Raw genomic sequence first — 55,390 nt, 5'->3', positions numbered from 1 at the left:
GGACGAGCAGAAGATATCATAGATCACCGAGATCACGCGACGGACGTCATCATTGGCCAGGCTGTAGTAAATGGTCTTACCATCCCGCCGGGTGTCGACCATGCCGTCGTAGCGCAGCCGTGCAAGCTGCTGCGAGACCGCCGACTGCCGCAGCGACAGGATGTTCTCCAGCTCGCTGACCGAGCGTTCGCGCTCGGCGAGCAGGCACAGCAGCAACAGCCGGTTCTCGTGCGACACCGCCTTGAGGAAGTTGCTCGCCTTGCGCGCCCGGCGCATCAGCATGTCGAGCTCGGGCGAGTACTCCGCGCCGTCGCGCAGTTCGGTCTCGATATCGGGTTCGAGGATCGGGGGCATGGCGATCAGCTAACGTCTCCGTTGGCGTTGCGATACGATCAGATGTGACTGCGCGGCGGCGCGATCTTGGTGGCAAGCGCGCCGAGCAGACCCCAGAACGCGTCGTCGTTGATATAGCCGGTGATACGCCCGACTTCGCGGCCCTGGTCGATGACCACGAAAGTTGGCGTAAACCGCACCGGACTTGCAAGTCCGAGGCCAGGATCTTTGTCGTGGTCGATGTTGATGCGGCGCAGCGGCAGCAGCTTGGCCTCATCGGTCTTGGGATAGATCGGGCCGACATCGCGATCCCAGCGCGCGCACCAGACGCAGCCGTCGCGCTCGAACATCACCAACTCGGCCGCGTGCGCCGCCACAGCTGATAGCTGCGCCGCACCCAACAGAATCGCGCCGATGAGAGTCGATTTCAGCATCTTCCGGGTCATTCTATGATACATATAGACGAATTCGCATGTATAAACTAGGGGCGGAAGCGCGGTGGTTTCGAATATCTCGCTGGTCGGCGCCTTCGGGGCCGGGGTGTTGTCGTTCCTGTCGCCCTGCGTGTTGCCGCTGGTGCCGCCTTATCTTTGCTTTCTGGCCGGCGTCAGCCTCGATCAGCTGACCCGCGGTGCCGATCAGCCGTCCAAGGCGATCGACGGGCGCGTAGTCGGCGCTTCGCTGGCGTTCGTGCTTGGCTTTTCCACCGTGTTCGTCGCGCTCGGGGCATCCGCCTCGGCGATCGGCAAGGCGGTGACCGACCATTTCGAAGCGCTCGGCATCGTGGCCGGGATCATCATCATTGTGCTCGGGCTGCATTTCCTTGGGCTGTTCCGGATCGGCCTGTTGTATCGCGAGGCCCGGTTTCACAACGTCAGCCGCGGCGTCGGCTTCCTCGGTGCCTATGTGGTCGGCCTTGCCTTTGCGTTCGGCTGGACGCCGTGCGTCGGGCCGGTGCTGGCGACGATCCTGCTGGTGGCCGGCGTCGAGGGCTCGGCGGCGCACGGTGCGGTGCTGCTCGGCGCGTATTCGCTCGGGATCGGGCTGCCGTTCCTGCTGGCGTCGCTGTTCTCCGGCGCGTTCATCCGGCTGATGGCGCGGCTGCGCGCGCAGATGGCGACGGTCGAGAAAGTGATGGGCGGCGCATTGGTGCTGACCGGCGTTCTGTTTCTCACCGGCGCGATGCCGAAGATTTCCGGGTGGCTGCTGCAGACGTTTCCCGCCTTTGGCGAGATCGGCTGACGGCGCTCGGCAACAGGGAGGACGGTGATGACGAAGACTGGAGTCTCGCGCCGCGGCGCCATTGCCACGCTGGGATTTGGCGCGCTCGGTGCGCTGTCGCTGCGTCCTGCGCCGGCAATGGCGGCGGAGCCGGTGCTGGGCGACGACGGGCTGTATCAGCTCGACTGGTACCTGCAGAGCTTCCTCGATCTGAAGGAAGATCTCGAAGGCGCCACCGCCAAGGGCAAGCGCTTCGCGATTCTATGGGGGCTCAAGGGCTGCCCTTACTGCAAGAAGCTGCACGACGTGCATATGCGCGATCCGGCGATCGAGAGCTACATCCGCGATAATTTCGAGATCGTGCATCTCAATCATATCGGCGCCCGCGAAGTCACCGATTTTGGCGGCAGCAAACTGAGCGAGAAGGCGTTCGCCCAGGCCTACGGCATTCGCTTCACCCCGTCGCTGCAGTTCTTCCCCGACAGCGCCGATGGCCTCGCCGCCAAGAAGCCGCAGGACCGCGAAGTCGCCCGCATGCCCGGCCTGTTCGAGCCGCCGGAATTCCTGGCGATGTTCAAATACGTCCGCGAGAACGGCTATCAGTCGATGCCGTTCACCGACTGGCTGAAACGGCCAGTGTAAGAAACACTTAGTATCAATGTCATTCCGGGGCGCTCGCGCTCAGCGAGCGAACCCGGAATCTGGAGCTGTGGGACACCCGGCCGTCGCTACCAACTCGGGATTCCGGGTTCGCAGGCTTCGCCTGCGCCCCGGAATGACTCGGGCGTCAGAAATCCAGCTTATCTTTGATCGCTTCGATGCCGGCTTTGGCGCAGGCTTCGTCCGCTTCGCCGCCGGGAGCGCCGGAGACGCCGATGCCGGCGACCAGTGAACCGGCGGCTTCGACGATCAGTCCGCCGCCGAGCACGACGACGCCGGGCAGGTCGCGCAAACCTGATTGCGGCATGCCCGGCTTGGTCATGTTGGCGAGTTCGCCAGTGCCGGTTTTGAATGACACCGCAGTCCAGGCTTTACCGGTCGCAGTGCTTGGGGTGTGAGCGCCAGCGAAGCGGTCGCGCAGCATCACCTGCGGCAGGCCGCTGCGATCGACGACCGCCACCGCGACCTGAAAGCCCTGCTTGCGGCATTCGCCGAGCGCGGCTTTTGCCGCGTCCAGCGCCAATTCCGGGCTGAGCGACTTGCTGGTCACCAGCGCGTCGTCGGCGCGGGCTGGTGTGGCCAACAGCGTGAGGCCGACCACGACTAATCCGATCCTACTGAGCATCAGAATGCTCCATCTTCGATGAGGAATGTGTCTGGTTCGTCGTCATTGCGAAAAGCATCCCGGATCGACGCTTCGCGTCGTCCGGGCACAAGCTCCGCGACGAAGCAATCCGTGTCGATAAAGAGCTCGATTGCTTCGCTTCGCTCGCAATGACGCAATTATTGGTGGTCCTATTCCTTGTTCACCGGCGATTCCGGATCGAACAGGAATGCCATCACGTCCTTGATCTGCTGTTCGGTGAGGAAGCCGTTGGTGCCGAACCGCGGCATGTTCGAGCACGGCACCACTGCCTGCGAATTGTAGATCTTGGTGTAGGCCTGCTTGATCTCGGCTTCGGTGTAGTTGCGGTCCTTGCCGTAGTGGGTCAGGCTCGGGCCGAGCGTGCCGAACGACACTTCCGACTTCGCCATCTGATGGCAGGCGTAGCAATTGCCGCCATGCACTGTTTCCGGCTTGTCGGAGAACTGGCCGCCTTGGCCGTTATTGGCGATCTTGGCGCCTTCCTTCCAATTGCCGAGGAATTTGCCATCGGCCGGATACACCACCTTGGTGATCTCGCGCTTCATGATCGCATCGCCGACCTCGTGCGGCACGTCGTTGCGATACTTGTTGCAAGCCTGCATCGTCTCGTCGGGGACGATGCGCTGCTGCCAGTCTTCCGGCGCCTTGCCGAACGTCGCCTTGATGTAACCGTCGACGGTTTCGGGCGAGACCTTCGCGGCGACGGTCGCGGTCTTGGCGGGCGCCGGCGAGGGGCCGGGCTTCGTCGCCTCGACTGTCTTGTCGGCGGCCTTGCTCATCGCGCCGGACGGCTTGGCGACTGGCTGATCGGCGGCGTGGCTCGCGATCGGGGCGGCGCAGCTCAGCGCGCCGCCGAGGGCGAGCGCCAGCATCGAAACGTGCAACTTCGTCATGGCGTCGCCTCCCTCAGCGCTTGATCGACGGCACGGCGAGTTCGCCGCCCGCCGCGATCTTGTTGAGATACAGCGTCAGCGCGGTGATGCCGTCGGAGCCGTATTCCGGCGCCGGCCAGCGCTGCTGGCGATAACAGTCCCACAGCCGGTGCTGGAATGTGCGCAGCGCGCTCTGCGACACGCGGTAGGTCGGCCAGCTCGCCATCGTTACTTGCGCGTCCTTGCCGGGTCCGGCGAGGTAGGGCAGGGCCTGCAGGCGGATGCGCTTGCCTTCGGCGCCGTGGCAGGTCGAGCAGGAGAAATCCATCACGCCGCCGCGGCGGTGGAACAGCTCTTCGCCGACAGCGGCCATTTCCTGCTCTTTAGGATGGCTGAGCTGCGGCTCGATCTTCATGCCGCTGGATTTGTTGGCGATGAACGCCACTAAGTCTTCCATGTCGGAAGGTTTGCCCGGACCTGAGAAGCGGCGCGCGACCACGTCCTTGGTGTCGAGTCCCTGGAGGTTCTGCATGCACCACAGCAGGCGCTGCTCCAGATCCATCACCCGGTCGGCATCCTTGAAGTAGCGCGGCAGCTGCGCGAACGCGCCTTCGAGCTTGCCGGCGCCGAGACCGAGATCGCAGCTTTCGAGCGAGACATTCTTGGTGCCGCGCTTCTCCGCCCACAATTGTTCGCCACGATCGACCGCAAGGAATCCGGGATTGGACATCGGGTCGGAAATCATCTCGCGATAGCGCTCGATTTCCTTCTCGCTGGCGTCCTGCGCCTTTGCGACGATCGGCATTGTGCAAAGCACAACAGCGATCACCGCCGATAGAGCGGTGATGGGTCTCATGTGTCCTCCCTCCTCGGCGACCGTCTTGTGAGTTGCGGCCGACGATACCTCGGCGCGCTGCCTGGCATCTTTACATTCAAGAAAAACAATATAATGATGTTTGCGGATCATGACCGATCGCGCTTGCAATCGTCAAGCGTTAGTATGGCAAGGGACGCGAAAGACTCCCTGATGGAGGATGCCCAATGGTGTTCATGAAGACCGAGACGAGCCGTCGCGAGGCGTTGGCGCTGGCGGGCATCGCCGGCCTTGCCGCGCTCCTGGCGCCGCGGATGTCCTTCGCCGATGCGGCGATGGTCGATGCCGAGATCAAGAAGCTGTACGGCGATAAGAAGTTCGACAGCGGCAAGATCAAGCTCGACGTGCCGGAGATCGCCGAGAACGGCCTGGTCGTGCCGATCGCCGTCGACGTCGAAAGCCCGATGACCGATGCGGACTACGTCAAGGCCGTCCACGTGTTCGCCGATGGCAATCCGCTGCCCGGCATTGTCAGCTACAAGTTCACTCCGGCGTGCGGCAAGGCTTCGGCCTCGACCCGGATGCGGCTGGCGCAGACCCAGAACATCATCTGCATCGCGGAGATGTCGGACGGCAAGCTGTACTCGACCAAGTCGAGTGTGAAGGTCACCATCGGCGGCTGCGGCGGCTAATCCGGCAACGGCAACAATCCAGGCGAGGAAATTTCAATGTCCGTCAAACCGACTCCGCGCGTCCGCGTTCCGACCCAGGCCAAGCCGGGCGAACTGATCGAAATCAAGACGCTGATCTCGCACGAAATGGAATCCGGTCAGCGCAAGGACGCGTCCGGCAAGATCGTGCCGCGCAAGATCATCAACACCTTCACGGCCCAGTTCAACGGCAAGATGGTGTTCGAGGCCGAGTGGAATCCGGCGATCTCCGCCAACCCGTATCAATCGTTCTTCTACAAGGCGTCGGAGAGCGGCGAGTTTGCCTTCCTGTGGAAGGACGATGACGGCTCGGTGTACGAGTCCAAGCACAAGCTGACCGTCGCCTGATCGCGACCAACGTCACGACCTAACTATCCGTCGCAGACCACCGGGAGCCGGATCGGCTCTCGGAACGAGGATCTGCGGCTGAATCAGCGGCCGCCTGTCACGGTGGCGGTGCCGAACACGGCGCGAAGCAAGGGATGAAACGATGATCTCGAGGCGGGAATTCCTGCAGGCGACGGCCGCCGTATCGGCACTGACAATCGCCGGCGGCCTTGGGCCGATCGGACGGGTGGCGGCTCAGCAGCGGCTGACCCAGGGCGACATCTTCAAATTCGATCCGCTCGGCACGGTGACGCTGCTGCACATCACCGACACGCACGCTCAGCTCGTGCCGCTGCATTTCCGTGAGCCCTCGGTCAATCTCGGCGTCGGCGAGGTCAAGGGCAAGCCGCCGCATCTCACCGACGAGGAATTCCGCAAGTACTTCCATATCGCCACCGGGTCGCCGGATGCGTTCGCGCTGACCGCGGACGACTTCACCGCGCTTGCCCGCAACTACGGCAAGATGGGCGGCTTCGACCGCATCGCCACGCTGGTCAAGGCGATCCGCGCCGAGCGCGGCGCCGACAAGGTGTTGCTGCTCGACGGCGGCGATGCGCTGCAGGGCAGCTGGAGCTCGCTGAAGAGCAACGGCCAGGACATGATCGACGCGCTCGCCGGCCTCAAGGTCGATGCGATGACCGGCCATTGGGAATTCACCTACGGCGCCGACCGCGTCAAGGAAATCGCCGAGAAGGCGCCGTTCGCTTTCCTGGCGCAGAACGTCCGCGACATCGAATGGCAGGAGCCGGTGTTCGAGGCGCGCAAGATGTTCGAGCGCGGCGGCGTCAAGATCGCGGTGATCGGCCAGGCGTTGCCGCGCACCGCCGTCGCCAATCCGCGCTGGATGTTTCCGAACTGGGAGTTCGGCATCCGCGAGGAGGACATGCAGAAGCAGGTCGACGATGCGCGCGCCGAAGGCGCCGCGGTCGTGGTGCTGCTGTCGCACAACGGCTTCGATGTCGACCGCAAGCTTGCCGGCCGGGTGAAGGGCCTCGACGTCATCCTCACCGGCCACACCCACGACGCGATGCCCGGCGTGATCAAGGTCGGCGACACCGTGCTGGTGGCGTCGGGCTCGCACGGCAAGTTCGTGTCGCGGCTGGACATCAAGGTCGACGGCGGCAAGGTCGCGGACATCCGCTTCAAGCTGATGCCGGTGTTTGCCGACGCGATCGCGCCGGACCCGGAGATGGCCAAGCTGGTCGAGAAGTTGCGCGAGCCTTACGCCAAGGATCTCGCCCGCGTCGTCGGCAAGACCGACTCGCTGTTGTATCGCCGCGGCAATTTCAACGGCACCTTCGACGATCTGATCTGCGACGCGATGCTGAAGCAGCGCGACACCGAGATCGCGCTGTCGCCCGGCTTCCGCTGGGGCGGCACGCTGCTTCCGGAACAGAGCATCACCTGGGAGGCGATCACCAACGCCACCGCGATTACCTATCCGAACTGCTACCGCACCGAGATGACCGGCGAGCAACTCAAGAACGTGCTCGAAGACATCGCCGACAACATCTTCCATCCTGACCCGTACTATCAGGGCGGTGGCGACATGGTGCGCACCGGCGGCATGGGCTACGCGATCGACGTCTCCAAGGAGATGGGCTCGCGCATCTCCAACATGACGCATCTGGCGACCGGCAAGCCGATCGAGGCGTCGAAGAAGTACACGGTGTCCGGCTGGGCCAGCGTCAACCAGGGCACCGAAGGTCCGCCGATCTGGGAGGTGCTGGAGAAGCACGTCGCCAGCGCCGGCCCGGTAAAGATCGAACCCAACAGCGCGGTCAAAGTCTCCGGCGCCTGATCCGCGCCGGAAGTGCGGACCGGTGCGTTCCATACATTCACGTATCGCAATGAGAAAGAGGCTAGCGGCATGAGTGAAAAGCCCACATCCGACGTCCTCAACCGCCGCCGATTTCTCGGCGCGGCGGGGCTTGGTGCGGCCGGTCTCGCCGGTGCTGGGTCGATGCTGCCGTCGCTTGCGGCCAAAGCCGGTGAGGTAGCCAAGCCCGATCCCGCGATCACCGAAATCCAGGATTGGAATCGCTATCTCGGCGACGGCGTCGACAAGCGTCCCTACGGCGTACCGTCGAAATTCGAGAAGGACGTGATCCGCCGCGACGTGTCGTGGCTCACCGCGTCGCCGGAGTCCTCGGTCAACTTCACACCGCTGCATGCGCTCGACGGCATCATCACGCCGTCAGGCCTGTGCTTCGAACGGCATCACGGCGGCGTCGCCGAGATCGATCCGGCGCAGCACCGTCTGATGATTCACGGCCTGGTCGACACCCCGCTGGTGTTCACCATGGACGACATCAAGCGGATGCCGCGCGTCAACAAGATCTACTTCCTGGAGTGTGCGGCGAACTCCGGCATGGAGTGGCGCGGCGCGCAGCTCAACGGCTGCCAGTTCACCCACGGCATGATCCACAACGTGATGTACACCGGCGTCACGCTGAAGACGCTGCTCGATCAGGCCGGCGTGAAGTCGAACGCCAAATGGCTGCTGCTCGAAGGCGCCGACTCCGCCGGAATGGATCGGTCGCTGCCGCTGGAGAAGGCGCTCGACGACGTGATGATCGCCTATGCGATGAACGGCGAAGCGCTGCGTCCGGAAAACGGCTATCCGCTGCGCGCGGTGATCCCCGGCTGGCAGGGCAATCTGTGGGTGAAGTGGCTGCGCCGGATCGAAGTCGGCGACATGCCGTGGCAGACCCGCGAAGAGACATCGAAGTACACCGACCTGATGCCGGACGGCCGTGCGCGCAAGCATACCTTCGTGATGGACGCCAAGAGCGTGATCACCAGCCCGTCGCCGCAGATGCCGCTCAAATTCAAGGGGCGCAACGTGCTGACCGGCATCGCCTGGTCGGGCCGCGGCACCGTCAAGCGCGTCGACGTCTCGATGGATGGCGGACGCAACTGGTACGAAGCGCGGATCGACGGCCCGGTGCTGAACAAATCGATCGTGCGGTTCTATGTCGACTTCGACTGGAACGGCGAAGAGCTGATGCTGCAATCGCGCGCGATCGACGAGACCGGCTATGTGCAGCCGACCAAGGCGGAGCTGCGCAAGGTCCGTGGCGTCAACTCCGTGTACCACAACAACGGCATCCAGACCTGGCTCGTGCATCCCGACGGAGTGACCGAAAATGTCGAAATCGCTTAAGGCTCTCGCTGGGTTCGCCGTCGTTGCCGCGATGGCGCTGCCGCTGGCGCAGGCCGGCGCCGAACCCAAGCCGGGTCACAAGGCCAAGGACGCGGTGAAGGAAGCCAAAGCATCGGCGCAGGCCGCCGTGCCGGCTGCGCCGCCCGCACCGGTGAAGCTCGGTCTGGGCCGTCCGGCGCTGCCGGAAGAGATCGCGGCCTGGGACATCGATGTCCGTCCTGATGGTCAGGGGCTGCCGCCGGGCCGCGGCACCGCCAAGGAAGGCGATGCGCTGTTTCAGGAGAAGTGCTCGACCTGCCACGGCGAATTCGGCGAAGGCGTCGGCCGCTATCCGGTGCTGTCCGGCGGCCACGGCACACTGAAGGCGGATCGTCCCGATAAGACCATCGGCTCGTACTGGCCGGACGCCACCACGGTGTACGACTACGTCCGCCACGCGATGCCGTTTGGAAACGCGCGCTCGCTGAGCAACGACGAGATCTACGCGCTGACGGCGTACATCCTCAACATGAACGACGTCATCAAGGATCAGGACTTCGAGCTGAACCAGACCAATCTCGCCAAGGTGAAGATGCCCAACGCGGATGGTTTCTACGAAGACGATCGCGATACGGCCGAGAAGGCGTTCTGGAACAAGAATCCGTGCATGAAGGATTGTGGGCCTGCCCCGAAGGTGATCGGCCGCGCGATCGCAGTCGACGTCACGCCCGACGAAAAAGCCGGGCCGAAAGTGGACTGATACGTGATGGCGTACGCCGCGGTTCCAGCGCGGCGCGCGCCAAGTAATTGCACCAGCGTTCGGCTGGTTGATTAGTTCGGTTGCGCCAGATCAATGTCGATCGGCGCGTGCGGAGGACAATCTGTTGTTCCGCGGCCGCTGTTTGGAAGACCGAAGACGACCGACGACGGGTTGCAGTCGAGCGTGCCGCAAAGACGAGGAACGCTTCTTTTGGATCTCGACCTTCTCATCGAACGCTTCGGCGAAACCACGCTGCTGACCGCGGGCGGTCTGCTGGTGGGGCTGGTGTTCGGCGCGACCGCCGAACGCAGCAAATTCTGCCTGCGCTCGGCGGTGATCGAGTTTTCCGAAAGCTCGTTCGGTCCCAAGCTCGCGGTGTGGCTGCTGACGTTCTCGGCCGCGGTTGCCGCGACGCAAGTCGCAATCACCTCCGGCGTGCTCGATGTATCCGAAGCGCGGCAGCTCGCTGCCACCGGCAGCCTGTCGGGCGCGATCATCGGCGGGCTGATGTTCGGCGCCGGCATGATCCTGTCGCGCGGCTGCGCCAGCCGGCTGTTGGTGCTGTCCGGCACCGGGAACTTGCGCGCGCTGGTCACTGGTCTGATTCTCACCATCGTGGCGCAGGCGTCGCTGCGCGGCGTGCTGTCGCCGGTGCGCGAGTTCCTCACGTCGTTGTGGACGCTGCCGGGCGGCGCGTCGCGCAACCTGCTCACTGTGGTCCATGCCGGTCCGGTGATCGGCGCCGCCTTCGGCTTTGCCGTCTTGGTTTGGGCGCTGTGGCTCGGCTGGCGCAACCGGATCGGCATCATCACCGGCATCGCCGCGATCGGCGTCGGCCTCGCGGTCACCGGCGGCTGGCTGGTCACCTACATTCTGGCGCAGCATTCGTTCGCGCCGACCCAGATCAAAAGCGTCAGCTTCACGGGGCCCTCGGCCGATACGCTGATGGGGCTGATCAACTCGCCCTCGGTGCCGCTCGGCTTCGACATCGGGCTGGTGCCGGGCGTGTTCGCAGGCTCGCTGCTCGCCGCCTTGATTGGGCGCGACTGGAAGCTGCAGGGCTTCCACGACGGGCTCAGCATGGGTCGCTACGCGGCTGGGGCCTTCCTGATGGGATTCGGCGGCATGCTGGCCGGCGGCTGCGCGGTCGGCGCCGGTGTCACCGGCGGTTCGATTTTTGCGGTGACCGCGTGGCTGGCGCTGGCTTCGATGTGGCTCGGCGCGCTGGCGACGCATACGCTGCTCGATGCGAAAGCGGCGGCCAAAGCGGACGCGGCCCCGGCGATCGAGCCGGCTCTTTCGGCGAAACAGACCGGCAACTAAGCCGGCACGCCACTACGACTTTGTCTCGGGAGGATGACGATGGCCGTGCTCGGCCGATATTTCGATTGTTCGGATTGCGCCCGCTCGCCGGCGCTGCAGATGCGCGTCGCGTTGCGGGCGCGGCTCAGCGCCGCGGCGATGCTGCTCGTCTGCGTGCTTGCGGGGCCGGCGCTGGCCGGCGGCGACCGCGAGCTCGGCGAATATCTGTCGAGCGAATGCGTCACCTGCCATCAGATCAGCGGCCGGTTCGACGGCATCCCGTCGATCGTCGGCCGCGACGAGCCCGAGCTGATCGCCGCGCTCACCGAATATCGCGACAAGGTCCGCGACAATCCGGTGATGCGGGCGATCGCCGCCAAGTTCAACGACGAAGAGATCGCGGCGCTCGCGAGCTACTTCGGCAGCATCGAAAAACAACAAATCGAGCGCACCGCGGACCGGAGTGGAGACATCCGGTAGTCGATCAACATAATTGGAGGGGACGAGATGAGGATCAATCGGCGCCAGTTTTCGGCTGGCTTATTGGCGACAGCGGGTGCGGTCGGAATGCCCGGCGTGCTGCGTGCACAGGCCAAGCCGCGCGTGGTGGTGATCGGCGGCGGGCCGGGCGGCGCCACCGTGGCGAAATATGTGGCGCGGGACTCGCAGGGCGCGGTCGAGGTCACGATGATCGAGCCGCTGGAGACTTTCGTCACCTGCTTCCACTCAAACCTCTATCTCGGCGACATGCGTTCGTTCGAGTCGATCAGCCACGGCTATAAGCTCGGCAGCTACGGCGTGAAGCATGTCCGGCAGTTCGCCGCAGCGATCGACCGCGACAAGAAGGAGGTTAGGCTCGCCGACGGCTCTGCCGTGCCGTACGACCGGCTGGTGATGGCGCCCGGCATCGATATCAAATTCGACTCGGTGCCCGGCTATTCGGAAGCCGCCGCCGAGATCATGCCGCACGGCTGGAAGCCCGGCGCGCAGACCAAGCTGGTCAAGAAGCAGCTCGACGCGCTGCAGGATGGCGCGACCATCGTGATGGTGGCGCCGCCGAATCCGTATCGCTGCCCGCCGGGTCCATATGAGCGCGTCTCGGTGATGGCCAAAGTGCTGAAGGCCAAGGGCCACACCAAGTCCAAGATCATCGTGCTCGATCCGAAGGACAAATTCTCCAAGATGGCGCTGTTCCAGGAAGGCTGGCAGAAGCACTATCCGGGCATGGTCGAGTGGATGGACCCGAAGATGCACGGCGGCATCAAGGGCGTCGATCCGGCCGCGATGACGGTGACGACCGATTTCGAAACCATCAAAGCCGACATGGTCAACGTCATTCCGGCGCAGATGGCCGGCAAGATTGCGCGCGAGGCCAATCTCGTCAACGAAACCGGCTACTGCCCGATCGACGCCACCAACATGAAGTCGGCGATCGATCCCAACATCTATGTGCTGGGCGACGCGTCGATCGCCGGTGCGATGCCGAAATCGGCGTTCTCGGCCAACAGCCAGGCCAAGGTGGTCGCCAATGCGGTGCGCGGCGAGTTGACAGGATCGCGCACCTTCCCGGCGCGTTATGCCAACACCTGCTGGTCGGTGCTGGCGCAGGACGATACGGTGAAGATCGGCGGTCGCTACGAGCCGAAGGAAGGCAAGATCGCCGAGATCGAAGGGTTCGTGTCGAAGACCGGGGAGGATGCCGGCATTCGGCTGCAGACCTCGGAAGAGAACATGGGATGGTATGCCGGCATCACCGCCGACATCTTCTCCTGACGTCACTGCGGGCCGGCGCTTTGGCGCGTCGGCCCGCGCCTGAATTTGCGGAGCTACGACGTGTCCAAGCCGAACCTGATCAGCCGCCGTGGCGTGATCCGCGCCGCCGCGGCGGCAACGGCGATGTTCGCCTGTCCGGTGATTGCCAAAGCCAAGCCGCGCGTGGTCGTGGTCGGCGGCGGTGCGGGCGGCGCGACGGCGGCGAAATATCTGCGTCACGGCAATGATGCGATCGACGTCACGCTGATCGAAGCCAATCGCCGCTACGTGACGCCGTTCACATCGAACCTCTATCTCGGCGGGTTGAAGTCGTTCGACACCCTTTCGTTCGGCTACGAAGGCGTCGCCGCGCATGGCGTCGGCTTGGTGTTCGACCAGGTCTCGGCGATCGATCGCGACAACAAGGAAGTACGCACCGCCAGTGGCGCGCGGCTCGGCTACGACCGGCTGGTGCTGTCGCCGGGCATCAACTTCCGCTGGGATGCGGTCCCCGGCTATTCCGAAGCCGCTGCCGAGCGGATGCCGCATGGCTATCGCGGCGGCGCGCAGTTTCAATTGCTGAAGAGCCAGCTCGATGCGCTCGGCGATGGCGCGCTGATCGTGATCATCGCGCCGCCCAATCCGTATCGCTGTCCGCCGGCGCCGTACGAACGTGCCTCGATGATGGCGCACGCGCTGAAGAGCCGCGGTGTCAAGAACGCCCGCATCGTGATCCTCGACGCCAAGGATCACTTCGCGATGCAGACCTTGTTCATCGATGGCTGGGAGCGGCACTACTCCGGCATGATCGAGTGGCAGGACCCGACCATCCACGGCGGCATCAAGGCGGTCGATCCGAAGGCGATGACCGTGACCACCGATTTCGAGACCCACAAGGCGGCGCTGGTCAATGTCATCCCGCCGCAGATCGCCGGCAAGCTCGGCCGCGACGCCGGGCTCGCCGACGCCAGCGGATTCTGCCCGGTGGATGCCGGCACGATGGCGTCGCTGATCGATCCGTCGATCCATGTGATCGGCGATTCCGCGACCGGCGGCGAGTTTCCTAAGTCCGGCTTCGCCGCCAACAACGAGGGCAAGACCGCCGCGATGATCATCCGCGCCGATCTGATCGGCGACCGCCGGATGCCGGTGCGCTTCACCAACCATTGCTGGAGCGACATCGCGCCCGACGATGCGATCAAGAACGGCGCGCGCTACACGCCGCAGGACGGCAAGATCGTGATGTCCGACCCTTATACCTCGCAGCTCGACGAGAGCCCGCAGCTCCGCGCCAAGCAGGCGCGTGAAGCGGCCGGCTGGTATATCGGCATGACCACCGATATATTCGGTTGATCGAATGTACGCCGACGAGTTGCAATGACTGGTTCCGAGGGCTCCCGCCCGAACAAACTGCCGTGGCCGCCGATGCTGCTGGCGATCGCGGCCGTGATCGCCATCGGGCTCGGCATGGTGCTGCCGCTGCCCTTGCCGCGCAGCGACATCGTGGTGTGGGCCGGCTATCTTGTCGCCGGGCTCGGCTTTGCCATCGACGGCTGGGCGATCCTGACGATGCGGGCTGCCCGCACCAACATCCTGCCGCACCGGGCCGCCGACCGGTTGGTGACCTGGGGCCCGTTCCGCTTCAGCCGCAACCCGATCTATCTCGCCAACACGCTGCTGTTGATCGGCATCGGGCTCGCCGCCGGCAACGGCTGGTTCGTGCCGCTCGCTTTGTTGATGGCGGTGCTGGTCGACCGGCTGGCAATTCGCCGCGAGGAGCGCCATCTCGCGATTCGTTTCGGCAATGCCTGGATCGACTACGCGGCGGCGACGCCGCGCTGGCTGATCCGCTGAGCCATGTCCCACAGGAGACTGCCATGACCACGTTGAAGCAGATGATGGAAGCCGCCAACGCCGCGGTGCCGCGGGTGAGCGTCGACGACGCACGCCATCTGATCGAGCAGGGCGCGCTGGTGATCGACGTCCGCGATGCGCCGGAAGTCGGCAACACAGGCAAGGTCGCCGGTGCCGTCAACATCTCGCGCGGCATGCTGGAATTCCGCGCCGATCCGGATTCGCCGTTCCACGATAAGCACCTCGCCAAGGATCGCCCGGTGATCGTGTACTGTGCCTCCGGCGGCCGCTCGGCGCTGGCTGGCAAGGTGCTGAAGGATCTCGGCTACGAAAAGGTGTTCAACCTCGGCGCCTTCAAAGACTGGGCCGAAGCCGGTGGTGCCGTCGAACAGCCGATCGAACGCGGCATGTAATCTCCGCGACCAAGCAATCCAGCGGCGCGAGACGCTGGATTGCTTCGCTTCGCTCACTACGACGTCGAACTGACGTTCTCGCCTCTCACCGCTTTTTCGTCTTTGCCGTCTTCGCGGACTTCGTCTTTGCTTTGGAAGCCGCAGACTTCGTCGTCTTGGACTTCGCGCTCGACGCCTTCGCAGTCTTTGATGACGCGGTCTTTGATGGGGAAGTCTTTGACGTCGGGGCTTTTGACGTCGTCGTTTTGGCCTTCGACGTGCGGGCTTTGGGCGTCTTGGCCTTGGAAGCTCCAGACTTGCTGGCGGCCGACTTCGTCGCGGTCTTGGTTGCCTTCTTCGCGCCCGATCTTGCTCCCGCCTTCGCGGCGGTCTTGTTCTTGTTCGGCGAGGGCTTGGCCAAGGGCTTGGTGAATTCGGCGAGGCCGGCGCGCGCCGCGGCCTTCGTCACCGTGGCCTTGACCGGACCGCTGACCAGCCGCCGCACCGCACGCTTGGCGGCGACCTTGGTGATCTCCACCGCGCCGTCCACCACCATGTCGATCAGATTGTCGACCAGCGGCAGCCGCTTCTCGGCGGATTTGCGCGGCCTCGCCGCGGCCTTGTCCTGGTTCGGCGCCTGATCGCGCCCGTCGTCGTTCACGCTCTCGTTCACGCTGCTGTCTCCCGCGCTTGGCTCGGCTGAGGAACGTTTCAGTCCACCTGTCCTTGACCTTCTTTGCGAAGGTGTCGGCAGATGACGGGTGAGGACCTGAATTGGTTCCAGATCGCGGTGCGCGTGCTGTTCCTCGCGGCGGTGTTTTCCTACGCGGCAGTGATCAGCGTTCGGCTGCTCGGCCGGCTCGGCGGCATCTTCCGCCGCGGTCCGCGCGTGGTGCGGTTGGGCAAGTATCGAGAGCTGGGACGTCGGCGATGAGCTGCCGGCTGCGCTACTTGGTCAGAAACTTCCACGCCACCACAATCGCGCACAGGGCGGCGAAGATCAGCAGCGCGGGGATCGGGCGACGGGCGCCGCCGGATGGTGCGGGACGAGCGCCGCGATCGGCCATCCGCGTCACCTTCGGCTTCTGCGGCTTCTTGAAGCGGACGACGTTGTCGACCACCGCCTCGCCGCGGTCGGCCGGCGGAGGCGAGCGCGGCTCGGGCTCCGGGGCTTCGCCGGTGCCGCCCATGTCGCTGTAATAAGCCTGATAGGTCTCGCGCACAGCGATCGTCTTGGACTCGATCTCGCTCATCCGGTCGAGCCGCTCGCGATAGCCGTTCAGCACCTTCTGGGCATTGTCGGGCAGGGTGTCGAAGCTGCCGAGCTTGGCCATCATCAGCCAGGTCGCAAAATCGGCTTCGGCCCGGGTGCGGGCTCTGCGGGCGATGGTGGTGCTGGACTTCGAGGCCATGGCGATCCGGGTTGAGCGTCCTCGCTTTGAGTCGCCGAGCTTCGTGGCGATCGTGGGACAGCTCTTGATAGCCGAAACGGTTGTCCACGTCAGGTGGTTCATCGTTGCCGCGAATTCCCCGGAGCGGGCTGGCGAACCGCCGGTATGATCGCTACATTGGCAGGGCGAAGCTGTGGGACGCGTCAGGAGCCATATATCCCCGGGGCCTTATCGATCCTTTCGGGAACTGTCCCTGGCCGGGTCCGTGGACCCGGTCATATGGTGCCCACCTACTTTCGTAGGGAACTCCGGGATCGAGTGCTTCAACGGTCACCGCGGCCTCGCACTTTAACCATCTTGTCCGGCGGCAAGCCGGACTGACGGTCGCCCGAGCTTCATCCCTGCGCCGCGGCCGCCTATAACCCGCCGATGTCCGATCTTTCCGCCGCTCCCAGCGATGCCAAGACCGCGCTGCGCGCCGCCGCTTTGGCGCGCCGGTCGGCATTGAGCGAGGACGAGCGCAGCGCCGCAGCCGCGGCGATCGCCGCGCGCGGGCTGCCGATGCCGCTGCCGGACGGAGCGATTGTCGCCGGCTATGCGCCGATCCGCGGCGAACTCAATCCGTTTCCGTTGATGCATGCGCTCGCCGCCCGCGGGGCCCGGCTGGCGCTGCCGGTGGTGACACGGCAGGGCACGCCCCTGGTGTTCAGGGCTTGGCGCGACGGCGATGCGTTGCCGCGCAGCGCGCTCGGCATTCGTGAGCCGTCGCCGGATGCGCCGGAGGTGACGCCCGACATCGTGCTGGTCCCGCTCGCGGCGTTCGACGCCAGCGGCCATCGCATCGGCTATGGCGCCGGTCACTATGACTGCACGCTGGAATATTTGCGCGCGCGTGGGCCGGTCGTGGCGATCGGCTTGGCGTTCGCAATGCAGCAAATCCCCACCGTTCCGGCCGCCGCCCACGACGTGGTGCTGGATTATGTGCTAACGGAGCAAGGCCTGCTCACTTTCCGGAGTCGATAGTTTGCGCATTCTGTTCATCGGCGACGTGGTCGGAAAATCCGGCCGCACCGCAATCGCCGAGCATCTGCCGGGCCTGATCCGCGACTGGCAGCTCGATTGCACCATCGTCAATGGCGAGAATGCAGCCGGCGGTTTTGGTATCACCGAGGCGATCTACAACGACTTCATCGATGCCGGCGCCGACGCCGTGACGCTCGGCAACCACGCCTGGAATCAGAAGGAGGCGCTGGTGTTCATCGAGCGCGCGCCGCGTCTGGTCCGCCCGATCAACTTCCCGCGCCACACGCCGGGCCGCGGCGCCGCGCTGGTCGACACCCGCAGCGGCGCGCGGGTACTGGTGATCAACGCGATGGGCCGCGTGTTCATGGAGCCGCTGAACGATCCGTTCGCTGCAATCGCGCGCGAACTCGAAGCCTGCCCGCTGCGCGACGCCGCCGATGCCATCGTGGTCGATTTCCACGGCGAGGCGTCGAGCGAAAAGCAGGGCATGGGCCACTTCTGCGACGGCCGGGTCAGTCTCGTGGTCGGCACCCATACGCATGTCCCGACCGCCGATCATCAGATCCTGCCGAACGGCACCGGCTACATGACCGACGCCGGCATGACCGGCGACTATGATTCAGTGATCGGCATGCACAAGGACGAGCCGGTGCATCGCTTCCTCACCGGCATTCCGCAGGGCCGGTTCGAACCGGCCAATGGCGACGCCACGTTGAGCGGCGTCGCGGTCGAAACCGACAACGCCACCGGCCTCGCCATCAAGATCGCCCCGGTCCGCATCGGCGGAAGGCTGGAGCCCGCCAAGCCGGCGTTCTGGACGGCGAACTAACAACCTCTCTTCCGTCATTCCGGGGCGCTCACGAAGTGAGCGAACCCGGAATCTCTCCTCTACCTCTCCATCGTGATTCCGGATTGCGCGCGACGCGCGCAAGTCCGGAATCCGCGGGACACGCCGTAAAGCACCGCGCGTCAGGCGCCGTTCTTCACCGCAAGCGCGGTGATTATGGATTCCGGGTTCGCCGCTGCGCGGCGCCCCGGAATGACGAACGAGAGGGGGTGCTCAGTGCCGCTGCACCCGCGGAAAGCTGACTACCCAGCCCGCTTCTTGCCGAATTGCAGCACCGCATCCACCATCCGGTCGACATCCGCAAACGTCGTGCGGTGGTTGACGATTGCGGCGCGGATCGCCAAAGCGCCGTCGATCGTGGTCGAGGATGGCGCGGCGATGCCGGATTCGTGCAGGTCGGCGACGATCTCGGCGTTGAGCGAGTCCATCACGTTCGGTGCGGCGCGATAGCGGAAGCAGACGATGTTCAGCGTCACCGGCGCCAGCATCTCGAGTTGCGGCTCGCGTTCGACGCGGGCTTCGAGATAGCGCGCCACCTTGCAGGTTTGGGCGATCATCGCGCCCATCCGGTCGGCGCCGAAGGTCTTCAGCGTGAACCATGTCTTCAACGCGCGGAAGCCACGCGACAGGTCGGGGCCGTAGTCGCACGGCCACGGCGAGCCTCCGGCGAGGCCGCGGGTCTCGCGCCGCAAGTAAGCGGCCGGCGCCGCGAACGTATCCCGGTGCTGCTCGCCGTCGCGCACGATCAGGAAGCCGGCGTCATAGTTGACCTGGCCCCATTTGTGGAAATCGAGCGCGATCGAATCCGCGTCCGACAGGCCGTTCAGCTTGGGCGCGATTTCGTCCGACAGCATGCCGAGTGAACCGTAGGCGCCGTCGACGTGAAACCACAGCCCTTCGTCGCGGCATAGGTCTGCAAGCGCCGCGAGATCGTCGATCGCGCCGACGTCAACGGTGCCGGCCGAGCCAGTCACCAGGAACGGCTGACAGCCGGCTGCGCGATCCTGCGCGATCCGCCGCTTCAGCGCGTCGATATCGATGCGATGATCCTTGCCGAATGGAATCCGCCGCAGCGCGCCGCGGCCGATTCCGGCCAGATCGGCGGCCTGCACGACGCAGCCGTGCGCGGCCGCGGAGGCGTAGGCGGTGAGCCGTTCGCCCGGCAGCCCGCCCTCGCGCACCTGCGGTCCGACCGCGGCGGTGCGCGCAACCAGCAGCGCCATGAAGTTCGCCATCGACGAGCCGGTGACGAACACGCCGCTGGCGGTTTGCGGAAAGCCGAACAATTCACGCAGCCAGCGCACGATCTGGCGTTCGACCTCGATGCCGATGTGGTCGCGGCCGCCGCAATTGGCGTTGAGCCCCGCCGCCAGCATTTCGGCCAGCATCCCGACCGCAGTGCCGCCGCCATGCACCCAGCCCATGAAGCCGGGGTGGACGTTGCCGGTGGCGTAAGGCGCGATCTCGTCGGTGAAGCGGCGATAGACTTCGGGCAGCGGCGTGCCCTGGCGCGGCAGCGGCTCGGCGAAGCCGGCGCGCACCGCGGGCGGGATCGGTTGCCACACCGGACGGTCACGCACGCCCGCGATGTAGTCGAGCATGTCGTCGAGCATGCGATGCGCATCGGCGCGCAGCGCGTCCCAATTGTCAGGATCGAGGCTCGTTGCGCCGGCATTCGCGCCGGCGCGGTCCGCGTCGCTCACGCCACGCTCGTCAGACGCGATGCCACGCGTCGCTCCAGCATCGACGCGAAGGCGTCGAAGATCTTGTGCATCTGCGGCGGCTTGTAGGGATAGAGCTCGGGGCTGTCCATGTCATGGACCACCGCGGTGTTGTCGATTTCGAAGACCAGCAGATCGCCGCGTGGGGTCTGGGCGCAGTCGATGGTGAAGTAATCGAGCCCGATCCGCTCGATCATGCCGTCGAGCGCGGTCTTGTGGCGCAGCGCGAAACCGAAATCGAAGGTGTGGAAGAACGCAGCTTCCTCGAGACGCTTGACCTCGTCCTCGGCCATCCCGGCGTTGAGGTACCAGATGTCCCAGCGATTGGCGATCGCCATGTGGCAGGCATACGGTTTGCCGTCCACCACCACGACGCGATATTTGCGGAACTGGCCGTCGTCGCTGGCGTAATCGACGTAGCGTGCGATGAAATAATCGCTCTCCTGGCGGTCGCGCAGATAGTCGAGCAGCGCGACGCTGTCGGTGATGCGGGCGAGGCCGAAGCCGGCATGCGAGCCGCGCGGCCGGACGATGATCGGGAAATCGACCCCGCCGGTCATCTCCGGCAGCATCGCCGAGCCGTTGGCGGCGGCGACCAGCGTATCGCGTCCGACCGAGATGGTGTCGGGGATCTCCAGCCCTTCGATGTCGCCGATCAGCCGGTACAGCTTGTCGCGGTCGAGATGGCGGATCAGGTGCGGCGGGTTGAGCAGCGGCGCTGGCCAGTCGGCGACGCGCGCTTCGATCGCCGCGAGCGCGCTCATGCATTCGTCGGAGTCGGAGGCGATCACGATCGCGACGTCGTGCGCCGGCAGCGGATCGGGCAGCGGCACGCCGTCGACCACATACAGTGTCTGCAGTTCGATGCCGGAATCCTGCAGCAGGAATTCGATCGGGGTGTTGCCGCCCATGTCGATGTCGGCGGCCAGCGCCAGCACCCGCAGCCGCGGATTGTTGCTGGCGCAGGGCGAGCGGAACAGCTGCTGCTGCTTCAGCGTCTCGGTCTGCACCGACAGGCCGGCCTGCTTGTGGCCGAACAATTGCGTGATCAGCGCCAGATCGAGCTGCTCGCCGGGCGTCGCGGTGCCGGCGTCGGTCTTGCTCATCAGCTCCTGCCACAGCGGATACAGATTCTCGCCGTCGAAGGCGCGCTTGGTCAGGCGGGCGAAGCCGATCCGGTCGGCGGCGACAAGCTGGGAGGGGTTAGTGGACATGATGTTCCTTGGCGGCGTTGTCGGTGGAAACAGAGGGCTGGCGCAGCAGCGCTTCGAGCGTGGCCATCGCGGCTGCGGCATCCGCGACGATGCGGCCCTGCGCGCCGGGATCGGCGTGAATGTCGATGATGTGGCGGGCGCTGATACACAGCCGCAGCGCCGCCACCGCGTCGTCATGGCGGTCGCCCCAGCCGACCGGCTGGCCGAGCAGGCACGCGGCGTGGCCCGCGGTGCCCTCGGCGAGGGCGCGGTGCAGCGCGCGGCAATCGGCCAGCGAGAGCGGATGCCCGTCGCTATGCAGCGTGAAAGCGAAGATCGTCGGCCGAGCGAATTCATCGCCGCGCCCGGCGGGGGATTGCGGCGGCAGCAGCCGCGCCGACGGTGAGGCGGCAATCAGTTTGGCGAAGTCCTCGCCGAGTTGGCGCACGACATCGCGGCGCAGCTTTGCGGGCGCCGCCACGTAAGCGCGGATCTCTTCGAGCGCAGCTTCCCAGCGCAGCCATTGGCCGAAATTCGGCTCGGCCGGAAACTGCGCGCGGAGCGCCTGCCAGCGCTGCGGCCAATCGCTACGGCCGAGATAGTCGGCAAGTCCCGGCGCCAGCCGCGGCAGCGCGCCGACGACTTGGGCGAGCTGCGGCGGTAGCAGCACCGCGCTGCTGAATGCGGGACCGGCGAAGTACTTCGATCCGGTCAGCAGCACAATGAAACCGCGGTCGAGCAGCGCCGCGATGCGGCGGTTGCCGAGCCGGGCCTGACAGGCGTCGATCACGATCTGCACCCGGCCGGGCCAGCGTGTGGCGATCTCGGCGAGGCAGCGGTCGCTCGGGCCGGTGTGGCCGAGCTTGGAGCAGTCCATCGCTTCGAGCATCACCCGCGCGCCTTGCGCCACCGCGGATTCGACGATGTCGAGCGTCTCGGCGTCCAGCGTCGAGGGCGAGCGGATGCGACCATCGGTGTCGCGCAATCGTAGTCCGATGCTGCGCACCGGTCCGAGTCCGGCGATCGGTGCGCCGCGCGTTGCAACAACGCCATTGGCGCTGCGTGCGCCGAAGTGAAGGCCGCGGGCCGTGAACACGGTGCCGGTACCGGTCTGATCGGAGGCCGCGATCACGCTGACGAGGTCGTCGCCAAGCAGGGCGCGGGTGATCGCCAGCGCCACCAATTGCGCGTCGGTGCCGGAGGAGGTGAACACGATCTCGGTGGCGGTGTGATCGAGCCCGAGCAGCGCTTTCAGTTCGCCGCGCATCGCTTCGACGCGGTCGTCGAAGCATTCGATCAGGCCATGCAGCATCGCCGACGACATCAGCGCGTCGCGGGCGCGGCTGGCGGCGTCGTAGCCGCGCAGCGAGATCGTGCTGGCGGTGCAGGACGAGAAACTGGGAATCTCCGGGGCCGGTGACGGGCTGCAGCCATAGGCGTTGCGGCGGGTCGCTGGATCGAGGTCGATCCGGGCGTCGCCGCCGCAGGCGAGCAGCTGGTCCAGCGGAGCGAACAGCTCGCGCAGCGGTGATTGCGGCCGCAGGGCCGGATCGATCGGCGGCCGGCTGTCCGCCGGGCGGATGAGACTTCCGGGATGGGCCATCGCTCGCTTACCTCGCCCGGCGCTGATCCGTCGCGCCGAGAGGCGGCGACGGTGGAACCTCACCAATCTGTAAACGGGCTTGGTTAATGCCGGCTTTACCAAGACCTCGTGCGGTTACGGGTAGGGGCAGGCGGGCCGGCTTAATGACCCCGAAATGCAAACGGCCGGCGCCTTGGGAGGCGCCGGCCGTGGCAATGGGATCGGAGACGGTTAGGCGGCGCGGACCGAATCCAGGAAGTTCGAGACTTCGACCTTGAGCCGGTTGGAGTCGCCGGACAGCGACTTCGCCGCCGCAAGCACCTGGGACGAGGCCGCGCCGGTCTCGGTCGCCCCGCGCTGCACGTCGGTGATGTTCGACGACACCTGCTGGGTGCCGAGCGACGCCTGCTGGACGTTGCGGGAGATCTCCTGCGTCGCCGCGCCTTGCTCCTCGACCGCAGCGGCGATCGTCGACGAGATCTCCGACATCTTGGCGATGGTCTCGCCGATCTCCTTGATGGCCGCCACCGACTGGTCGGTCGCCGCCTGGATGCCGTTGATCTGCAGCGTGATCTCGCCGGTGGCCTTGGCGGTCTGCTCGGCCAGCGCCTTGACCTCGCTGGCAACCACCGCGAAGCCGCGACCGGCTTCACCGGCGCGCGCCGCCTCGATGGTGGCGTTGAGCGCCAAGAGGTTGGTCTGACCCGCAATGGTGCTGATCAGTTCGACCACATCGCCGATCCGGGAGGCCGCCTTGGCGAGCTCTTCGACGCGGCCGTTGGTCTGGCGCGCCTGGTCGACTGCTTCGTGGGCGATCCGGGCCGATTCCTGGACCTGGCGGCTGATCTCGTTGACCGACGACGACATCTCCTCGGTCGCCGATGCCACCGACTGCACGTTGGTCGAGGCTTCTTCGGAGGCCGCGGCCACGGCGGTCGCGAGCTCCTGCGATTGCTCGGCGGTGCGGGTCAGCGTGGTGGCCGAAGCCTCCAGCTCGTCCGAGGCCGCCGAGACGGTCTCGACGATCTCACCGATGGCGCGCTCGAATGCTTCGGCAACCTGGTTAGCGTGAGCCCGGCGCTCGGCCTCGGCGCGCGCTTCCATCTCCTGCCGCTCGCCTTCGAGCCGCCGACGTTCCTGCGCGTTGACCTTGAACACCTCGACAGCTTCCGCCATCTCGCCGATTTCGTCGTGGCGGCCGATGCCCGGCACCTCGATGTCGATGCGGCCGCCGGCCAGATCCTTCATCGCGCCCGTCATTGCCTGGATCGGCTTGGTGATCCGCCGCGCGATGAACACCGACACCGCGATGGTGATCAGCAGCACTAGGGCGGCTGCGATCAGCGAGTGCTGCATCGCGTTCCAGGTTTGGGCGTCGAGGTCGTCGATATAGACGCCAGTGCCGATCACCCAGCCCCACGGTTCGAAGCCGGTCACGAAGGTCAGCTTCGGCTGCGGCTTGTCGGAGCCCGGCTTTGGCCAGACGTAGTCGACGAAGCCGCTTCCGCTGCGGCGAACCGTGTTGACCATCTCGGCGAACAGCATCTTGCCGTTCGGGTCCTTGGCGCTGGATTGATCCTGCCCGATCAGCTGCTTGGCGATCGGATGCATGAGCATTTTGCTCTGCATGTCGGTGATGAAGAAGTACTCGTTGCCGCCGTAGCGCAGCTTGGCGATCCGCGCCTGGGCGCGCTTCTGCGCCTCGTCGGTGCTGATCTCACCACGCTGCGCGGCGTCATGTTCGTCCTTGACGAAGCTGACGGCCAATTCGGCAAGATGCCTGAGCTCGATCTGTTTCTGTTGCTGCAGGCCGGTCGCCAGCTCGCGGGAATCCAACAATGTGAGGCCGAGAAGGCCGATAAAACCGAGGCCGATCAGCAAGTAGATGCGTCGGCCGATAGTCAAGTGCAGTCGAGACAGCATTAATCGAGCTCCAAAATAACGACGTGCGGCCGGCTTCGCAGCCAGTCCGTGCGGCAGTGCAATTTCCGATGGGTGCTCACAGGCCGCTCGCGCCCTGTGTCTTGCCTTATGTCTCTCTCGAAGATCGCATCGACAACGGATGCTGATCGGACCGGACACATCGGACGCGCGTGCGCAACGCCTGACGGATTCGGATGAGGAGACGTCCTGTGTCACCCAAGGGTATCAGCAGGTCTGGCCGTTGCGACGAATAGGTAGCAGGGCCAGTATTTCCACAAACCATGCGATCCAAACACTATCGTTTTAGTAAAGACGGGCCTCAACTAATAAGAGTGCTACTCAACTCCAGCTTGAGAATGGTGCGGAATTCTACACAAGGATACCGTAGGTGAGTGGTCCATACCTCGGTATTCTACGAAGTGATACTTTTGGCCGCACAACCCTCGTGACCTCCCGAAGGAAATCCCTCTTGGCCCCGTATTCACGACATCGGCCCGGTCTGCCGGGCCAATCTTCGACCAGGGAAGGATGTCGTGATGCGCAAACCGATCAGGACTGCGGCGCTCGCCGTCTCTGCAACACTGGCCTTCGCCGGCGCGGCGGCGATCGCCGCGCCGCTGGCGCCCGTGAGCCCCTCGGCGGCGGTTGCCGCCCCAACCGCGCTGCCGATCGAAACCGTGGCCTGCGTCCGGGGCGGCTGGCGCGGCGTCGGAGTTTATCCCGGCTGCGGCTATTATCGCCGGCCGTACTACCGGCCCGCACCTTATTATGTGGTGCGGCCGTATGCGGTGGCGCCGGTTTACGGCGCGCCGGTGGTGGTCGCGGGCGCGCCCGTGGTGCCGGTGCCGCGGCAATGCTGGATCGCCGGCGCCTGGCGGCCGTGCTGACCGCGTGCCGGCGGCGATTATCAAGCTCAACCGGGGCGCGCCGGCTCAGGCCGGCGGGCTTCGACCGTTGAGCATCGAACACGATAGCGACGAGGTGCTGATGCTGGCGGTCGCAGAGCGCCGGCAGCAGGCCTTTCGCGTGCTGATGGCGCGCCATATGCCCCGCGCCATCCGGCTCGCGCAGCGCATCGTCCGCGATCCGGCCGAAGCGGATGACATCGGCCAGGAGGCGTTTCTGCGGGTGTGGAACAAGGCGTCGTCGTTCGATCCGAAGATCGCGCGGTTTTCGACCTGGCTGTACCGGATCGTGCTGAACCTCAGCTTCGATCGCACCCGCAAGCCGAGGCATGCGCCGATCGAGGATGCCGCCGAGGTGGCGTCGGCCGACCCGGCGCCGGTCGAAGCTCTGATCGCCGCGCAGCAGCAGCGGCTGTTGGAGGCGGCGCTGGCCGAACTGCCGGAGCGGCAGCGCGGTGCGATCGCGCTGTTTCATATGGAAGGGCTGTCCGGCGAAGAGGCCGCCCGCGCGATGAATCTCAGCCCGAAGGCATTCGAGTCGCTGCTGGGGCGGGCGCGGCTGACGCTCAAGAAAGCAGTCGAGAAACGACAGGACGACAGGAGGCGGGCATGACGCTCGATCAATTCAGGCAGTTGGCCGACACCTGGGGCGGCGACATCGAACGCTGGCCGGCGGAGGCGCGGAGCGCCGCGCGGCTGGTCGCCGCCACCGAACCGGGCGCCGCGGTGCTGCGCGAAGCGAGCGCGTTCGACGCGCTGCTGGCGATGCCGCCGGAGGTGGCGCCGGCGCCGGCGCGGGCAGGGCGGGTCGCGCTGGGGGTGCTGCAACGGATCGGCGCCGGCGAGGCGCGGGAGCCTTGGTATCGCCGGCTGCTGCAGCCCACCTCGCTGCTGCCGGTCGGCAGCCTCGCCTGCTCGGCGCTGGTCGGCCTGTGGCTCGCCGGCACGCTGCCCTATCACCATTCGCAGGAGGCGATCGCGGCGATGGATGCGGTGTTCGATTCCTCCGCCGTGACGCTGTGGAGTCCACAATGACGATCTCGCTCGGCCGCTTCACCCCGGAGCGCTGGCTGCTGCTGGCCTCGCTGTGTATCAACGTCGCGCTCGGCGCCTATATCGGCGCGCAGTGGCTGCGGCCGCAATGGACGCCGCCGCATGCCGGCATGCCGATGCGGCTGATCGAGCGCGTCGCCTCGCGCCTGCCGCCGGCCGACGCCGACATCTTGTGGCGCAACTTCAATGCCAAGCAGGTGACGCTGCAGCCGCTGCAGCGCGACTACGTGGCGGCGCTGCGCACCACCTTGAATCTCGCCGCGCAGCCCGAGCTCGACAAGCCGGCGCTCCGCGCTGCGGTCGAGAACGCGCGCGACAAGCGCAGCAAGGTCGGCGACGCGATGATCGACACCTTCGTCGAGACGCTGGAGCAGATTTCTCCGGAAGGACGCCGGCAACTCGCCGGCCGGCTGTTTCGTTGAACTGGCGCGCGAAGGATCGGACGGGCTTGAAGGTATCAACTACATCCGCCTCGACGGCGTCCACTTCGAACCCAAGGATTCGCCATGGTGCAACGAATGAACACTTCGAACCGGTCCGATCGTCCCGCGCCGCTGTTCCGTGCGCCCGACGTGCTGGTGCGGGCAACGCTGGCCGCGGCCTGCGTGGTCGCGGCGCTGATGCTGACCCTGCAGATGGCGAGCGCGCAAGATCGCGGTGCGGCGCGCGAAGCCTGCAAGGCGGACTATCAGAAGCTCTGCAACGGGGTGTCGCCGGGCGGCGGCCGCATCAAGAAGTGCCTGAACGATAATTTCAGCGCGCTGTCCGATCCGTGCAAACAGGCGCTCGGCGGCGCCGACAAGTAAGCGGCGCGGGTCTCGGCCTCTGCTGAATTCAGTCCATTGCGGGCGTCGGCGCGGATCGCGCCGGCGCCTGATTACTTCTTGGCTTTCGCCTTGGCCGGCTGCTTGGCGGCCGGCTCGGCCTTCGGGGTCGGCGCGTTCTCGACCGCGGTGTTGATGTCCTCGGTGAGCTTGGCGATCCGCGCCGCGTTACTGCCGAGGTCGCTTTCGAAATAGCGCGACGACGACCGAATATCGATCCGGGTGTCCTCGCCGTCCGGCCGCAGCCGGATCACCACGTCTTCGGGCAGGCTCAGGATGGTGGTGCGTGCCACCGCCTCGATATGGCCTTCACGCTTCGGCAGCTGCGGCGGGCGCTCGTCGACCACCCGCCATTTCCGCCGGTTCACCAGCTGCAGCACGATGTCATAGGCGCGCTGCACCGGCATCTCGACCTGAAGCGTCTCGATGTTTGGATAGGCGGCGCGCTGCCGCTCGGCGGAGTACAGGCCGGCATAGACCGCGGTGTTGACGTCGTCGCCGACCCGCAGCCGCGCAAGGGTCTCGAACTGCGGCGGATCGATCGAATCGGTGGTGATGTCGTGGATCGCCGGCAGGCTGCGGTACTGCCAGCCGAGATAGGCCGGGTAGGCGAGGATCAGTGCGTCCAGCAGCAGCGCCAGCAGAATGCGCGGGATGCCGCGCGAGCCATTTTGCCAGATCGCCGCGAACCCGGCGAGCGCCAGCAGGATCGACACCCCGGCCAGCGCCAGCGCGCCGAACCAGGTCGCCATCGCCGGGCGCATTTCGAGAAAGCCGAATCGCACCACACCGATCGACACCAGCGTCGCCACCGCGGAGAACACCGCGAGATTGCGGGCCCAGGTGGCGAGTCCGGAGACGGGCTCCTTCAGATACGGAGCGGAAAATCTGCGCGCCATCGCGTGAGGACTGCCGGGTTGATCGCGGCAGACATCGCGCCGCAGGAGCCTCCGTTGAGACCACGGGCGGCAGCCGAATTCAAGGCCGGAGAGGGAACCTGAGCGCCGGGGAAGGGCGGACGCTCCGAGTTTGCTGGAAGTGATTCCTGCCGGTCTCGCGAGAAAAGTCGGCGGGCGGCGGCTCGGCGCCGGCCGGCCTTAAAGGATCTTCTGAATTCGTGGGATCCGCAGAATCAGGCCGGCCAGCAGGAAGCAGGCGACGCAGGTGGCGATGCCTGTCACGGCGAACTTGAGCAGCGGCGGCGCCGTCATGCTGCGCCAGGCGAGCGCTAATCCGACCAGCACCGGTGGATGGATGATGTAGATGGTGTAGGCCCGCGCGGCGAGTTGCTGCCATCGCAGGACGAGATGCTGATATCGGCGCTGAAACACAACCAGCAACAGCAGGATCAGCCCCCAAGCCACCAGCGGCTCCCAAAAGGCGTAGATCGCCGCCGGGATCGTCCAACCACCGTCGGACGAGTTGGTGGGGCCCGGCGGCCACACTCCGGCGGAAAGCGGCAGCAACGGCAGGCTCACCAGCGCGATGCCAAACCAGATCCTTGCGGTGCGTCGTGGGATTCGCTCCAGCCAGCGTGGTCTCGCCGCCAAGCATCCGGCAGCGAACAGCACGACGTAGCTGGCGAAGTAACCGAACTGCAGCCCGTGCCAACTCGTCCCGACCGGCCACCACAGCCGGAGGACGAACGCTGCGGCGCCGGTGAGCACCGCCAGGATCGCCAGTGTGATGTTGGAAGGAAACTGAGCCACGGTGGCTTGTGGGGCCGTGGATCGTTGGGAAAGCAGCAGCCAGGGCACTGCCGCGACCCCAAAGATCAGCAGTGCCTCGGCAAACCACAGCGGACCTTCGATGAACCGACCGCGCTGCCACAGCGTCAGCTGCGTCGGCCAGAACGCATGGCCGCTGGCGAGCCCGGCAAGTGCGACGGTCAACGGCCCGATCACCAATCCGAACAGCAGCAGGGGCACGCCGAGCCGTAGCAGCCGGTCGCGCAAATAAGCCGAGCTGCCCTTGGTGCGGAAGGCGGCCGGGGTGAAATAGCCGGCGAGCAGAAAGAACAGGCCCATGAAGTAGGCCTGATTGGTGGCCACGAACATCGTCAACAGTTGCGACGACAGCGATCCGTTGGGCGTCACCTCATGATAGAACCAGCCGCCGCTGGCGCCGTAGGTAATCGCGGTGTGATGAAACAGCACCAGCAGAGTCATCACCGCCCGCAGCGCGTCGAGTCCGCTGTTGCGGCCCGGCCGAGCTTCGGCGGCGGGTTGGGGGCGCACATCCACAGGCTGAGCCCCCACACCCATCTGCATCGTGGCGCTCCCTCGCCGCTCGATCACCGCATCATTCGTACGAGCCGGTCATATCGGAAGGCGTCAGCCTTTGCGCCCGAAATGACGAGCGGCAGCGGCACGTTCAAGCAAATGTGCGGATGTTAAAGTGGAGGGCGCGCTCGCTCCAACCGCTGCGCGCTCCCTCTCCCGCTTGCGGGAGAGGGGCGGGGTGAGGGCGCCGTAGGCAGTGAGCTTGAGACACGTGGAGAGGAGTCCCCTCACCCGGATCGCTACGCGATCCGACCTCTCCCGCAAGCGTGAGAGGTTACGCTGTCCTCGGGGAGAGGTTGGGGGTCGGCACTGAGCTGCGGAAGTTGCGATGGAGCCGAGGTCTCAGACCCAGCCGCTGCGCGCTCCCTCTCCCGCTTGCGGGAGAGGGTTGGGGTGAGGGCGCCGTAGGCAGTGAGCCAGCGTTGCGTGCTAAGCCCCTACGCAGCCGCGCCCGGCAGCGTGTAGGTCTTGAACTGATCGCGCAGCGCGGTTTTCAGGATCTTGCCGGTCGCCGTATGCGGGATGGCATCGACGAACACGATGTCGTCGGGCATCCACCATTTGGCGATCTTGCCGTCCATGTACTGCAGGATCTCGTCGCGGGTGCAGGTGACGTCGGGCTTGAGCTGGCAGATCAGCAGCGGGCGTTCGTCCCATTTCGGGTGATACACGCCGATGACCGCCGCTTCCGCCACCTTGGGATGGCCGACCGCGAGGTTTTCGAGGTCGATCGAGGAGATCCACTCGCCGCCGGACTTGATCACGTCCTTGGAGCGGTCGGTGATCCGCATGTAGCCGTCCTTGTCGATGGTCGCGACGTCGCCGGTGTCGAAGAAGCCGGCGTCGTCGAGGATCTCCTTGTCGACGCGGTAATACGCCTTGGCGATCGCCGGGCCCGACACTTTCAGCCGGCCGAAGGTCTTGCCGTCCCACGGCTGATCCTTGCCGGCGTCGTCGGTGATCTTCATCTCGACGCCGAACGGCGGGTAGCCCTGGGTCGCCAGCACGTCGAGCCGGGCGTCGCCGGTGGTCTGGTCGAACGGCGGTTTCAGTGTGGCGAGCGTGCCGAGCGGGCTCATCTCGGTCATGCCCCAGGCGTGGCGGGCCTCGGCGCCCATGTCGACGAACGCCTTGATCATCGAGCGCGGCATCGCCGAGCCGCCGCACACCACCATCTTCAGATGCGGCAGCGTCAGCTTTTCCTTCTGCATATATTGCAGCAGCATCAGCCACACGGTCGGCACGCCGGCGGTGTGGGTGACCTTCTCGGTCGACAGCAGCTCATAGACCGACGCGCCATCGAGCTTGGCGCCGGGCATCACCAGCTTGGTGCCCATCGACGGAGCCGAGAACGCGATGCCCCAGCTATTGGCGTGAAACAGCGGAACCACCGGCAGCATGGTGTCGGCGGCGCGGGTGCCGAGCGCGTCCGGGTTGTTGGCCATCAGCGCGTGCAGCACGTTGGAGCGGTGGGAATACAGCACTCCCTTCGGATCACCGGTGGTGCCGGAGGTGTAGCACATCGCCGCCGCGGTGTTCTCGTCGAAGGTCTTCCACTCGACGTCGCCGTCGGCTTCCTTCAGCCACTCTTCATACGCGATCGCGTTCTTCAGCGTGGTCTGCGGCATGTGCTCGGCGTCGGTGAGCACCACGAAGCGCTCCACGCTCGGAATCTGGTCGGCGATCTTCTCCAGCACCGGCACGAAGGTGAGATCGGTGATCATCACCCGGTCCTGGGCGTGGTTCACGATCCAGGCGATCTGGTCCGGAAAAAGCCGCGGATTGACCGTATGGCAAATCGCGCCGATTCCCATAATGCCGTACCAGCATTCCAGATGCCGGGCGGTGTTCCAGGCGATCGTCGCGACGCGGTCGCCGAGCTTGATGCCGGCGCGATCCAGCATCTGGCTGACTTTCAGTGCCCGCTGATGGATCTGCGCATAGGTGGTGCGGACGATCGGACCCTCGACCGAGCGGGTGACCACCTCCTGGTTGCCGTGGATCCGGGCCGCGTGCTCGATGATCCGATGACACAGCAAAGGCCAGTCTTGCATCAGTCCAAGCATCCGAATTTTCCTCCTGTTCGTTATCCCCTTGGGATTGGTGCTGACTTTAGCGCTTACCCGCTTTGCGGAAAACGGTCTTGTTTTCAGGCGCTCCGCGGCAAAGCGCCATTCTGGGTCCTGATGATCGCGCTGGTTGCAGGCGGCACCTCGGCCGCCGGCGCGCGAGAGCACGTGCCGCTGCCAAAGCCGCGTCCGGCCGAAGCGCCGCAGATCAATGCACGCGAGGCCGAGCCCGGCGAGGACGAGTCCGCGCCTGCGGAAGCCGCCGCGCCGGACAGCGCGCCCGCCGCCAAAGCCGACGCGGCGGCGGCTACGAAGCCGCCGTCCGAATGCCGCCTGGCGCTGACCGAGCAGATCGCGATCGCGCCGAGCATTCCGGATATCACCGGGCCGGGCGCCTGCGGCGGGCCGGATCTGGTGCGGCTCGAAGCGGTGGTGCTGCCGGACGGCCGCCGCGTGTCGGTGTCGCCGGCTGCGACCCTGCGCTGCGGGATGGCGCGGGCGATCGCCGATTGGGTGCGCGCCGACATCGCGCCGCTCGGCGCCTCGCTCGGCAGCCGGGTCGCCGATCTCGACAATTTCGATTCCTATGAATGCCGCGGCCGCAACCGGGTGCGCGGCGCCAAACTCAGCGAGCACGGCCGCGCCAACGCACTCGACGTCCGCGGCATCAAGCTGGCCGACGGGCGGATGATTTCGCTGACCGACCGCGATGCACCGCGCGCCACCCGCGAAACGGTGATGCAGTCGGTGTGCGCGCGTTTCACCACCGTGCTCGGCCCGGGCTCGGACGGCTATCACGAGGATCACATCCACCTCGATCTCGCCGAACGCCGCGGCGGCTACCGGATGTGCCAATGGGCGCTGTACGAGGGCCTGCCGAATATTGCGCCGGTGATGCCGCTGCCGCGTCCCGCCGAAGCGCCGCCGCGCGAAGTCGCCGCCGACGAGGAGCGCGCGCCACAGCAAACTGCTCCGTCACAGCCCGAGGCCGCCGAGCAGGTCCCGGCCGAGGAGGTTGAACGCGAACAGGCCGAGACCCCGCCGCCTCCGCCGCCGAAGCCGGCCAAGCGCGCCAAGGCCAAAGCTACCTCCGCGAAGCCGGCCGCGAGCAAGCCGATCGACCTCAAGCCGCAAGCGGCGCCGGCCACCAAGCCGGCGGCGCGCAGCAAGCCGGTGCCGACACGCCCACCGGCGTGATCTTTCCCTGCGCGAGGCTCATCTTTACCCGCAGCGAGGCTTATCTCGCCCGCGCGTGGGGCGAGGGAGCGCTCAGCGACTGCGGAGCTGCCGCGGATCACATGCGGCCCACAGTGGGGCCAAGCGTCCCCATCACCTCACCGCCAATAAAAAAGCGCCGGAAAACCGGCGCTTTTTCAAACTCTGGCGGGGTGAGCCGCGGCGCGATTACTGGGTCGCGGTGCCGCTGCCGCCCTGCAGGGCCATCTTCGAGTTCATCGGCGAGTCGCCCTGCTTCGGGTCGAGCACAACGACGATCGTGCCCATCTTCACCCGGTTGTACAGGTCGATGACGTCCTCGTTGGTCATGCGGATGCAGCCCGAGGAGATCGAGGCGCCGATGTATTCCGGCTGGTTGGTGCCGTGGATCCGGAACAGGGTGTCCTTGTTGCCCTGGTAGAGATACAGCGCGCGGGCGCCGAGCGGGTTGTCGATGCCGCCGGGCACCGAAGCCGGCAGGCCTTCGATCCGCTTGTGGATGTCGGCGGTCGGGGTCCACTTCGGCCACTCGGCCATGTTGCCGACCCGGGCGATGCCGGAGAACGCCAGCGCCTCTTCGCCCACGGTCACGCCGTAGCGGAGCGCCTTGCCGTTATCGAGCACGTAATACAGAAAGTGGTTGTCCGAATCGACAACGATGGTACCGGGGGCTTCCTTGCGATGATAATCGACGATCGCGCGGCGGAACGGTTCCGGCACCGACACCTTGGCGTAGCGCGCCTTGGCGAGCTGGGCCTTGTCATTGGGTTTCAGGTTGGCTTCCGGGGCGGCCTGATAGGTCGTCTGCATGCAACCCGACAGCAGCAGGCCGGCAAGCGCCAGCAGTCCCAGCTTCGTTCCGTTCAAGGCCATTATCAATTCCAATCACGATCAGGCGCGCCACCGCACGCCGGGAGACACCGCGAAACTCCACGATTCTTCTTGTTAGTATCTCGCAAACCCGCTGGTTTGCCAGCATTTCGGCGAGCCGTTCGTAACGTGGCCGCAGCGTTGTTGCATTTCTGCCGCATAGAATCCGGCCGCCGATTAATTTTCGAGCAACGGGTGCGCTGTTCGGCGGTGCATTGTCATGGCGCTGCCACGCCCTGGCCACAAAATGCGTCGGCTGTCCCGCCGCGCTGTGTCACACTTGCCGCCGGCGGCCGCGGTCCCCGGCCGCGCCCCCTCTGACCAATCCTGTCCCAGCCTGGAGTTGCCATGCTTGCTTTCTTCGCCCCCGCCGAAGCCACCCTGAAGCGCGCCACTGCGGAGGATCTCGCGGCGCTGCCTGAGGACACGGTGTGGGTGGACCTCGATCGGCCGACGGCCGACGAGGACAAGGCGGTGGAGCGGCTGGCGCGGATCGAGGTTCCGACCCGGGAAGACATGCAGGAGATCGAGATCTCCAGCCGTCTCTATATCGAGAACGGTGCCCGCTATATGACCGCCAGCTTGATGTGCGGCGCCGACACCACCTCGCCGCGGCTGTCGCCGGTGACGTTCATTCTGGCCGGCCGCCGGCTGGTGACGGTGCGCTATGACGAGCCGCGCCCGTTCGCTGTGGTCGAAAGCCGGCTGGCGCGGGCGCCCGGCTCGGGCAGCAGCGGCGAAAGCGTGCTGTTCGAACTGCTCGACGCGGTGATCGACCGCTGCGCCGACATCCTGGAGCGCGCCGGCGCCGACGTCGACGACGTCAGCCGCCAGATTTTCGAGCCGGAGGGGGCCGCCCGTACCGGCCACCCCAAGCGCTATTCCGACATCCTGATCGCGATCGGCCGCAAGGGCGACTTGGTCTCCAAGGTCCGCGAAAGCCTGGTCTCGATCGGCCGGGTGGTGGCGTTCCTCTCGGTCGAGGGCGACGGCGTCAAGCGCACCAAGGAACTGCGCACCCAGCTCAAGACCATGCAGCGCGACGTGCTGTCGCTGACCGACCACGCCAGCTACCTGTCGAACAAGATCACCTTCACGCTCGATGCGATGCTCGGCGTGGTCAATCTCGAGCAAAACAACATCATCAAGCTGTTCTCGGTGATGGCCGTCGTGCTGATGCCGCCGACCCTGATCGCATCGATCTACGGCATGAACTTCAAGATCATGCCCGAGCTCGAATGGCAGCACGGGTACACCATGGCACTCGGCATGATGCTGCTGGCCGCGGTGCTGCCGTACATGTTCTTCAAGTGGAAGAAGTGGTTGTGAGCCGGAGTGATCCGGCTGGAGCTAAAGTGGAGCCTGGGATTTCGCCCCCATATTTCTCGGCTCGTTATTCCGAGTGGCGCGCGACCGCTGTGGCGCGAGGCCGCGCATCACCGCGGTTTACGGCGTGATAATAAAACGAGCAGGATGGCGGCGCTAATCACCGCCGTAAAATTGTAGAGCATCGCACCGGCGAAAGCGTCAGCGTAATCAAGGGGACGCGCGACGATCCTGGAGTCCTTTGCCGCCACGATGGTGACGAAGAACATGCCGGCAATGGACACGCCAAAGGCGCCTCCGATCTGTTGCATCGTCGAGATGATGCCGGCAGCCATGCCGGCATGGCGCTCCGCGACAGTGCCGATCACCATGTTCAGGAGCGGCGTCATCGAGAGGCCCTGTCCGAAGCCGAACAGGATGAGCGGCGAAAGCAAGGCAAATACATCGCCGCGATCCGTGAGGCTGTTGCCGGTCACAATCAGCCAGCCGATGCCCGCGGCATAGGTCAGCGCTCCGCACACAAGGACGATGGGTCCGAACCGGGTGACCAGTGCCGGCGCCAGCAGCGAGGCAACCACGAAGCCGACGCTGGCCGGTGCGAACAGCAGGCCGCTTTCGAACGCAGTCAATCCGAATCCCGACTGGACCAGCAGCGCGAAGCTCAGGAATAGCGACGTGGCGGTCGAATAGATCAGGAAGACCACCAGCGAGCCGACAGAGAAGTTGGTATTGCGGAACAGGCGGATGTCGATCGTCGGATCACCGCCCTGCTTTCCGAGCCGATCCTGCCACAGCAGGAATGCTGCTATCAGCGCAAAGGCCGCAGCTGCGCTGGCAAAAGTCCAGAGCGGCCACCTGAGATTCGGCCCCTCGAGCAGCGGCAGCAGCACGAAAAGAAGCCCTGCTGTGGCGAGACAGATCCCAAGCCAATCCACGCCAGGCGCGTTCGCCGTGCGGGATTCCGGGATATGCTGCGCCAGCAGCGCGGCGGTGATCCCGATCGGTAAATTGACGAGAAAGATCATCCGCCAGCCCAACCCAAACAGGTCGGTGGCAACGATGAGTCCGCCGAGCACTTGGCCGGAGATCGCCGCCAAGCCAAGAGTCATACCGAGCAGGCCGAAGGCCCGGCTGCGCCCCTGCTCGTCATACATCACACGCAACAAAGTGTAGATTTGTGGGAACAGCATCGCGCCTGCTGCGCCCTGCAAGAACCGCGCGAATATCAGGCTCTCGATATCGGGCGCGATGCCGCACAGGAGCGAGGTTGCAGCAAAACCGATCATGCCGGCCGAGAACAGCCGGCGCCGGCCGTAACGATCGCCCAGCCGGCCGCCCGCGATCAGCAGAACGCCGAAGGCCAGCTCGTAGCCGGCGATGACAAAACCGATCTCGGCAAAATCGGCCCCGAGACTGCGCTGCATCGACGGAATTGCCACGTTGACGACGAACAGGTCGAAGACGGTCAGGAATCCGCCGAGCAACAGGATTGCGAGTGCCAGGCCCGAGGGGCTTGTGCGGGGCGGGCAGGGTCCGGCGGAAGAGCGCGTCGAAACATCGGTAGTCATGGCAACTCCAGAAGCGATGAAAGTTGCCTCGCACGCAATTTTATCTGTTACTATGGATTAAGTTATACTGTTACTGAGAGCGATATGATCGATAGCCGTCTTGATCGGACACGCGTCGAATTGGCGGATTTCTTGCGCCGGCGACGAGAGAGCCTGTCGCCGCTCGATGTCGGCTTGCCGTCGGGCAAACGGCGCCGCACGCCGGGACTGCGCCGCGAGGAAGTGGCCGCGCTGGCTGGCGTTGGCATCACCTGGTACACGTGGCTTGAACAAGGCCGTACCATCAAGGTGTCGGCGACTTTTCTGGACAACGTCGCGCGTGTTCTGAAACTTGACGAGGTCGAGCGCAGGCATTTGTTTCTGCTTGCCCATCAGCGCCCGCCACCGATGGCCGGTCACGCATGGTGCGAGCTGTCTCCGTTGGTCCGCCGCCTGCTTGACGATCTGACGCTCCGGCCCGCTTTCATCCTCAACCTGCGCTGGGATGTGATCGGTTGGAACGTCGCGGCACAACAACTGTTCGGCTTCGCCGATCGCGATCCATCGGAGCGCAATATGCTCTGGATGTTGTTCGGCGACGACCGCCTGAGCGGTCGCATGCTCGACTGGACGGCGCAGGCGCCACAGGTGCTGGCGAGCTTCAGGCGCGACTTCGCTCAAGCGCCCGAGGATGTCGCCATGCTGAGTCTGGTGGAGAGCCTCGAGGCCGTATCGCCTGCGTTCACGATGTTATGGCGACGACACGACGTTCATGGCAAATGCGAGGGCCGAAGGAGCTTTCTGCTCGACGGGATCGGGCCGGTCACCTTCGATCATTCGTCCTTCATCGTGGACGCGGAGAAGCATCTCCGGCTGGTGTACTACGCCGCTGTCGCCGATCATCCCCTGAGTGTTGCATTCGAGGAGATCGTGGCGACTGCTCCTTGAGCTCGTTGGTCCCGCCAGCGACCCGACTGCCAAAGCGGTGCCGTGCTAACCGCAATCTCTTGGCCAATCCCCTTCGGCGCGGCGCGCATCAGTCCACGACCACTTCGATCTGCAATGATCGCCATCGTTCAAGTGATGGGTCGCCGGGGCAAGCCCGGCGACGACGAGGGAGCAAAAGGCTGGGACGATCGGAGCAAGAGGCGGACGCGCCGACTTGTTACTCCGCGTCCTACTCCGCCCCTTGGCCGAGCTGCTTGTGCCGTCGCCCGAAGTCCGGAGCCGCTTCGTCCTGGCCGATCTCGACGATGCCGCGGCGGATGGCGCGGGTGCGGGTGAAGTGTTCGAACAGCGCGTCGCCGTCGCCGCGACGGATAGCGCGGGTCAGCTTCGACAGATCTTCCTGGAATTCGCCGAGCATCTCCAGCACCGCGTCCTTGTTGGTCAGGAACACGTCGCGCCACATCGTCGGGTCGGACGCGGCGATGCGGGTGAAATCGCGGAAACCGCCGGCGGAGAACTTCAGCACTTCCGACTGCGTCACGCCTTCGAGTTCTTCGGCGGTCGACACGATCGTATAGGCGATCAGATGCGGCAGATGGCTGGTCACCGCGAGCACCAGGTCGTGGTGGTCGGGCGTCATGATCTCGACATTGGCGCCGAGCGCGCGCCAGAACGCGGCGAGCTTTTCGGTCGCTTCGGCGTTGGTGCCTTCGGGCGGCGTCAGAATGCACCAGCGATTGATGAACAGCTCGGCGAAGCCGGAATCCGGGCCGGAGTTCTCGGTGCCGGCGACCGGATGCGCCGGCACGAAGTGAATGTCCTCCGGCAAATACGGCGCCATCGCCTTCACGACCGCGCCCTTGACCGAGCCGACGTCGGAGACGATCGCGCCGTGCTTCAGATGCGGCGCGATCTCCTGGGCGACATCGCCGCAGGCGCCGACCGGGATGCACAGGATGACGAGATCGGCACCGTCAGCGGCTTCGGCGTTGGTCTCGACCACGCGGTCGACGATGCCGAGTTCGCGCACCCGCGCCCGGGTCGATTCCGAACGCGCGGTGGTGACGATTTCGCCGGCAAGACCCAGCGACTTCGCGCCGCGCGCGATCGATCCACCAATCAGGCCGAAGCCGATCAGCGCGACTTTGCGAAACATCGGCGCAGAGTTCATGGCTGGCCCATGAACTCGCGCAAGCTTTCCAGCACCAGCGCGTTGGCTTCGTCGGTGCCGATGGTCATGCGCAGCGCATGCGGCAGGCCGTAATTGTTGAGCGCGCGCAGCACCAGGCCACGCTTGGTCAGGAACGCGTCGGCTTCCGCCGCGGTCTTGCCTTTGGTGGTCGGGAAGTGGATCAGCACGAAGTTGCACACGCTCGGCGTCACCGTCAGCCCGAGCTTCGGCAGCTCTTCGGCGAGGGTGTTGCGCCACTTGTCGGTGTGGGCGCGCGAGCGCTCGACATGGCCGGTGTCCTGGATCGCCGCCACCGCAGCGAGCTGCGCCGGCACCGAAACGTTGAACGGCCCGCGGATGCGGTTGACCGCATCGACGATGTTGGCGGGGCCGAACATCCAGCCGACGCGCAGCGCGGCGAGGCCGTGCACCTTGGAGAAGGTGTGGGTCAGCACGGTGTTCTCGGTGGTCGAGACCAGCTCGATGCCGAGCTCGTAGTCGTTCTTCATCACGTAGTCGGCATAGGCGGCGTCGAGCACCAGCACGACGTGGCTGGGCAGGCCGGCGCGCAGCCGCTTGACCTCGTCGAACGGGATGTAGGTGCCGGTCGGGTTGTTCGGGTTGGCGAGCCACACCAGCTTGGTGTTCGGCGTCACCGCCGCCAGGATCGCGTCGACGTCGGTGGTCAGGTTCTTCTCGGGCGCGACCACGTTCTTGGCGCCGTTCGCCAGCGTGGCGATCGGATACACCAGGAAGCCGTGCTGGCTGGAGATCGCCTCGTCACCGGGCGCCAGATAAGTGTGCGCCAGCAAATTGAGGATTTCGTCCGAGCCGGCGCCGCAGATGATGCGGTCGGGATCGAGGCCGTAGGCCTTGCCGATCGCATCGCGCAGAATTCGCGAGGTGCCTTCCGGATAGTCCTCGAGATGATCCGCCGCGCTCTTATAGGCCGCGATCGCGTGCGGCGACGGGCCGAACGGGGTCTCGTTGGCCGAGAGCTTGAACACCTTGCGGCCGGGCTCGGCCACCGGGCTCTTGCCAGGGGTGTAGGGCGCAATATCGAGGATGCCGGGATTCGGCACGGGACGTGACATCGTCAACTCCGGAAAAATCGTCGGGCGGCTGAGAGCCGGTAATTACGCGGACTTGCCGCTCGGGGGCACCGTATAGCGCCTTGCGTGGCTGCCGACGAGGGCCGACGAACGGAGGGAGGCCCCCGCTGCGATCAGGGCTGCCTTGATCTGATCGAGGCCGCCGGGCGCCGGGATCGACACCAGCAGGGCAGCGCCGTCAAAAGCGGTATCCGGCACCGCCACGACGTCGGCCAGCGGCGACAGCGCCCGGGCGGTATCGGCGCTCCAGCCCGACACCCGGATGCTCCAGGTCTCGACCTCGGTGACCATGGCGCTGTCGGCGACCCGGGACACCACGAAGACCGGCAGCGCGGCGGGGTGGTCTGCGCGCTCGATGAACGGTAGCCGGGCGATGATCTTCGGCGCGCCGTCGGCTTCCAGCGCCAGCCACCACGGATTGTTGCCCGAGGTCGCCGACACCAGCGCCAGGTCGCCCTTGGATTTCGCCACCGCCTCGACCGCCGCCGAAGCCGAGAAGTGCGCGACGTACGGCACCGTGAAGCCGAAATGGAAGCGGGCGGAGTCCCGCATCGCCGACTCGCCGAGCGACTGGTCGGCGTGCACCGAGAACGGCGCCTGCACATAGGTAAAAGTCGCGATGATCACCCGCCAGATGCTCTCGACGGTGTCGAGCGGCAGGATGCCGTGGTGCCGCTGCACCAGGCGCCGCATCATGTCGGCCTCGCGCGCCGGGCGGAACGCCGAGCCAACCTCCTGAGTCTGCTTCACCGCGATCAGCCGGTCGATGATCTCGCCGCGCTGCATCAGCAGCTGGTGCACCTGCTCGTCGATGCTGTCGATCTCCTGGCGCAGGTCGGCGAGCGACGGCGGCGAGGGCGGCTTGGTCATTGCTTCAGAACCTCGGACAGAAACGGGGATCGGCAGTCGCGGCGGTGCCGCGGTGCGTCCTTCTGCTTAAGAAACGGGGGCAGCGAAGGCAAAGGAAACATTGATCCTTTCCGGGCCAGGCTGCGCGGCCGTCGTGTTGACGGCTTTCGGCTTTGCAATTATCGTCCGGACCAGAACTCGTGGTCATTTGAGCCGGCCGGCTTGCAGCCACGTTAAACAACTCGCTAAACAGGCCGGGGACAGTTCCGATCCCGGCCGAACCAATGTTCAGGCCGGGTTTTTTATTCGCCCTGCCGTTCTTATCTGAGGTCGAACCGGGGCGTCCCCGGGATGTCGAGGCCGTTGGCAGGCGTATGATGAATATCCATTCGGTGAAGGGGCAGAAGATCGCCGCCGGCGAGCGGACCCAGGAGGTCGATCACCCGCATTCGCTCATCGCGCAGTTCGGGGCCGACCAGCCGCTGCCGCTGGACTGCGGCATCGAGCTCAGCCCGTTCCAGATCGCCTACCAGACCTACGGCACGCTGAACGCCGACAAGAGCAACGCCATCCTGGTCTGCCACGCGCTGACGATGGACCAGCACATCGCCAACGTGCATCCGATTACCGGCAAGCCCGGCGGCTGGCTGACCCTGGTCGGCCCCGGCAAGCCGATCGATACCGACCGCTATTTCGTGATCTGCTCGAACGTGATCGGCGGCTGCATGGGCTCGACCGGCCCCGCTTCCACCAACCCCGCCACCGGCAAGGCCTGGGGCCTCGATTTCCCGGTCATCACCATTCCCGACATGGTCCGCGCCCAGGCGATGCTGATCGACCGGCTCGGCATCGACAAATTGTTCTGCGTCGTCGGTGGCTCGATGGGCGGCATGCAGGTGTTGCAATGGTCGGTGGCGTTCCCCGAGCGAGTGTTCTCGGCGCTGGCGATCGCCTGCGCGACCCGGCACTCGGCGCAGAACATTGCCTTCCATGAGCTCGGCCGCCAGGCGGTGATGGCCGATCCGGAGTGGCAGCACGGCCGCTACTTCGAGCACGGATGCTTCCCGCATCGCGGACTCGCGGTGGCGCGGATGGCCGCGCACATCACCTACCTGTCGGACGCAGCGCTGCATCGCAAGTTCGGCCGCAAGATGCAGGATCGTGATCTGCCGACGTTTTCGTTCGATGCCGATTTTCAGGTCGAGAGTTACTTGCGCTATCAAGGCTCTTCGTTCGTCGAGCGGTTCGACGCCAACTCGTATCTGTATCTGACCCGTGCGATGGATTACTTCGATATCGCGGCCGACCATGACGGCGTGCTGGCTGCCGCGTTCCGCGGTACGCAGACGCGGTTCTGCGTCGTGTCGTTCACCTCGGACTGGCTGTTTCCGACCTCGGAATCGCGCGCCATCGTGCATGCTCTGAACGCCGGCGGCGCGCGGGTTTCGTTCGCCGAGATCGTCACCGACAAGGGGCACGACGCGTTCCTGCTCGACGAGCCGGAGTTCATCGATATCGCGCGCGCTTTCCTGCAATCGGCCGGCACTGCGCGCGGCCTCGGCAAGGCGGAGCACTGATCATGTCGGTGCAGGAAGGTTTGCCGCTGGAAGATCACGCGCGTCCGCAACTGCGCGTGCATCGCGCCGACCATCTGCTGGTCGCCGATATGGTCGAGACCGGCTCGAAGGTGCTCGACGTCGGCTGCGGCGAAGGCGATCTGATGCAGCTCCTCGAATCCCGCGGCGTCGATTGCCGCGGCATCGAGCTGTCGCGCGAGGGCGTCAATCGCTGCGTCGCGCGCGGACTTGCGGTGGTGCAGGGCGACGCCGACACCGACCTCGATCACTACGTCGACGATGCGTTCGACTACGTGATCCTGTCGCAGACGCTGCAGGCGACGCGGCAGCCGAAAGAGGTGCTGGAGAATCTACTTCGGATCGGCCGCCGCGCGATCGTGTCGTTTCCGAACTTCGGCTACATCAACATGCGGCTGCAGCTGCTGATCCACGGTCAGATGCCGCGCACCGAGAACCTGCCGGCGACTTGGTACGATACGCCGAACATTCACTTCTGTACGATCAAGGACTTCATCGGACTGTGCGACGAGATCGGCGTCAAGATGGAGCGCGCGGTGGCGCTCGACCGTTACGGTCGGCCGCTGCGGCTGAACGCGCCATGGTGGTTCTGGAATATGTTCGGTGAGCAGGGGGTGTTTTTGCTCAGCCGCGCGCAGAAAAAACCGCCGCTGCAGGCCGCCGACTACGTGGCACCTTAGTCGTACTTAATAAGTCGTTAATACGTGCGGTGATCAGTTTACCGCACGCGATACGTGTAAAAATGTTGCGTATCATGAAATTTCCTCGAAATTTCCCCTAAAATCTGACTCTCGCTTTCTCAAAGCCATCCTCTCGCCATCCCTAATCGATTAACGCGTCGACCCCGATGTCGGCCCGTGCGGGTCGGCGCGTCTCGAGGAGTTCCGGAGAGAGAGTCTGTATGGTTGTGTTTTCTGCGTTTGGATTGTTCCGCTTCGTCGCTGCCGCCCTGTCGTTCGTGGCGCTCGCGGCGATCGCTGCTCCCGCATCGGCCAAGCCGCTGCATCGTCACCACGCTCACGCGTCCAGCTATTCGCATCACTCCGCGTCTCGTCACGCGCACCATCATCGTCGCTCGCACGCGTGGCGCCGTCACGGCCGCATCGCGCAGCAGCAGGCGGAGGTCGCGCCGTCGGCTTTCGGTTTCCCCGCTAACGATCCGGCCATGGATGTATCGGCCGCGATGGCGCAGCCGCAGCTGCAGCCCGCGACGCAGAAGCGCACCAGTCGTCGTCAGCGCCTCGCCGCCCAGCAGCAGGACTTCCAAACGCAGTCGTGGAATGGCGGCGGTACGGGCTCGAGCCTGGTGGAAGCTGCGCGCAGCTACATCGGCAGCGGCAATCCGACCGGCCGACGCGCGCTGTGGTGTGCGCGGTTCATGAACATGGTGCTTGAGCGCACCGGCCATCAGGGCACCGGTTCGGACATGGCGAGCTCGTTCGCGCGCTACGGCCAGCGCATCTCCGGTCCGCAGGTCGGTGCGATCGCGGTGATGTCGCGCGGCAAACGCGGCGGCCATGTCGGCGTCGTCAGCGGCATCGATGCGAACGGCAACCCGATCGTGGTGTCCGGTAACCACAGCCGCCGCGTCGCCGAGTCGGTGTATTCGAAGAGCCGCATCTACGCCTACGTGATGCCGTCGAGCTGAGGCGAGGAGCTTCCCCCGCACGCGATCGTCATGCGCGGGTTCGACCCGCGCATCCATCGCGCGCGGAGCGCGCCTCTTCGAAGAAGATGGATCGCCGGGTCGAGCCCGGCGATGACGTCAGGGGTGTTGAGTACGATCTCGCAAGCAAGCTACGCGAACAGCACCGCCTGCTCGACCTGCACCGCATCGCCCTGCGCGAGGTCGCCGGCTTCGATCACTTCGGCATAGACCCCGCAATCGGCGTGGCCGAGGTTCTGCTGCAGGGTCTCGGGGATCGCCATGTCGCGGGCGGCGGTCTGCGGGTCGACATTGGTGGCGGCGCAGCGGACGATGCGTTTGACGACCTTGAGCTTGGCATTGCCGATCAGCAGCGTCTGGTCCATCAGGTCGAATTCGTGCCAGGCCGGCCAGCCCTGGACATAGAGGTTGCCGCGGAATCGCAGCGGATCGACCGGGCGGCCGATCATGGCTTCCAGTGCCGCGACGCTGGCCAGGTTGATGATCGACACCACCTTGCGGGCGACGTCCGAGAAGCTGTGGCCTTGGCCGGCCAGCAGCTTCGGCGGTCCGCGCAGCTCGTTGGCGCAATAGCCGGCGAAGAACCCTTCGATCGCGGCCCGGCCGGGTTCGGTCCGAAGATCGCCGCGGGCCACTTCGGCGCCGTCGCGGGAGAGGCTGAGCTCGCCGGTCGCGGCGTCATAGCGGCTGCGCAGGGCGGCGAGCCGCTCGTTGCGCATCAGCATCAGAAACCTGATCTTGGGGAAGTAGCGGGGATTGGCCGGGTCGAACCCGATCGGCCCGTTTTCGATCGCGAACGCCCGGTCGCCGGGTAAGGTTTGGCCGACATCCAGGGCGACGGTGGGTAACGGCTCGGGCGACAAGCCCTTGACCGGATAGCGATAGATCGAGGCGACTGAGGCGAGTGCAAGGTCTGTCATGGCGGGTCTTTAAGGGATCGCGCCGGCTTCGGCAGCCCACGAAAATGTGAGCCGAGGCCTTCCGTTTGCCGGAACAGATGCCCACATTTGCGTCAAGCCGATGCGGTCCGCACGGTGACGACCGCCCCCGGCTGAGGAATGTCAGCGCGGCCGGCGGAACCCCAATGAAGATGCCGTCGGGCGTGCTTTTCGAAGGCGCCGAGGGCAGGCTGAGGGACCGAACCAATGAACGTAGAGAAATATACCGAACGTGTGCGCGGCTTCATCCAGTCGGCGCAATCGCTGGCGATGCGAGAGGGCCATCAGCAGTTCTCGCCGCTGCACATTCTGAAAGTGCTGCTCGACGATTCCGAAGGGTTGGCGGGCGGTCTGATCGACCGTGCCGGTGGCAATTCGCGTGCGATCCTGAAGGCGACCGAAGAGGCGCTCGGCAAGATGCCGAAGGTGTCCGGCTCGGGCGCCGGCCAGGTCTATCTGGCCCCGGCGACCGCCCGGGCGTTCGACGCTGCCGAGAAGGCCGCCGAGAAGGCGGGCGACAGCTTCGTCACCGTCGAGCGGCTGCTGCTTGCGCTGTCGCTGGATAAGGACAGCGAGGCCGGCCAGCTGCTCACCAAGGGCGGCGTCACCCCGCAGAACCTCAACGCTGCCATCAACGCTCTGCGCAAGGGCCGGACCGCGGATTCGGCGACGGCTGAAAACGCCTATGACGCGCTGAAGAAATACGCCCGCGACCTGACCCAGGCGGCGCGCGACGGCAAGCTCGACCCGGTGATCGGCCGTGACGAGGAGATCCGCCGCACCATCCAGGTTCTGTCCCGGCGTACCAAGAACAACCCCGTGCTGATCGGCGAACCCGGCGTCGGTAAGACCGCGATCGTCGAGGGCCTGGCGCTGCGCATCCTCAATGGCGACGTGCCGGAGAGCCTGAAGGATAAGAAGCTGCTTGCGCTCGACATGGGCGCGCTGATCGCCGGCGCGAAATATCGCGGTGAGTTCGAGGAGCGGCTGAAGGCCGTGCTCACCGAGGTCACCGCGGCCGAGGGCGGCATCATCCTGTTCATCGACGAGATGCACACCCTGGTCGGCGCCGGCAAGGCGGACGGCGCGATGGACGCGTCGAACCTCTTGAAGCCCGCGCTTGCCCGCGGCGAGCTGCACTGCATCGGCGCCACCACGCTCGACGAGTATCGTAAGCATGTCGAGAAGGACGCCGCTTTGGCGCGGCGCTTCCAGCCGGTGTTCGTCACTGAGCCGACGGTCGAGGACACCATCTCGATCCTGCGCGGCCTGAAGGACAAGTACGAGCAGCACCACGGCGTGCGTATCGCCGACTCGGCGATCGTGGCGTCGGCCACGCTGTCGAACCGCTACATCACTGACCGCTTCCTGCCCGACAAGGCGATCGACCTGATGGACGAGGCCGCGGCGCGGCTGAAGATGCAGGTCGACTCCAAGCCCGAAGAGCTCGACTCGATGGACCGCGAAATCGTGCGGCTCAAGATCGAGCAGGAGGCGCTGAAGAAGGAAAGCGATCCGGGCTCCAAGGCGCGCCTGGTGACGCTTGAGAAGGAGCTTGCCGATCTCGAAGAGAAGTCGGCGGCGCTGACCCAGCGCTGGAGTGCCGAGAAGAACAAGCTGTCGGATGCCCAAAAGCTGAAGAGCGAACTCGACGCTCTGCGGATCGAACTCGCCAACGCGCAGCGCCGCGGCGAGTATCAGCGCGCAGGCGAGCTCGCCTATGGCCGGATTCCGGAGCTCGAGAAGAAGATCGCCGAGATCGAAGCCAACGAGAACGCCGGCGCGATGGTGGAGGAGGCGGTCACCGCCAACCACATCGCCCAGGTGGTGTCGCGTTGGACCGGCGTGCCGGTCGACAAGATGCTCGAAGGCGAGAAGGAAAAGCTGCTGCGGATGGAAGAGCAGCTCGGCCAGCGCGTGGTCGGGCAGTTCGAAGCCGTGCATGCGGTCTCGACCGCGGTCCGCCGCGCGCGCGCCGGCCTGCAGGACCCGAACCGGCCGATGGGCTCGTTCATGTTCTTAGGTCCGACCGGCGTCGGCAAGACCGAGCTGACCAAAGCGCTCGCCGAGTATCTGTTCGACGACGAGACCGCGATGGTCCGCATCGACATGTCGGAGTTCATGGAGAAGCACTCCGTGGCCCGGCTGATCGGCGCACCTCCCGGCTATGTCGGCTATGACGAAGGCGGTGTGCTGACCGAAGCGGTGCGGCGCCGGCCGTATCAGGTGATCCTGTTCGACGAGATCGAAAAGGCGCATCCGGACGTGTTCAACGTGCTGCTGCAGGTGCTCGATGACGGCCGCCTGACCGATGGTCAGGGTCGCACCGTGGACTTCCGCAACACGCTGATCGTGATGACCTCGAACCTCGGCTCGGAGTATCTGGTCGCTCAAGCGGAGGGTGAGGACACCGGCGCGGTGCGCGAGCAGGTGATGGGAATGGTGCGGGCGCACTTCCGCCCCGAATTCCTGAACCGCGTCGACGAGATCATCCTGTTCCACCGCTTGCAGAAGAGCGAGATGGGCCGGATCGTCGACATCCAGTTCGCGCGGCTCACCAAGCTGCTCGAGGACCGCAAGATCCTGCTCGATCTCGACGCTGCGGCCCGCGACTGGCTGGCCGAGAAGGGCTGGGATCCGGCTTACGGCGCCCGTCCGCTGAAGCGGGTGATCCAGCGCAGCGTCCAGGACCCGCTCGCCGAGATGATCCTGGAAGGCACCGTCAAGGACGGCGACCACGTCGCGATCTCGGCCGAAGGCGGCGTGCTGACCTTCAACGGCAAGCCGCCGCACAGCGCGGACATCGAGCCGTTCACGGGACGCCCGCCGAAGCGGATGCTGAACTGACGCGCGTCGTCATTGCGGGCGTAGCGAAGCAATCCAGAGGCTCCGTGGACCGAGCCTGGATTGCTTCGTCGCTTCGCTCCTCGCAATGACAGGATGAGAAGTTGACGACGTGCTCCGCAGTGATCGCTGCGGAGCACGTAGCGTTTCGGCCTACTTCTTCTCGATCTTGTAGATCGCATTCTCGATGTCGGACGACACGTAGATCGTGCCGCCGGCGCCGACACCGACGCCGGTCGGCATGTTGGTCGGTGGCAGGCCGGGCGCGCCGACGAGGCCGATCGGCAGATTGCCGGCGATCTCGGTGACGCTGCCGCTGGACGGATCGACTTCGACGACGCGCTTGGCGCCGACTTCGGCGACGATCAGTTTGCCGGATGGCGCCAGCGCGATGCCTTCCGGCATCTTCAAGTCCTTGGCGACGACGGTCTTGGCGCCGGTCGCCGGATCGATCTTGCTGATCTGGCCGGCGAACGCTTCGCTGACATACACTGCATTGTCCTTGCCGAGCACCAGGCCGACAGGACCTGCCAGATCGGTGGCGATCGCCTTGCGGTCCTTGCCGTGCTCGCCGGAGACTTCGACCAGCGACTTGGTGCCGAGTTCGGCGACCAGCAGCTTGCCGTCGCCGAGCCGGATCGCATCGTACGGCGCCTTGAAGCCGTGCAGCATGTCGCGGCTCTGGCCGGTCTTGCGGTCGATCGTCTGCACCGTGCCGGTGAACCAGCTCGACAGGATCACCTCGTCGCCCTTGGCGGTGGCGCTCATCGGATATTCGAGCGTGGTGCCGTCGGCGTGCATCCGCGCCACTTCGCGCACGTCGCCGCTGGCGCCATCGACGGTGCGATAGGCGAAGACGTCGGCGACATAGATGGTGTCCTTGCCGCCGTCGGACACGACGCCGATGCCGCCGGGAAATGCCAGCTTGCCGATGATCACCTGCTTGGCCGCGCCGGTTGCCGGATCGACTTCCTGGATGCCGTTGTCGGCCATGTTGGAGACGTAGATGCGGTCATTGGCATCGATCGCGAGATTGTCGAGCGACGGCTTGAGCTGCGCCACCATCTGCTTGGCGCCGGTCTTCGGATCGATTTTGACGAGCTGACCCTGCGCCGTGTCGAGCGCCCACAGATTGCCCTTGGAGTCGAAATTCGCGGCTGCCGGCACCTTGAAGCCGTCGGCGACGACGCTGAGCTCGCCCTTGTCGACGTCGACCTTGACGATCTGTCCCTTGAACCACAACGGACCGTATAGCTTGTCGTCGGGGCCGAACTCAAAGCCGTTCAGACCGCCCATCTTCTCCATGATCTTGCGTGGCGGCTTGGCGCCCTCGACGTCGATCTCGTACAGCGCGTCGCCGAGAAACACCTGGGTCGCATACAGCCGCCCGTCCTTGCGGAAGGCCAGCGAGTTGATGCCCGGCAGGCCGGAGGCGAGCTTCTTGATCGGACCGTCGCCCTTGCGTGCATAGAGATCGCCGGTGAGGAAGCCGGTCCACGCCATCGTGCCGTCCGGCGCGATCGCGATATCATCCGCCATGCCTTCCGGCGTCGGCACCGCAATCTTGGCCGTGCCGGCGGCGCGATCGACCTCATACAGCGCCGCGCCGGCGACGCTGCCGGCGAACAGTTTGCCGGCCTTGTCGACGGCAAGGCCGTGCACGCCGTGAAACGCCGAGCCCGGGACCAGCTTGGTCACCTGATAGCTGTCGGCGTGTGCGGCGGACAGCATCAGCAGGCCGATCGTCAACGCGCTCGCGCCGCGCGCAAGTTTGCCCTTCATTGCATTCCCTCCGAGATCTTCTCGTTGTTATGGAGAGAGTATTCGGCGGGGCTCGGAGGTTGGCAAATGGAATCGAAGCCGCGCTGCAGCAGATTCCTCGCCGCGGAATGCTGCGCGGCGGTAGGGCAGGCTATGAACTAAGCGAAGATCAACGCCGCGCTTGCGCGGTGGAGGAGGTGCGAACCGGAGCCGAGGCGGTGAGATCTTCCGCCAGTCGTCCGCCGCCGCGGCCGGTCATCATCGCGTCGAGCCGGTCGCGTTCCTTCTCGAAGCCGGCGAGCATCGGGCCTTCCAGCGACCGGCCGCGCGGCAGGCGCACGCGCATCGGATCGACGAAGCGGCCGTTGACGATGATTTCGTAGTGGACGTGCGCGCCGGTCGACAGGCCGGTCGAGCCGACGAAGCCGATCACCTGGCCCTGGCGAACGCGCTTGCCGGGCTCCATGCCCTTGGCGAACGCCGACATATGGCCGTAGGCGGTCTCGTAGCCGTTGGCGTGCTTGATGCGGATGTACTTGCCGTAACCGCCTTCCCAGCCGGACTTTTCGACCACGCCGTTGCCCGAGGCGAAGATCGGCGTGCCGTAGGGCGTCGACCAGTCGACGCCGGTGTGCATCTTGACGTAGCCGAGGATTGGATGGCGGCGGGCGCCGAAGCCGGAGCGCATGATCGCCTGATTGACCGGCTTGCGGACCAGGAACTTCTTCGCGCTCTTGCCGGTCTCGTCGTAGAAATCGACTGCGGCGTCGTCGGGAGTTTGGAAGCGGTAGTATTTCTTGGTTTCGCCGCCAACGGTGAGGGAGGCGAACAGCACGTCGTTCTTTTCGACCGTGGAAGTGGTTTCGTCGTCGCCGGCGTAGAACACTTCGAACGAGTCGCCGGCCTGGACTTTGCGCTGGAAATCGACGTCGTAGGAGTAGATCCGGATCATGTCGTCGATCACCGACTGCGGCACCTTGTTGCGGAGCGCGGTCTCGTAGATCGACTGATACAGCCGGACGCCGGTGCCGTCGTCCTCATCCTCATCGCTGTTGTCGGCGGTGTCGCTGACGGTGTTGAGGCTCTGAACGTCGACGGCGACGTAGCGGCCGAGATCGGAGAGCGCTGCGACCGCTTCGACCGCGGAGTCGTTGGCGACGATCACGCGGAACGGTTGGGGCGCTTTGCCGGGGCCTGACGATTCCATCAGGATGCGTAGTTTCTGGCCTTCCTTCAGGCCGCCGTCGCGGCCGCGCGCGCCGAGCGCAGCGGCGACCGCACGGGCATCTTCTTCGGCGGCACCTTGATCGCGCAGCACCGAGACGACGCTGTCGCCCTTCTTGACGATGTGAGTTCGTTCGCCGGTCGGATTGCCGCCGGTGACCTGCTCCTTGGTCTTCGGCAGCAGCGTCACGTTTTCCGGGATGATCCGGGTTTCGAAGCCGGCGTAAGGATCGGCGGACGGACCTTCTGGGGCATAAGCGAGCTTGACGTCGCCGCCGAAATCGCCGGCGGCGCTGGCGTAGCGAACGCCGCTGTTGCCCTTCCAGTTCGCGGCGTCGCGCACGCGCATCAGGATTTCATCGGGTGCGATCTGGCCGGCAATCTTGGCTCGCGGCAGCACGGTGCCGAGATCGCGGGTGACGAAGGAGACTTCGGCGTCGGGTTCGACCGCGTCGGGATTCTGCGCATCTTCGGCGCTCTGCGCCGGGGCGCCGACGTCGCTCAGCATGCGCTGGGCATTGAAGGCGGGAATCTTGGCGGACAGATCGCTGGTGGTCAGCGACAGGTTGCCGGAAATCTTGACGAACGGACGGACCCGGACGACGTCGCGCTGGCCGACCCGCGAAACCGTGGAGACTCGGATCACGCTGCGCGCCAAAGCGGCTTCGCTCGGCGGCGGCAGGCGGTCGCTCTTATGCAGGGCGGCGGTCTTGTCGGCTCCGAACGCGCCGCGGAGGGCGGCCTGAACCAGTTCGGGAGCTTTGGCGAAGGTGGTCTCGCCGTCGAGCGAGGCGAAGACCGCGCCGCCAATCAGCGCGGCACCACAGAGACCGGTGAGGATCGTGCCGCTGAACCACTGCACCGATACGCGTCGGCGATCGATGACTGCGGCCTCGGAGCCGTCGACGGAAAGCGGCGGCTCGTGACCAAGGTCGATATAGCCGACCTCGCGCCCGGTGCTGCGCCCGCGTGACACCCTTTGGCTCAATCCGTCGTCCCCCGATTTCGCAATCGGCCGCGCTCGCGGCCGGTCGGCTAGTCTGAACGATCAGGCCATCGGCCGATCAAACGTCTCCGTTCCGCGCCCGCGGACCGGAGCCTTCTACCTGATTGCCGCCGGCTTGTCCGCCTCTGACGGCGTACGCCAACAGTCACAGGTCTGACACTTGTCACGGGCAGCCAAAGTGCTGGCGCCGGCGATTTGCGTCAATCGAAAGCGGCAATCGCCGCACTCTGCTGCTCCAAGACGGCTGTCTTCACCCGAAGGAGCCGCGCCGAGGCCCAAAGACCCCGTCCGCCGACCCGGAGAGCCGAACAGTTTTTTTCGATCTGCCTGGGGAGAACGCCTCCGGAATGTGGCCTGAGTGCGGCGTTGGGGACGAGAAAGCCTTGGGAAAACTACAGAAATTGAATCATCCCAACCTGCACGACATTTTTCTGACGAGGCCGTTGACAGCTCCAAGGGGGCGGGCCTATAAGACGGCCACTGAGCGCGGCGCCGCTGAGCCCTCCGGGCCCCAGCGAGCTTCCGTGCCTCTGGAACATCCATCGAATTCGATGAGTGCAACAGCAGCCGATAGTTGTCGGTTGCCATTCGCCGTCGGTCTGGATTTCCAAACTCCTATTAAGTGTAGGAGTTGAAGTCTCGAAGGTCTCTGTGACCTCAGGCTTTGTTGAGATCTTCGGATCTCGGGCTGTTTGACAAGTGAAGAAGAAGAAAGAGAAACGTGGACGGCGAAGTCCTTGCGGGTCTCGGTTTTAGGAAGCTTCGGCTTTCTGGGATTGGGGCCGGACGAAAGACTTCGGCGGTACACGTTTTCAAGGAAACACCATGTTCGCGAGCGCTGTGAAGCGCTGCGACGAACCGGCGATCTTCGGATTGCTGGTGATGGTGGGACCTCGTCAAACGTTGTGATCAGCCGGTTCAAAGTTCAAGTCCAACTTGAGAGTTTGATCCTGGCTCAGAGCGAACGCTGGCGGCAGGCTTAACACATGCAAGTCGAACGGGCGTAGCAATACGTCAGTGGCAGACGGGTGAGTAACGCGTGGGAACGTACCTTTTGGTTCGGAACAACACAGGGAAACTTGTGCTAATACCGGATAAGCCCTTACGGGGAAAGATTTATCGCCGAAAGATCGGCCCGCGTCTGATTAGCTAGTTGGTGAGGTAATGGCTCACCAAGGCGACGATCAGTAGCTGGTCTGAGAGGATGATCAGCCACATTGGGACTGAGACACGGCCCAAACTCCTACGGGAGGCAGCAGTGGGGAATATTGGACAATGGGCGAAAGCCTGATCCAGCCATGCCGCGTGAGTGATGAAGGCCCTAGGGTTGTAAAGCTCTTTTGTGCGGGAAGATAATGACGGTACCGCAAGAATAAGCCCCGGCTAACTTCGTGCCAGCAGCCGCGGTAATACGAAGGGGGCTAGCGTTGCTCGGAATCACTGGGCGTAAAGGGTGCGTAGGCGGGTTTCTAAGTCAGAGGTGAAAGCCTGGAGCTCAACTCCAGAACTGCCTTTGATACTGGAAGTCTTGAGTATGGCAGAGGTGAGTGGAACTGCGAGTGTAGAGGTGAAATTCGTAGATATTCGCAAGAACACCAGTGGCGAAGGCGGCTCACTGGGCCATTACTGACGCTGAGGCACGAAAGCGTGGGGAGCAAACAGGATTAGATACCCTGGTAGTCCACGCCGTAAACGATGAATGCCAGCCGTTAGTGGGTTTACTCACTAGTGGCGCAGCTAACGCTTTAAGCATTCCGCCTGGGGAGTACGGTCGCAAGATTAAAACTCAAAGGAATTGACGGGGGCCCGCACAAGCGGTGGAGCATGTGGTTTAATTCGACGCAACGCGCAGAACCTTACCAGCCCTTGACATGTCCAGGACCGGTCGCAGAGACGTGACCTTCTCTTCGGAGCCTGGAGCACAGGTGCTGCATGGCTGTCGTCAGCTCGTGTCGTGAGATGTTGGGTTAAGTCCCGCAACGAGCGCAACCCCCGTCCTTAGTTGCTACCATTTAGTTGAGCACTCTAAGGAGACTGCCGGTGATAAGCCGCGAGGAAGGTGGGGATGACGTCAAGTCCTCATGGCCCTTACGGGCTGGGCTACACACGTGCTACAATGGCGGTGACAATGGGAAGCTAAGGGGTGACCCTTCGCAAATCTCAAAAAGCCGTCTCAGTTCGGATTGGGCTCTGCAACTCGAGCCCATGAAGTTGGAATCGCTAGTAATCGTGGATCAGCATGCCACGGTGAATACGTTCCCGGGCCTTGTACACACCGCCCGTCACACCATGGGAGTTGGCTTTACCTGAAGACGGTGCGCTAACCAGCAATGGGGGCAGCCGGCCACGGTAGGGTCAGCGACTGGGGTGAAGTCGTAACAAGGTAGCCGTAGGGGAACCTGCGGCTGGATCACCTCCTTTCTAAGGATGGGTCTTCAACAGCTTGCTGTTATCGACCTGTTTTAGAAACATCAGAGGCTCTAAGTCATACGAGCCTCATTGGCGGGATTTCGCCGTCTTCGTTTCTCTTTCTTCGCGGACGAACACGCGCCTGGGGTGCGCGCAAGTCGATCGGCCTGGCGTCTGCCGGCTGGTGGTTTGCTTGCGGCCTCTCGTGCTGAGGGCTTGTAGCTCAGTTGGTTAGAGCGCGCGCTTGATAAGCGTGAGGTCGGAAGTTCAAGTCTTCCCAGGCCCACCATTTTGTCGAGCGCTGCATTCGTCTTCTGGTTACGGGGCCATAGCTCAGCTGGGAGAGCGCGTGCTTTGCAAGCATGAGGTCGTCGGTTCGATCCCGTCTGGCTCCACCAGATGGACTATCATCGAACGAACATCATCGTAACCTCGGCTTCGCCTCGTTGCTGTCATCCGGACAGCGACGATGGCTCATCGTCCGCAACTTGTATTCGCCGGCTTTGCGCAATGCGCAGCCTGGCGGGTTTTCTGACATCGTGAAGAGGAGATCGATCCGGGTTCGGGTCTTGTAGAGCAATCTACTTGGCGCCGTTCGCGTATCTCCAGATCGTTTTCGGCGCATGCCGGTCGCAAGACCTGCGTGTTGTAAAACGGTCTTTGTTGGCGAGCTTGACCGCACGCCATCGGTTCGATCTTACGAAGCAATAACTGGTCTTTTCATTCAATGTCCGTTTGCGACGATGGCCCTTCGGGGTGTGTCGCAAGTACATTCTGCCGAGTGTGTGGACATTGATAATGAGAGCAATCAAGTGCCTTAAGGGTGTTCGACGGATGCCTTGGCGCTGAGAGGCGATGAAGGACGTGCTACGCTGCGATAAGCCATGGGGAGCTGCGAAGAAGCTTTGATCCGTGGATTTCCGAATGGGGAAACCCACCTTCGATAGCCGGAACTCCAAGGCCTTGCGTTTCGAAAGAGGCGTGAGGGTTTGGATTTCCGGTTATCAAGAGAAGGTATGAGATCTCTGAATACATAGGAGGTTTCAAGCGAACCCAGGGAACTGAAACATCTAAGTACCTGGAGGAAAGGACATCAACCGAGACTCCGCTAGTAGTGGCGAGCGAACGCGGACCAGGCCAGTCATCATTGGAAGACAATTGGAATCTGTCAGGAAAGCAGAGCCTTAGAGGGTGATAGCCCCGTACAAGTAATGCGACCATTGATGCTCGAGTAAGGCGGGACACGTG

The 55,390-nt window shown here is 64.9% G+C and carries 50 protein-coding genes, 2 tRNA genes, 2 rRNA genes, 1 other RNA gene and 1 riboswitch (2 of these 56 running past the window's edge); of the genes, 33 read left to right on the top strand and 22 right to left on the bottom strand.

Going from position 1 to position 55,390, the window contains the following annotated elements; all coding sequences use genetic code 11:
• Together RPPS3_RS22575 and RPPS3_RS22570 are read right to left on the bottom strand one after the other, a co-directional pair.
• Positions 1-354 carry the 5' portion of an ArsR/SmtB family transcription factor gene (locus RPPS3_RS22575; RefSeq protein WP_011160008.1) on the bottom strand. It extends 21 nt beyond the left edge of the window, so the window shows 354 of its 375 coding nt (coding positions 1-354); it begins with the start codon at positions 352-354; its stop codon lies beyond the left edge, outside the window.
• A gap of 38 nt (positions 355-392) precedes the next feature.
• Positions 393-791: a thioredoxin fold domain-containing protein gene (locus RPPS3_RS22570; RefSeq protein ID WP_107346043.1), complete on the bottom strand. Its 399-nt coding sequence runs from the start codon at positions 789-791 to the stop codon at positions 393-395.
• A 40-nt stretch (positions 792-831) separates the two neighbouring features.
• Between RPPS3_RS22570 and RPPS3_RS22565 the strand changes: the two genes are divergently transcribed.
• Together RPPS3_RS22565 and RPPS3_RS22560 are read left to right on the top strand one after the other, a co-directional pair.
• Positions 832-1,575 (top strand): cytochrome c biogenesis CcdA family protein, encoded by a 744-nt coding sequence (locus RPPS3_RS22565; RefSeq protein WP_107346042.1) that lies wholly within the window; start codon positions 832-834, stop codon positions 1,573-1,575.
• A 27-nt stretch (positions 1,576-1,602) separates the two neighbouring features.
• Entirely contained in the window at positions 1,603-2,196 is a 594-nt protein-coding gene (locus RPPS3_RS22560; RefSeq protein WP_107346041.1) for a SoxW family protein, read from the top strand.
• 145 nt (positions 2,197-2,341) lie between these two features.
• On the opposite strand, the gene RPPS3_RS22555 is transcribed toward RPPS3_RS22560, so the two are convergent.
• The 3 genes from RPPS3_RS22555 to soxA form a co-directional block, all read right to left on the bottom strand.
• Entirely contained in the window at positions 2,342-2,839 is a 498-nt protein-coding gene (locus RPPS3_RS22555) for a GlcG/HbpS family heme-binding protein (RefSeq protein ID WP_107346040.1), read from the bottom strand.
• Positions 2,840-3,009: 170 nt separating this feature from the next.
• Positions 3,010-3,753: a sulfur oxidation c-type cytochrome SoxX gene (soxX, locus tag RPPS3_RS22550; protein ID WP_107346039.1), complete on the bottom strand. Its 744-nt coding sequence runs from the start codon at positions 3,751-3,753 to the stop codon at positions 3,010-3,012.
• Between the two features lie 13 nt (positions 3,754-3,766).
• Positions 3,767-4,588 (bottom strand): sulfur oxidation c-type cytochrome SoxA, encoded by an 822-nt coding sequence (soxA, locus tag RPPS3_RS22545; RefSeq protein ID WP_107346038.1) that lies wholly within the window; start codon positions 4,586-4,588, stop codon positions 3,767-3,769.
• A gap of 185 nt (positions 4,589-4,773) precedes the next feature.
• Between soxA and soxY the strand changes: the two genes are divergently transcribed.
• The 11 genes from soxY to RPPS3_RS22490 all read left to right on the top strand — a co-directional run bounded on the left by soxY (position 4,774) and on the right by RPPS3_RS22490 (position 14,869).
• On the top strand, positions 4,774-5,238 hold the full coding sequence (soxY, locus tag RPPS3_RS22540) for a thiosulfate oxidation carrier protein SoxY (RefSeq protein ID WP_107346037.1): 465 nt from the start codon (positions 4,774-4,776) through the stop codon (positions 5,236-5,238).
• A 36-nt stretch (positions 5,239-5,274) separates the two neighbouring features.
• On the top strand, positions 5,275-5,604 hold the full coding sequence (gene soxZ, locus RPPS3_RS22535; protein ID WP_013502840.1) for a thiosulfate oxidation carrier complex protein SoxZ: 330 nt from the start codon (positions 5,275-5,277) through the stop codon (positions 5,602-5,604).
• Positions 5,605-5,746: 142 nt separating this feature from the next.
• A complete protein-coding gene (soxB, locus tag RPPS3_RS22530) occupies positions 5,747-7,444 on the top strand; it encodes a thiosulfohydrolase SoxB (protein ID WP_107346036.1) in 1,698 nt (565 codons plus the stop codon).
• Between the two features lie 69 nt (positions 7,445-7,513).
• A complete protein-coding gene (gene soxC, locus RPPS3_RS22525) occupies positions 7,514-8,809 on the top strand; it encodes a sulfite dehydrogenase (protein ID WP_107346035.1) in 1,296 nt (431 codons plus the stop codon).
• On the top strand, positions 8,793-9,548 hold the full coding sequence (locus tag RPPS3_RS22520) for a c-type cytochrome (protein ID WP_107346034.1): 756 nt from the start codon (positions 8,793-8,795) through the stop codon (positions 9,546-9,548). Before soxC ends, RPPS3_RS22520 begins: the two co-directional genes overlap by 17 nt.
• Positions 9,549-9,758: 210 nt before the next feature.
• Entirely contained in the window at positions 9,759-10,871 is a 1,113-nt protein-coding gene (locus RPPS3_RS22515; protein ID WP_107346033.1) for a YeeE/YedE family protein, read from the top strand.
• A 39-nt stretch (positions 10,872-10,910) separates the two neighbouring features.
• Positions 10,911-11,330, top strand: coding sequence for a c-type cytochrome (locus tag RPPS3_RS22510; protein ID WP_107346738.1), 420 nt, complete (start codon positions 10,911-10,913; stop codon positions 11,328-11,330).
• A 27-nt stretch (positions 11,331-11,357) separates the two neighbouring features.
• Entirely contained in the window at positions 11,358-12,623 is a 1,266-nt protein-coding gene (locus RPPS3_RS22505) for an NAD(P)/FAD-dependent oxidoreductase (protein WP_107346032.1), read from the top strand.
• 39 nt (positions 12,624-12,662) lie between these two features.
• Positions 12,663-13,955, top strand: a complete 1,293-nt coding sequence (locus RPPS3_RS22500) for an NAD(P)/FAD-dependent oxidoreductase (RefSeq protein WP_107346031.1) — start codon at positions 12,663-12,665, stop codon at positions 13,953-13,955.
• Between the two features lie 24 nt (positions 13,956-13,979).
• Positions 13,980-14,456 (top strand): methyltransferase family protein, encoded by a 477-nt coding sequence (locus RPPS3_RS22495; RefSeq protein WP_107346030.1) that lies wholly within the window; start codon positions 13,980-13,982, stop codon positions 14,454-14,456.
• 23 nt (positions 14,457-14,479) lie between these two features.
• On the top strand, positions 14,480-14,869 hold the full coding sequence (locus RPPS3_RS22490) for a rhodanese-like domain-containing protein (RefSeq protein ID WP_107346029.1): 390 nt from the start codon (positions 14,480-14,482) through the stop codon (positions 14,867-14,869).
• Positions 14,870-14,954: 85 nt separating this feature from the next.
• Here the strand turns inward: RPPS3_RS22490 and RPPS3_RS22485 are convergent, their stop codons facing one another.
• Complete coding sequence (locus RPPS3_RS22485) at positions 14,955-15,521, bottom strand: recombinase RecQ (RefSeq protein WP_107346028.1); 567 nt, start codon at positions 15,519-15,521, stop codon at positions 14,955-14,957.
• Between the two features lie 81 nt (positions 15,522-15,602).
• Here RPPS3_RS22485 and RPPS3_RS22480 point away from each other — a divergent pair, with 81 nt between their 5' ends.
• Positions 15,603-15,782 (top strand): cadmium ABC transporter ATPase, encoded by a 180-nt coding sequence (locus RPPS3_RS22480; RefSeq protein ID WP_107346027.1) that lies wholly within the window; start codon positions 15,603-15,605, stop codon positions 15,780-15,782.
• 13 nt (positions 15,783-15,795) lie between these two features.
• On the opposite strand, the gene RPPS3_RS22475 is transcribed toward RPPS3_RS22480, so the two are convergent.
• Positions 15,796-16,260: a hypothetical protein gene (locus RPPS3_RS22475; protein WP_107346026.1), complete on the bottom strand. Its 465-nt coding sequence runs from the start codon at positions 16,258-16,260 to the stop codon at positions 15,796-15,798.
• Between the two features lie 164 nt (positions 16,261-16,424).
• Here RPPS3_RS22475 and ssrS point away from each other — a divergent pair.
• The 3 genes from ssrS to RPPS3_RS22460 all read left to right on the top strand — a co-directional run bounded on the left by ssrS (position 16,425) and on the right by RPPS3_RS22460 (position 18,091).
• A non-coding RNA gene (gene ssrS, locus RPPS3_RS22470) (6S RNA) lies at positions 16,425-16,585 on the top strand.
• 83 nt (positions 16,586-16,668) lie between these two features.
• Positions 16,669-17,262 carry a 5-formyltetrahydrofolate cyclo-ligase gene (locus tag RPPS3_RS22465; protein ID WP_107346025.1) on the top strand — a complete coding sequence of 198 codons (594 nt, stop codon included), beginning with the start codon at positions 16,669-16,671 and terminating at the stop codon, positions 17,260-17,262.
• Position 17,263: 1 nt separating this feature from the next.
• Positions 17,264-18,091: a TIGR00282 family metallophosphoesterase gene (locus RPPS3_RS22460; protein ID WP_013504318.1), complete on the top strand. Its 828-nt coding sequence runs from the start codon at positions 17,264-17,266 to the stop codon at positions 18,089-18,091.
• Between the two features lie 260 nt (positions 18,092-18,351).
• Here RPPS3_RS22460 and RPPS3_RS22455 read toward each other — a convergent pair whose 3' ends face one another.
• From RPPS3_RS22455 to RPPS3_RS22440, 4 genes are all read right to left on the bottom strand, one after another.
• Complete coding sequence (locus RPPS3_RS22455) at positions 18,352-19,812, bottom strand: pyridoxal phosphate-dependent decarboxylase family protein (RefSeq protein ID WP_107346024.1); 1,461 nt, start codon at positions 19,810-19,812, stop codon at positions 18,352-18,354.
• Positions 19,809-21,044 carry an ATP-grasp domain-containing protein gene (locus tag RPPS3_RS22450; protein WP_107346023.1) on the bottom strand — a complete coding sequence of 412 codons (1,236 nt, stop codon included), beginning with the start codon at positions 21,042-21,044 and terminating at the stop codon, positions 19,809-19,811. The genes RPPS3_RS22455 and RPPS3_RS22450 overlap by 4 nt, the downstream gene beginning before the upstream one ends.
• Positions 21,034-22,626 (bottom strand): hypothetical protein, encoded by a 1,593-nt coding sequence (locus RPPS3_RS22445; RefSeq protein ID WP_107346022.1) that lies wholly within the window; start codon positions 22,624-22,626, stop codon positions 21,034-21,036. Before RPPS3_RS22445 ends, RPPS3_RS22450 begins: the two co-directional genes overlap by 11 nt.
• A 210-nt stretch (positions 22,627-22,836) precedes the next feature.
• Positions 22,837-24,528, bottom strand: a complete 1,692-nt coding sequence (locus RPPS3_RS22440) for a methyl-accepting chemotaxis protein (RefSeq protein WP_107346021.1) — start codon at positions 24,526-24,528, stop codon at positions 22,837-22,839.
• Positions 24,529-25,064: 536 nt separating this feature from the next.
• Here RPPS3_RS22440 and RPPS3_RS24545 point away from each other — a divergent pair.
• The 5 genes from RPPS3_RS24545 (at position 25,065) to RPPS3_RS22420 (ending at position 27,292) form a co-directional block, all read left to right on the top strand.
• The gene (locus tag RPPS3_RS24545) at positions 25,065-25,415 is read left to right on the top strand and encodes a hypothetical protein (RefSeq protein ID WP_159060704.1); all 351 of its coding nucleotides are present in this window, start codon (positions 25,065-25,067) and stop codon (positions 25,413-25,415) included.
• Positions 25,297-26,046, top strand: a complete 750-nt coding sequence (locus tag RPPS3_RS22435) for an RNA polymerase sigma factor (RefSeq protein ID WP_107346020.1) — start codon at positions 25,297-25,299, stop codon at positions 26,044-26,046. Before RPPS3_RS24545 ends, RPPS3_RS22435 begins: the two co-directional genes overlap by 119 nt.
• Positions 26,043-26,468, top strand: a complete 426-nt coding sequence (locus RPPS3_RS22430; RefSeq protein WP_107346019.1) for a hypothetical protein — start codon at positions 26,043-26,045, stop codon at positions 26,466-26,468. The genes RPPS3_RS22435 and RPPS3_RS22430 overlap by 4 nt, the downstream gene beginning before the upstream one ends.
• Positions 26,465-26,908 (top strand): periplasmic heavy metal sensor, encoded by a 444-nt coding sequence (locus tag RPPS3_RS22425; RefSeq protein ID WP_107346018.1) that lies wholly within the window; start codon positions 26,465-26,467, stop codon positions 26,906-26,908. The genes RPPS3_RS22430 and RPPS3_RS22425 overlap by 4 nt, the downstream gene beginning before the upstream one ends.
• A gap of 96 nt (positions 26,909-27,004) precedes the next feature.
• The gene (locus tag RPPS3_RS22420) at positions 27,005-27,292 is read left to right on the top strand and encodes a cysteine rich repeat-containing protein (RefSeq protein ID WP_234820031.1); all 288 of its coding nucleotides are present in this window, start codon (positions 27,005-27,007) and stop codon (positions 27,290-27,292) included.
• A 71-nt stretch (positions 27,293-27,363) separates the two neighbouring features.
• Here the strand turns inward: RPPS3_RS22420 and RPPS3_RS22415 are convergent, their stop codons facing one another.
• The 3 genes from RPPS3_RS22415 to RPPS3_RS22405 form a co-directional block, all read right to left on the bottom strand.
• Positions 27,364-28,209 carry a DUF1499 domain-containing protein gene (locus tag RPPS3_RS22415; protein WP_107346016.1) on the bottom strand — a complete coding sequence of 282 codons (846 nt, stop codon included), beginning with the start codon at positions 28,207-28,209 and terminating at the stop codon, positions 27,364-27,366.
• Between the two features lie 198 nt (positions 28,210-28,407).
• A complete protein-coding gene (locus RPPS3_RS22410; RefSeq protein WP_234820029.1) occupies positions 28,408-29,580 on the bottom strand; it encodes an acyltransferase family protein in 1,173 nt (390 codons plus the stop codon).
• Between the two features lie 449 nt (positions 29,581-30,029).
• Entirely contained in the window at positions 30,030-31,658 is a 1,629-nt protein-coding gene (locus RPPS3_RS22405) for a fatty-acid--CoA ligase (protein WP_107346015.1), read from the bottom strand.
• Positions 31,659-31,778: 120 nt separating this feature from the next.
• Here RPPS3_RS22405 and RPPS3_RS22400 point away from each other — a divergent pair, with 120 nt between their 5' ends.
• Complete coding sequence (locus RPPS3_RS22400; protein WP_107346014.1) at positions 31,779-32,858, top strand: extensin family protein; 1,080 nt, start codon at positions 31,779-31,781, stop codon at positions 32,856-32,858.
• A 207-nt stretch (positions 32,859-33,065) separates the two neighbouring features.
• Here the strand turns inward: RPPS3_RS22400 and RPPS3_RS22395 are convergent, their stop codons facing one another.
• On the bottom strand, positions 33,066-33,749 hold the full coding sequence (locus tag RPPS3_RS22395) for a L,D-transpeptidase (protein WP_107346013.1): 684 nt from the start codon (positions 33,747-33,749) through the stop codon (positions 33,066-33,068).
• A gap of 345 nt (positions 33,750-34,094) precedes the next feature.
• On the opposite strand from RPPS3_RS22395, the gene RPPS3_RS22390 reads away from it, so the two are divergent.
• On the top strand, positions 34,095-35,075 hold the full coding sequence (locus RPPS3_RS22390; RefSeq protein ID WP_107346012.1) for a magnesium transporter CorA family protein: 981 nt from the start codon (positions 34,095-34,097) through the stop codon (positions 35,073-35,075).
• Positions 35,076-35,182: 107 nt separating this feature from the next.
• On the opposite strand, the gene RPPS3_RS22385 is transcribed toward RPPS3_RS22390, so the two are convergent.
• Entirely contained in the window at positions 35,183-36,640 is a 1,458-nt protein-coding gene (locus RPPS3_RS22385; protein ID WP_107346011.1) for an MFS transporter, read from the bottom strand.
• An 84-nt stretch (positions 36,641-36,724) separates the two neighbouring features.
• On the opposite strand from RPPS3_RS22385, the gene RPPS3_RS22380 reads away from it, so the two are divergent.
• Positions 36,725-37,567, top strand: coding sequence for a helix-turn-helix transcriptional regulator (locus tag RPPS3_RS22380; protein ID WP_107346010.1), 843 nt, complete (start codon positions 36,725-36,727; stop codon positions 37,565-37,567).
• Positions 37,568-37,796: 229 nt separating this feature from the next.
• Here RPPS3_RS22380 and RPPS3_RS22375 read toward each other — a convergent pair whose 3' ends face one another.
• Genes RPPS3_RS22375 through RPPS3_RS22365 form a run of 3 tightly spaced genes read right to left on the bottom strand, consistent with a single transcriptional unit; the run spans position 37,797 to position 40,720 of the window.
• Positions 37,797-38,738 (bottom strand): prephenate/arogenate dehydrogenase family protein, encoded by a 942-nt coding sequence (locus tag RPPS3_RS22375; protein ID WP_107346009.1) that lies wholly within the window; start codon positions 38,736-38,738, stop codon positions 37,797-37,799.
• A complete protein-coding gene (gene hisC, locus RPPS3_RS22370; RefSeq protein ID WP_107346008.1) occupies positions 38,735-39,832 on the bottom strand; it encodes a histidinol-phosphate transaminase in 1,098 nt (365 codons plus the stop codon). Before hisC ends, RPPS3_RS22375 begins: the two co-directional genes overlap by 4 nt.
• Positions 39,833-39,874: 42 nt before the next feature.
• Entirely contained in the window at positions 39,875-40,720 is an 846-nt protein-coding gene (locus RPPS3_RS22365) for a chorismate mutase (protein WP_107346007.1), read from the bottom strand.
• A 169-nt stretch (positions 40,721-40,889) separates the two neighbouring features.
• A riboswitch (SAM riboswitch) is annotated at positions 40,890-40,969 on the top strand.
• Between the two features lie 104 nt (positions 40,970-41,073).
• On the opposite strand from RPPS3_RS22365, the gene metX reads away from it, so the two are divergent.
• The 3 genes from metX (at position 41,074) to RPPS3_RS22350 (ending at position 43,942) form a co-directional block, all read left to right on the top strand.
• A complete protein-coding gene (gene metX, locus RPPS3_RS22360; protein ID WP_199852168.1) occupies positions 41,074-42,276 on the top strand; it encodes a homoserine O-acetyltransferase MetX in 1,203 nt (400 codons plus the stop codon).
• Positions 42,277-42,278: 2 nt separating this feature from the next.
• The gene (gene metW, locus RPPS3_RS22355; protein WP_107346005.1) at positions 42,279-42,974 is read left to right on the top strand and encodes a methionine biosynthesis protein MetW; all 696 of its coding nucleotides are present in this window, start codon (positions 42,279-42,281) and stop codon (positions 42,972-42,974) included.
• A gap of 221 nt (positions 42,975-43,195) precedes the next feature.
• A complete protein-coding gene (locus RPPS3_RS22350) occupies positions 43,196-43,942 on the top strand; it encodes a TIGR02594 family protein (protein WP_107346004.1) in 747 nt (248 codons plus the stop codon).
• A 149-nt stretch (positions 43,943-44,091) separates the two neighbouring features.
• Here RPPS3_RS22350 and RPPS3_RS22345 read toward each other — a convergent pair whose 3' ends face one another.
• Positions 44,092-44,880 (bottom strand): MOSC domain-containing protein, encoded by a 789-nt coding sequence (locus RPPS3_RS22345; RefSeq protein ID WP_107346003.1) that lies wholly within the window; start codon positions 44,878-44,880, stop codon positions 44,092-44,094.
• Between the two features lie 225 nt (positions 44,881-45,105).
• Between RPPS3_RS22345 and clpB the strand changes: the two genes are divergently transcribed.
• Complete coding sequence (gene clpB, locus RPPS3_RS22340) at positions 45,106-47,745, top strand: ATP-dependent chaperone ClpB (RefSeq protein WP_107346002.1); 2,640 nt, start codon at positions 45,106-45,108, stop codon at positions 47,743-47,745.
• 150 nt (positions 47,746-47,895) lie between these two features.
• Here clpB and RPPS3_RS22335 read toward each other — a convergent pair whose 3' ends face one another.
• Together RPPS3_RS22335 and RPPS3_RS22330 are read right to left on the bottom strand one after the other, a co-directional pair.
• On the bottom strand, positions 47,896-49,524 hold the full coding sequence (locus RPPS3_RS22335) for an SMP-30/gluconolactonase/LRE family protein (RefSeq protein WP_107346001.1): 1,629 nt from the start codon (positions 49,522-49,524) through the stop codon (positions 47,896-47,898).
• A 148-nt stretch (positions 49,525-49,672) separates the two neighbouring features.
• Complete coding sequence (locus RPPS3_RS22330) at positions 49,673-51,715, bottom strand: M23 family metallopeptidase (RefSeq protein WP_205502747.1); 2,043 nt, start codon at positions 51,713-51,715, stop codon at positions 49,673-49,675.
• Between the two features lie 950 nt (positions 51,716-52,665).
• Here RPPS3_RS22330 and RPPS3_RS22325 point away from each other — a divergent pair.
• The 4 genes from RPPS3_RS22325 to RPPS3_RS22305 all read left to right on the top strand — a co-directional run.
• Positions 52,666-54,154 (top strand): 16S ribosomal RNA (locus RPPS3_RS22325).
• Positions 54,155-54,354: 200 nt separating this feature from the next.
• Positions 54,355-54,431: transfer RNA gene (locus tag RPPS3_RS22320), tRNA-Ile, on the top strand.
• 33 nt (positions 54,432-54,464) lie between these two features.
• Positions 54,465-54,540, top strand: a tRNA-Ala gene (locus RPPS3_RS22315).
• A 408-nt stretch (positions 54,541-54,948) separates the two neighbouring features.
• Positions 54,949-55,390 (top strand): 23S ribosomal RNA (locus tag RPPS3_RS22305) (it continues 2,375 nt past the right edge of the window).
• Together the 16S and 23S rRNA genes with 2 tRNA genes alongside form the textbook arrangement of a ribosomal RNA operon.

The organism is Rhodopseudomonas palustris (genome assembly GCF_003031265.1).
Classification (GTDB): Bacteria; Pseudomonadota; Alphaproteobacteria; order Rhizobiales; family Xanthobacteraceae; genus Rhodopseudomonas; species Rhodopseudomonas palustris_H.
The sequence above is the reverse complement of the archived record's forward strand: the minus strand, read 5'-3'. Positions and strand labels throughout refer to the sequence as shown.

Excerpts from the sequence above, each read along its gene's own strand:
- RPPS3_RS22445 (WP_107346022.1), bottom strand. The coding sequence starts at position 22,626 with ATGGCCCATCCCGGAAGTCTCATCCGCCCGGCGGACAGCCGGCCGCCG.
- RPPS3_RS22505 (WP_107346032.1), top strand. The coding sequence starts at position 11,358 with ATGAGGATCAATCGGCGCCAGTTTTCGGCTGGCTTATTGGCGACAGCG.
- RPPS3_RS22415 (WP_107346016.1), bottom strand. The coding sequence starts at position 28,209 with ATGGCGCGCAGATTTTCCGCTCCGTATCTGAAGGAGCCCGTCTCCGGA.
- soxZ (WP_013502840.1), top strand. The coding sequence starts at position 5,275 with ATGTCCGTCAAACCGACTCCGCGCGTCCGCGTTCCGACCCAGGCCAAG.
- RPPS3_RS22480 (WP_107346027.1), top strand. The coding sequence starts at position 15,603 with ATGACGGGTGAGGACCTGAATTGGTTCCAGATCGCGGTGCGCGTGCTG.
- RPPS3_RS22430 (WP_107346019.1), top strand. The coding sequence starts at position 26,043 with ATGACGCTCGATCAATTCAGGCAGTTGGCCGACACCTGGGGCGGCGAC.
- RPPS3_RS22555 (WP_107346040.1), bottom strand. The coding sequence starts at position 2,839 with ATGCTCAGTAGGATCGGATTAGTCGTGGTCGGCCTCACGCTGTTGGCC.
- soxB (WP_107346036.1), top strand. The coding sequence starts at position 5,747 with ATGATCTCGAGGCGGGAATTCCTGCAGGCGACGGCCGCCGTATCGGCA.
- RPPS3_RS22390 (WP_107346012.1), top strand. The coding sequence starts at position 34,095 with ATGCTTGCTTTCTTCGCCCCCGCCGAAGCCACCCTGAAGCGCGCCACT.
- RPPS3_RS22520 (WP_107346034.1), top strand. The coding sequence starts at position 8,793 with ATGTCGAAATCGCTTAAGGCTCTCGCTGGGTTCGCCGTCGTTGCCGCG.
- RPPS3_RS22450 (WP_107346023.1), bottom strand. The coding sequence starts at position 21,044 with ATGTCCACTAACCCCTCCCAGCTTGTCGCCGCCGACCGGATCGGCTTC.
- hisC (WP_107346008.1), bottom strand. The coding sequence starts at position 39,832 with ATGTCACGTCCCGTGCCGAATCCCGGCATCCTCGATATTGCGCCCTAC.
- RPPS3_RS22560 (WP_107346041.1), top strand. The coding sequence starts at position 1,603 with ATGACGAAGACTGGAGTCTCGCGCCGCGGCGCCATTGCCACGCTGGGA.
- RPPS3_RS22495 (WP_107346030.1), top strand. The coding sequence starts at position 13,980 with ATGACTGGTTCCGAGGGCTCCCGCCCGAACAAACTGCCGTGGCCGCCG.
- RPPS3_RS22490 (WP_107346029.1), top strand. The coding sequence starts at position 14,480 with ATGACCACGTTGAAGCAGATGATGGAAGCCGCCAACGCCGCGGTGCCG.
- RPPS3_RS22425 (WP_107346018.1), top strand. The coding sequence starts at position 26,465 with ATGACGATCTCGCTCGGCCGCTTCACCCCGGAGCGCTGGCTGCTGCTG.
- RPPS3_RS24545 (WP_159060704.1), top strand. The coding sequence starts at position 25,065 with ATGCGCAAACCGATCAGGACTGCGGCGCTCGCCGTCTCTGCAACACTG.
- RPPS3_RS22435 (WP_107346020.1), top strand. The coding sequence starts at position 25,297 with ATGTGGTGCGGCCGTATGCGGTGGCGCCGGTTTACGGCGCGCCGGTGG.
- RPPS3_RS22365 (WP_107346007.1), bottom strand. The coding sequence starts at position 40,720 with ATGACCAAGCCGCCCTCGCCGCCGTCGCTCGCCGACCTGCGCCAGGAG.
- clpB (WP_107346002.1), top strand. The coding sequence starts at position 45,106 with ATGAACGTAGAGAAATATACCGAACGTGTGCGCGGCTTCATCCAGTCG.
- RPPS3_RS22410 (WP_234820029.1), bottom strand. The coding sequence starts at position 29,580 with ATGCAGATGGGTGTGGGGGCTCAGCCTGTGGATGTGCGCCCCCAACCC.
- RPPS3_RS22510 (WP_107346738.1), top strand. The coding sequence starts at position 10,911 with ATGGCCGTGCTCGGCCGATATTTCGATTGTTCGGATTGCGCCCGCTCG.
- metW (WP_107346005.1), top strand. The coding sequence starts at position 42,279 with ATGTCGGTGCAGGAAGGTTTGCCGCTGGAAGATCACGCGCGTCCGCAA.
- RPPS3_RS22465 (WP_107346025.1), top strand. The coding sequence starts at position 16,669 with ATGTCCGATCTTTCCGCCGCTCCCAGCGATGCCAAGACCGCGCTGCGC.
- RPPS3_RS22420 (WP_234820031.1), top strand. The coding sequence starts at position 27,005 with ATGAACACTTCGAACCGGTCCGATCGTCCCGCGCCGCTGTTCCGTGCG.
- RPPS3_RS22375 (WP_107346009.1), bottom strand. The coding sequence starts at position 38,738 with ATGAACTCTGCGCCGATGTTTCGCAAAGTCGCGCTGATCGGCTTCGGC.
- RPPS3_RS22350 (WP_107346004.1), top strand. The coding sequence starts at position 43,196 with ATGGTTGTGTTTTCTGCGTTTGGATTGTTCCGCTTCGTCGCTGCCGCC.
- RPPS3_RS22400 (WP_107346014.1), top strand. The coding sequence starts at position 31,779 with ATGATCGCGCTGGTTGCAGGCGGCACCTCGGCCGCCGGCGCGCGAGAG.
- RPPS3_RS22380 (WP_107346010.1), top strand. The coding sequence starts at position 36,725 with ATGATCGATAGCCGTCTTGATCGGACACGCGTCGAATTGGCGGATTTC.
- RPPS3_RS22570 (WP_107346043.1), bottom strand. The coding sequence starts at position 791 with ATGTATCATAGAATGACCCGGAAGATGCTGAAATCGACTCTCATCGGC.
- soxX (WP_107346039.1), bottom strand. The coding sequence starts at position 3,753 with ATGACGAAGTTGCACGTTTCGATGCTGGCGCTCGCCCTCGGCGGCGCG.
- soxC (WP_107346035.1), top strand. The coding sequence starts at position 7,514 with ATGAGTGAAAAGCCCACATCCGACGTCCTCAACCGCCGCCGATTTCTC.
- RPPS3_RS22345 (WP_107346003.1), bottom strand. The coding sequence starts at position 44,880 with ATGACAGACCTTGCACTCGCCTCAGTCGCCTCGATCTATCGCTATCCG.
- soxY (WP_107346037.1), top strand. The coding sequence starts at position 4,774 with ATGGTGTTCATGAAGACCGAGACGAGCCGTCGCGAGGCGTTGGCGCTG.
- soxA (WP_107346038.1), bottom strand. The coding sequence starts at position 4,588 with ATGAGACCCATCACCGCTCTATCGGCGGTGATCGCTGTTGTGCTTTGC.
- RPPS3_RS22440 (WP_107346021.1), bottom strand. The coding sequence starts at position 24,528 with ATGCTGTCTCGACTGCACTTGACTATCGGCCGACGCATCTACTTGCTG.
- RPPS3_RS22405 (WP_107346015.1), bottom strand. The coding sequence starts at position 31,658 with ATGCTTGGACTGATGCAAGACTGGCCTTTGCTGTGTCATCGGATCATC.
- metX (WP_199852168.1), top strand. The coding sequence starts at position 41,074 with ATGATGAATATCCATTCGGTGAAGGGGCAGAAGATCGCCGCCGGCGAG.
- RPPS3_RS22385 (WP_107346011.1), bottom strand. The coding sequence starts at position 36,640 with ATGACTACCGATGTTTCGACGCGCTCTTCCGCCGGACCCTGCCCGCCC.
- RPPS3_RS22335 (WP_107346001.1), bottom strand. The coding sequence starts at position 49,524 with ATGAAGGGCAAACTTGCGCGCGGCGCGAGCGCGTTGACGATCGGCCTG.
- RPPS3_RS22395 (WP_107346013.1), bottom strand. The coding sequence starts at position 33,749 with ATGGCCTTGAACGGAACGAAGCTGGGACTGCTGGCGCTTGCCGGCCTG.
- RPPS3_RS22475 (WP_107346026.1), bottom strand. The coding sequence starts at position 16,260 with ATGGCCTCGAAGTCCAGCACCACCATCGCCCGCAGAGCCCGCACCCGG.